The following is a 57671-nucleotide window of genomic DNA, read 5'->3' on the forward strand; positions in this document are numbered from 1 at the left end:
TGGTACCTTAAGCCCATTAATTCGTTTCGCGGATCTAATTGTTTGTATAGTGTTGTTGCAGTTTCGTCTAGTAACTCAATACTTTCTTTGGAGTCATCGAGCTGCATCTCATTCATAAACGATAAAACTTGTGATTTAACGGCGCTATCAATTTTGTCATTTAATGATTCCCCTTGCTCTAACAAAAACTGTTTAAAGTCTGGTTCAACGCCCTCAAGCTTTTGAGCAGTAGTGAACTTCAAGTACTCTTCAGCAATTTCTACTAAATCTAAATTCTGAATAAATCTTGCACCGGGTAGATTCTTCTTTGGCAAGTCTGCAAATCTTCCCTGGCTATATTGATAAGCTAAAAGTACTTCTGGTCTTTTACAAAGCTCCAGAGCAGACTCTAAACCATTTTCACTAATAGCGTTTTCTAAATTTGTTGAATCAATACCTAGATTATTTAGTGCTTCGAGCATGCCGGGCCACTCTGAAAGACGCTCCATATCCACAGTGAAGTTCGATATTAATGGGTTGTTTAATTTTCCTTGGGGTGTCCAACAATCAGACTGAGTGATCGTATTTTGAAAATCTACGATTAAATCGATACCTTGATTCGATTCAATGAACTCCTGGAAGGTATTCGTTTCTACCTTAAACCCCTCTCCACTTTTGACTTTATCTAAAAGTGAACTTAGGTTTCCATTTAAACTAAAGCTCGCAATGAGAGAGTTCTCATAACCATTTTCATGAGTCACATCCCAATCTTGCTGTTTCAAATGGTGAAGGGTGTAATAGGTATTGGCCATGCCTTGAGGCACTAGTTTTAAGGTATCTACCATCTCATTTGCTAATGGATGATCAAGGCTTAACTCTTTCCCTTTAATTGAACCATTAGAAAACTCACCGTGTTCCATTAGGTTGTCTACAATACGCTCTCTATCTCGGGTAATGATATAGCTATAAACCATAATTTTAGACCTTGTTATTTATCCGCAAATGACATATTTACTATATTCCATAATCTTTATAAATTCGATTTATTTCAACTCGCGCGTGTGTTAATGTGGTATTTATACTGTGTAATTATCCTTCAGGTACAGCTCATGAAAATCTCAAATTGGCCATCACTCATTAAATGGATTATCTCTGTTGGACCAAAATCAGCCTCTACAAGTCAGCAATATATTACTTCACTGCAAAGTCGTGACCGAGACGCTTGGCGAAAACGAGTATCAAAGTTTAGCCCCAAATGTACTTTTGCTGGTGTTATTAGTGATGCAATGCACGAAAAAAGAGGCGGACTTGTAATTGGTATCGAGACTAAATGTGAAGGCAAGATAAATTTGTTGATCCCTAAAAACAAATGCAACGAAATGGATTTAGCGAAGTCGATACTATCTAATGCATCTATAGTTTCTATCACTTTCACTCCATACATTCATTTTGAGTACGGTCTAATTGGGCTAGTAGAAAGCATAAGTTCTTTATGCCACAACACAGAGAACCAAATATCAATTAAACCTAAACAATTGCCGAAAAATGCAACCTCGACCAACACTACTATCACTCAAAGTGTTCCTCGTTCCACCAATAGCTGGAACAGTTCGAGTGACGAGCAATTGATGAATTACTTGAGTCAAGATATTGGTTTGAGGCAGATAGCTTTACAGATGAACGTAACACCAAAATTCATTACAAATAGAATGCTGCAACTAAGCATAATTGACATTGACCAGTTCGCTGAAATAAAAAGGCAACTGTTAGATTTAGGGTGCTTTCAATAAATGGCTAATGCCACTTGATACCGAAGAGGATTAAACAAGTGGTAGTTTTGTAGAAATATCTATCGTAGAAGCAGCGATCAACAAGTGCTTTGCTTGGTCAAAAACCTCAGGCAAAAACACTATCAAATGAACCAAACAAAGAGGAGCACCAACTTAGTAAATGGTCTCCGAACGGAGCACGGCTTTGAATGTCATATCACGTTTGACCTTGTTTTGACTCACAGCGTTCCGGCGACGGAACGCGATTCAATTCTTGTATAGCGCCAAATGAAAAATTTATATTAGTATCCCCGATGATGATCGTTCAGGCCTTGATATATAGCACTAGCGATTAAATAACCTGTCAATCCAAATACAGACAGAGCATTAGTATGTAGTGCACCATTGAAGTAAGTAGTGATTAGAGATGAAATAAACACCACTACAAAAATTAAAAGCGCTATCTTGAAGCCCCAGTCAACAAAGAAGTCTATTGCAGGACCAAAGCTCAAAGCTAGGTTGTTATTCTCCATTACATTCTCAAGCCTTTTCACAAGCTTCTCCTAGTTTTCTTTATAGGGTTTTCGAATAGATTTTGGCGCTTTGGGTAGCCCGTTAAGCATATCTATATGAGCTTGTTTCTTACTATGCCCTAGCTCAACTTCCTCTGCAATTTGGTAGACTCTTACCTTGCTAAACCCCCACCGATTGGCTAGGTGTGCTGTAGTCCAACCTTTTCGTTTATAGCACTCAATGTATTCGTCTTTAGTCACGGTAACAAGAAACCTATCTTTGTAAAGTATGCTTAACTATATACGTTAAGCATACTTTACTCAACAACTCAAGATTTTTAGTCTTCGCGTTTCACTAATAACATACTAGAATCTGAGTATTCGTTTAGTTTGCACATAGGCCAGCTCTTAATAATTTCGTAATTTTTTCTGTTGATTTCTAAAGGTACTTCTATCATCACATCAATGAAATGTTTACTGTTATATGGAGTAGACTGCCGATGTAATACAATTTCTAACTTATCTTCGCGTGGGATTGCAGTACTTTTTACATAAACACTCGGAGACACAACAGCCTCTACCGCGGTCCGTTCTCTCAAAAATACTAGCAATTGCTCTTTAATGTCGCTCATTATTTTTTCTCTATTTATTAATAACTTAGGGTATACATTGTGTTTCTGTACACTCAGATATCTGACCATATACAGCGACAAAATCAACCTATAGATTCTGTTCGCACTGTATTTGACTTTTTTCATTAGGATTCTGTGATGAAAGCCTCAAATAAAAATGATAGCCTCAACATATCATTGATACCCATTAATTATCATTGACAGTCATCACCTGTTAATTGACAATGTGACTGTCAATTTTATGGAGAGTCACAATGTCATCAGTCACTGAATCCGTTTTGCAGAATTTGGAAAAAGCAAACGAGAGCGTAAGTCGTACCGAGTCAGAACGTCGAGCAAACATCCTTCAGCAATCGAAGGTTGTACTCGATGAACAGTTTGAAGTCAGCAAGGTCATTCTTAATCACTCAGTTCCACAAACCAAAATGAGCAAAATGTGTGGCTGGGACTCTGTCAACACGTTTAAGAAAAAGGAAGAAGATTGGGTGGAGCAAGGCTATCAACCACCTGAAATGATCCGTGGTAAGTATGCGTATTCGCCAGACTATATTCATGAAATTCTCGATTTAGCTGGTAAGCCAAAATGGTCTGATTTTAATCGTGGTACTCATATTATCAATGTACAGAACCAGAAAGGTGGTACAGGTAAGTCCATGACGACTATTAACCTGGCTCAGGCATTAGGTTTACAGCACCTTGAACGTATCCGCATTCTAATCATTGATTTAGATCCACAGGGTTCACTTAAATTGTTCGCTCAATCTAAGGAATACAAACAAAATGATCTGGACCAACTCACTGCCGTTGACATTATGACAGCGGATCTTGAGGGTAAAGATTCTCTATATCAAAATTTCGTGAATTATGGTTTAAGTCATGAGGATATTATTGATGAAGCAATCCTTAATACCTTCTTACCTAATGTTCGAATCATGCCAGCGTTTCCTGAGGATGAGCGATTTTCGTCTTTACATTGGCTCGGAGAAGAAAACCTAATTCCAAGATTAAAAGAACGAGTTATCGACCCTATTCGTAACCAATACGACTTAATCTTTATTGATACAGGACCTCAAATCAACCCGCTTACTTGGAGTGCACTGTACGCTTGTAATGGTTTGTTGGTACCAGTATCTCCAAAGGCTCTCGACTGGAGCTCCACAACTCAATTCTTGGATAATTTACCTAACCAGGTTCGAGCTTTGCCAGAAGGTTCAGAAGGTATTCGTTGGATTAAAATTGCCCGTACCAACGTCGAAGAAGAGAAAGACCGAGATACTGAGCTATCAAATCGTATCAAAGATGAGTACCGTTCCATGGTATTCAATAACTACATCATTCGCTCAAATGCTTTTGATACCGCAGCCAAAAATTATCGAACAGTACTAGATGTCGCTTCTAGCGAAGGTATTTGTATCCCTCGACAGCTACGTGACTCTAAGGACTCAGTAATTGATTTAGCAAATGAGCTTAAAGATCACTTAAAAGATATCGATTTATAAAGAGGGCACCATGTCAAGTCATAGAAGAAATGTCCAAGCTTATACACCAGGTGGTAATCGTACCTCGAAGTTATCATCAGATAGTGTTGCAATCACAACGAAAGAGGAGCAACTCCTTAACGAGGCAGCTCAAGCAGGAGTATCCGAACTAGAAATTGCGGTTGATGGCCAAGAAGTCTTGTTTCAACTGGTCGAAATTCCTTTTGATAAAATTGAAGCCGAAACATTCGTATCAGAGGATAATGTTCGAGATCAATCAATTATGTCTCGGCTGTCAGTTATAGATATTACCAACAAGATCTCTGATAAGGGTCAACTCTATCCCGGTCTTGCTATAAAACACACTGATTCACAAGGGGGTGTCACTTATGAAGTTATTGATGGCTCTCAACGCAGAAGCGGTTGTTTCTACAGTAAGCGCGGTTTTAAGATCTATGCTACAAGTCAAAATATTACACGCGAAAGTAAGCAGTCTTTATCTGAAGTAAGTAATACACATAGACCCATGTCTCTCTATGAGTTAGGTAAGCAATGGCTGAACCTCAAGAAAGAACAAGGTTTGAACAATATTCAGATTGCCACCGAGAAAGGCTATGACAAAAACTTAGTCTCAGCTGGTATAAAAGCGGCAGAGCTACCAAAATGGCTAATAGATGTCATTCCTAGTGTTCCTGATCTAGGAAGACCTTCAATAATTGAATTAGACAAGAAAATAACTAGCCTTTCTGATAAAGAAAAATCAGGCTTTGAAAATTTTTGCTCATCTTTATTAGAAGAGACAGAAAACCTAAGGCTTACAGCATTAAGCGCTAAACACGCCAACGCTCAAATCGTAAAAAAGATTCTGTCATACAGCTATGCCGAGCATGATGAGGATCAAGGGCAAGATGCATTGACAAAGCCAAAGAAACTTAAGAAGAAACTTGATAACGGCTCTGAAGTTCACGTAAAACATGACTCCTTGAAAGGTGAGTTCAGTTTCACAGTTAAAAATATAAGCGATGAGCAAAAGCAGCAGCTTGATCAGCTTTTAGGAGATTGGGGATTATCCATATAGTGTGGCGTTTATCTATCATGCTGAAAAATTGGGCATTTAACTGTTTATAGTGTCATTTTCTTTGAACTAAGCTGTAAACCTGTATATAATTCGCTTCGGAGTTAAATTGCCCCCAAGCGTTTATCTCTGTCCCCCTCTTACGCTTTTGCGTAGGAGGGGGTTCTTTTTTTCAAACCAGAAAATATACAACTCCCCCTCCCCTTATATCTTTACTTGATCAACTCCAAACTTGCGAAAATAAGCTTGTAGCCACAGAATTCTTTAGGCCAGTGTATCCTTTTACTGATATAAGTTACTCTTTTATCAACCTCAATGGCTTGTACTATTTTAAGAGAGTGATGAGAGCAAACCAATGGACTTGTATACTAATCGAACTTCAAAAAATGATTTCATTAAACATGGCATCACAGATCATATAGAAGATGGAATGGACTTATTCATTGCTTCAGCTTTTTTCACAGAGTTTGATGTTATAGATGAGGTCCTTGGAAAAGGATGTAATTTAAAAATCATTGTGCGACTTGGTTTTCCAACCTCACCATCTGCACTAGATAGATTACTAAACAATAATAAGGTTGAAGCTAGGTTCTTCACGACCAACTCATTCCATCCTAAGCTTTACATTTTTGGTGATAAGTCCATCTTGTTGGGTTCAGCGAATCTAACTCGATCCGCCATATATTCTAATCAAGAAGTTATGATTGGCATCCACCCGGAAGATCATAGATTTATAGAACTGCAAGAGTTATTCAGTGAATACTGGCGTGACGCAAAAGTGCTCAATAGAGATGCAGTCAAATGCTATCGGAGTATCTATAACAAGTACTATCATGCAAATAAACTATTAAATGACATGGAACACGATGTCATCGACACCATGGGGGATGTGAACTTCTCGAACATCAATCGCGGTAAAAAGAAAGCATCACAGAAGTCTATTTTCCAAGATACATACCAGCGTTCATATCAAGAATCAGTTAGTGCTTTTAATCGAATAGTAGAAATCTACAAAACCTTCGATAGAAAAGTTAACGGTGACTTAATACCATTAAGATTAGAAATTGACTCATTCTTCAGCTTTGTTCGCGACTTCTATGCCACTCAAGACACTTGGAAGCACCAACCTCTTGGATGGGATGAACAACAACGGTCTAAAACGGCAAAACTTATTAATGAATGGATGAATACAAAATGGGAACATTTTGAGGATCGCATTGTTCCGCATAATTATCCCCTTATAAAAAAAGTCCTCGGTTCAAAGGAAGCAATCATATCAGCTTCAATGATTGATATAGTTGAGGCACTTTGCATTCTGCACTCTTTCCATGACCGGTTTCGCTTCTACAAAGGTGGCCTCAATACATTAAAGGAGAGCTTTATGGGAAGTAATGAAGAACAGAGGGTAAAAAAGACTCTGATATACCTACTATACGGCACTGGAGACCCTGTAACACGTATGGCAAACTGCATATACGATAGTGAGTATAAGTTGAACCAATTCGGAAAATCTAATGTTCAGGAGCTAATTGGATGGATTAACAAAGAAGATTTGCCAGTCATCAACGGTAGGACAACTAAAGTACTAAGATACTTCGGCAACAAAGTTGTTCAAGTAAGTGAGTAACGAAAGTTATAGTTATTGACGCCTCACTTCTGTTGAAATGAGGCAATATGATATCCTAAAAACTACGCTACTTCTTCTACCTCTGCATCGGTCTCAATAAGTCTAATCATTTGCTCATATAAATTAGTCCGCTCAAAGTTCTCCTTTGTATATTTGCTTCGAAGATACTTCTCTACCCCTTTGACAGTTACATTTCTATCTGATGATAATGGTTGCTTAAACACTTGAGCCAGCAACTGGCAAAAGTCATGCCCATTCGCGGTCTGATATATACAATAACCAGCTTGATTTAACTCTACGTATTTATTGTATATGTCGATACAATGAGTTTGTTCTACTCTCGGACTTCTTCTGATTGCAGCTTCGATTAAGATTTGAATGTTTATTGACACATTAAAATCGTTAACCGTCACAGCTTCGCTAGTAAAGTAGTTCATACCTTTGAATCTCACATTCAAATTCAGCAACCTACAAGCGAGTTTTACAAGACCGATTTCATTACAGACGCTCATCAGATTACTCATTAATCTCTGACCAACTTCATCGATCTGCATCGGACCCAGAATATGATTTTGTGTATGTTCAGTTATAAAATCTGTGATAAATTCATCATGAAGCATCATAATTTCTGTATCATGCACGTCCGTCATAAATGTATCGTTGTAAGTCTTTTCTAGTACGTGGTCGAAGTCTGCATCGACTATACCGTAAACTTGATTAGAAATACGAGTCCTCAGCCTATCAACAGCTTCTATGACATCCGCCTTTCCACTTGCTGGAGTGCAGTAAAAGAACTCTGTATTTCTCAACACCATGTTAAACAGAGTAATATCGGAGTCGCCTTCAACAACAAATATAATCCTATTGCCTACGTGGTCAGTTTGGACCTGTAAAAGCAGAGCGCTAAATTTAGTTTCATCGCTACGTTCTCTGGTAGCATCTCTTAAACTCGACATAACTAGTTACTCTTTGCAATCACATGCTTGTCAAAGAGGTCAATTGAACTTTCCCACTCATCACCAATCACATCCGGTGAATGCGTTGTTACTATAAGCTGTGAGTAGTGATTAAACTTTGATATTTGAGAGAACTCATTAAGGAGGTCTTTCTGCCATGAAATGTGTAGAGATACCTCAGGTTCGTCTATCAAAATGATTGCACCATTTTCTGCTTTGAAAATTAGATCAAAGAAAATAGATACTTGGTTCTTCTCGCCTGAAGACAACTTTTCTAAAGGTATATTAGCACCAACATGATTGAAGAATGCGAAGCCGTATTCCGGGTTAACTGCTATAGTTTTAAATGAAAACTTTTTCTTCTCAATTAGCTTCGAGAACTCGCTCAAACGTCCTACAAAGTCTTCATGCAAAGATTCTTCATAGAATATTTCATCCAATTTATCACTCAAGTTAATGGTGTAGTCTGATACAAGGTTTAAGTCATTCAATTCGAGATACTTACTCGACTTTGGTAGCAATCCGAAACGAGTGTAAGGTGCTAACAGGTCTTGTAGGCCAACTATCCTCTCTTTCTGCATGTACGGTAATGCGTTATTTTGAACTTCGTGTGATTCTATTGAAATGCATGAAAATAAGTCATAAACCAACTGGTCAAGCTTGTGCAATTTACTTAGCGCAAACTTCATTTTATCTTCTAGAAACGCTCTTTGCTTTGTAATGATGCTATATGCTTCAGTTTCGTCATTCAGATGTACAGAATGGATAAGAATAGAAAAAGCTTTTCTGTAATCAAATACCTTTTCTTCAGACAAGTTTTGGGTTGAAGGAATGATGATCTTTTTTGTGTCATTAAGAAATGACTCGATCTGCATACCAGATTCTGAGTTGAAGTAACGGACAAGACCAAGATTGGTTTTCAGTTCGAATGTATCAAAACTTATTTTAGATAATTCTTTGTAGTTATTTGAGATAGCATTATGAATCAATTTGAGAAGCATAGTCTTACCATAGCCATTGGGGCCTGTAATAACCACATGATCGGACTCTGGAAGTTCAATGTCATAGTTTAAAAAACCAAACAGATTCTTAACTGTAATTTTTTCTATTCTTAGGAACATTTTGTAGTATTTTTATTGAAAATTATGTCGCATTGTACCATTAGAGGTAATGTCGTAAAGTGCATATTGATTCTGGGTATTTCTGTTTCTGTGGGTTATTCAGTGATTTATGGGTAATGACCAAAGACCAACGTAGCTTGAATAGTAAAGATTTATTAGTCTGAACTCGTTACTTTATCTAGACGATTTATATCCACATTCTTAACCAAAGCATCTGCATCAAATATCAATTGATTTTTTTCATTAACTTTTGGTCTGAATAAAACTAGTACTTTACCAAACTCCCCTTCTGCCTCAGCTGTTAAGGTCGTATTTCCTGAACTATCAACCAAGTAGTTTGTTGAGTCTGAATCCAACCTTCCAATTCGGCCATTCACGTGAATAATTCCAACGTCATAGTCTCTTGATGACAAACTCTCGGAAAAATACTTTTTTAACTCTTCAGGGTTATCCAATATAGATTCAGGGTCATCAACGTACGCACTTGCAACCTTAAGTTCTATATTCTGTTTATTATGAATTGATGTATAATCCGGCCCATTTGGAGTATTTGAAATGCCAGGGCTAACATATAAGCCCACAATTGCCCAAATTGCTGAACATGATGTAACTATTGCTCCTCCACCTTTTGATGAAACCTTGAGATTGTTCCATTCGATTAGTTGCTCCTCTTCCTTTAACGAGGCGCCTCTTTTGAAAATTTTATAACCAAAGTACGCAACGAAAGAACCAATAGAGAAACACAGAAGCATCCCTATACCGTTAAAGACAATAATACCCAATCCTGTCGGAGGACATTAAAGTTTGAAACTTTTCTATTTCCGAAGTGCGTTACTATCGTGGCTAAAAGAACCCAATACTGACAATAAAGATCGACACTTAGATTCAATCAATGTGGCTATCCAACGAAAGTGTGACAACAAAGTTTGAAACTCGCTTTTGGACAGAAATGAGTTAGAGCCGACCAACGGCTCTGTGCCATTTGCGGACGTTGTTAACGCCTAGGTCACATGCTGCGCAAACTAAGGCACGAAGAGTTTGCTAAACTGCCGAAGGCAGAGCAAACCGAGTGACGTGTTAGCAGTCATGTGCACCGACTTGTTAGATTTCATTTAAAGAGTTAATGCCCTGTTCATGTAGTTTATTTAAACCATCTTTCATTGCTTTAACTTGCTCTATTGAATGACCCTGCCAGCTTGATACTTCACCTACAACTTTAAATGAATGGATTGAACGATATGACATAGTTGGATTCCCTGGGAACTTTCTATCCGTTAGGTCAGGATCATTTTCAATTGGACCTGTTGGCTCAACCAAATAAATTCTTTCGCGACCATTACCTAGGGCAAGCTCTGCTCCCCAAATGGCAGCATCTAGTGTAGCTGTCAAAAATATATACTTAGCCTTATTATTTTGTCCAAAATTTGAATTAAACCCTGTTTCTATAAGATCTCCCAATTTAAGATCTGCTTTGGTTCCATGAAAAAACGTTTGAGAAAAAGGTTTTGCATTTTTTTGGGCATTCTCAGTCATATCTTTTTTCCTAGTTATGGTTTTTATACTAAATATTGCGAAATTATAGCTAACATGAAATCTAACGTTTTAGTATTTATTTACACATGAGTGTAAATAAATCATTTGTTGAACGGACGGCGACTTGTGAATCACTGTATTGGAATCATTTATGCTAATGGAATTTGCTTTTTTAAGCCTGAGGATGATTGATGACGTTATCCGATTTATCTTCATCATTGCATTCCATTGTCACTGTCGTTCAGTCGATTAATGGTCTTAATTTACGTTACTTTTCTGGTTAATTGCAAGTGTATTTTTTACACACGCAAGCGCCAGTCTATCAGGCGGCATTCAGTCTAATATTTGCGTAAATGGTTTGACGTCATCATTGTTTAACTTGAATCCAATCCTCTTATCTGTTGCGTTAAGGGGAGCACGATAGCGACGAATATCAATTGCCCTTGATGGCAGTGCGAGCAAACCCAATGCAGTTTGGTTTCCACGTTATCCATGGCGATTTTATCGGTTAAATCACGGCACTGTGCTCGAATGAGGGGGATGCGCTTGTTACGACAAGCATTGGCTAAAAAGCCATAATGGCGAATACGCATAAAGCCTTTAGGCAGGACATGTTGTAAATAGCGCCGAATGAACTCATCCATACTTAAGGTCATGAATTTGGTTTTATTGTTGTCACGATAATCCTTGTAACGAAAGCGCACACGACTGGCGTTATAGTTCACTAATCGTGATTCAGATAAGGCACCTTTGCGGGTATAACGTGCAAGATAGTGCAAGAGTTGATGTGGGTAGACACAGGCTTTGCTGTACACGCACCAAGTGGCGGGTAATGACGGTAGCGCTATGGATTGTGCCTTGAGTGCCGCTATCATTTTACCTCGAAACACAGTGGATAAAGCCTTAACAGGATAGAGATAACCTTTAGTGATAGGTTGCCACTGCGATTGTCGATTGAGGCTACCTGCGGGGATTAAACAATGCACATGAATATGTTGGCTGAGGTTTTGCCCCCAAGTATGCAACACACAAGTCATGCCGAGTTGACCCTGATGACGATGGGCAGCGAATGTCATGAGTGTTTGCCAAAGGCTCTTAAATAAACAGTGATAAAGCACGTTAGGTGCATAGTGTGCGATTAGGTTAAGTTCATGCGGTAAGGTAAACACTAAGTGAAAGTAAGGGCAAGGTAGCAGTGACATCGCTTGTTTGGCAATCCAAGCTTGCGTGGCTTGTCCTTGGCAGCGAGGACAATGCCGGTCTCTGCAACTACAACTAAATTGCTCCTCATGACCACACTGGTCACAACGCCACTGTTGATAACCGAGTTGTCCTGTTCTACACGCCAAGATATGTGCACACACTTGATATTGTTGACGGGTTAATCGGTGCTGTTGTTGGTAATGCGGTAATCCTTGGCTGAGAATATCCGCCAGATGAAGCGGTGGCATGCGTTACTGCAAGTTGGCTAGTAAATCAACGCCCCCATGCCCAAGCTCTGGCAACCAATGCAGATAGCACTCGGTCGTTTTAATGCTGCGATGCCCAAGCTGGTGCTGTAATTGATGCAACGGCATCCCTGCCTCTAATTGATGCGTGGCATAGGCATGGCGTAACTGATGCGCGTTCACTTTATCCTTAAGCCCAAGCTGTGCGGCGATTTTTTTCAGTGCCTTCGTATAGGTGGAGCTACTGAGAGGTTGGGAGGCTAACCAGCGAGAATAGAACAGCCACTCTTTGGGGTGATAGGCTTGCCAGTACACGTGGAGTTGATGCAATACCGTCTCAGGAATCACCACATAACGAGACTGGTTGCCCTTGCCGTGTTCAATAAAGGCCGTTTTACGTTGCCCATCAATCTGTGCCACTTTGAGGTGGGTTAATTCATTTAAGCGTAATCCACAGCCATAACTGAGCATTATCATGGTTTTTAAACGTAAATCTTGGCAATGGTGAATCAGTAAGTGGATATCTTGTCGGCTTAAATATTGGGGTGGCTTATGCCGTTGCTTGGGTAAAGTGATGGCTAATTGCAACGGCCGGTGGAGTATGTGTTTGAATAAGAAGAGGACACTATTAATTTGCACCAATTGGCTCGCTCGGGTTAATCGGCGCACCTCAGGCTCATTAAAATAGTGATTCAATTCCGCATCCGTGACTTGCGCTAAGGATTTACTGAAATAGTTCTCAATGCGCTGTAAGCAACCACAGTAGGTCTCGCGAGTTCGTTGTGAATAGCCCATGAGTTCAATTTCAGTGGCGACTTGTTCAATGAGAGAGTTCATTGTTACCTCCAGATTAATGGGTTAAATCTCAAGGTAAGTGTGGTCGTTGATTGGGATGTTTGCGACTCCGCGCAGCGGCTTAGTTCAACAATTTAATAGTGTGCAAATCGCGCATATTTCTACCACGTAATAGCTCACTTTTCTGGTTCATACGTTTTTATCAAATTAGCTAACCTTTTGCTAGCTATGAAAATATTTGAAAGTTAATGACGTGGTCTAAGGACAAAAATGCGCAAATTGCTCATTTACCTGAATATGGGGGAAGTTTGTTGATTTTGGATATAAAAACGGTATCAGCTGAACATTTTTCACCGTCCGCTGATCGCTCATTTGCGACGCTCGACTAGACTTGTTTTGGGGCATAAATGTGTTGACTCGTTTTTTTGTAAGAGCCTCTTGCAAAATTGGGCAGTGGGATTTGTCCAGCAGCCTGTTGGTCAATTGCGAAACAATTTGCTTCACAAATGAGCTGTCCTGAATTTAGTCAACAGCCTGTTGACCAAATTATTCTTATGAAGGTTTACTGCGTTCTAAACACGTTTAGGAGCAGAAATGAGCCGTTTAAGTAACCTCAAGCCAAAGCTTAATGTAATGAGAATAAGGAAAACGACTATGAACATAAATATTGGCTTGTAGAAATTAAACGGTTCTTCAGTACGGAAAAAGTACTGATAGATACTATCTCCAGCAGCAATGCCTAATGCGATATAGCACTTATCGGCAACTTCCTTTGTCATATATCCTCCTTCGCATATAACGCATTTTATACGGCTTTTCATAGTCCTATCATGCAGCCTTTTCAATCACAGTTCAATTAATAATCAATAGTTTAATGAGATGTTATCGGTATTAGATTGCAAAATGACGTATGATTTTTAAAAAGCTTACTTCGACACTTCCTCGAATAACTACAAGTAAGGCAAACGTACAATCACAAATTGTGAGTAGACTTTCGCGCAGAGAAGGAATGGGGCAAAATCGTCTCAGAGAAGAAGGCAAACTACGACAAATGGCACCGAAAAGTTTCGTACTTTATTGTCATAGTTCTAATCTTTATTGTTCGAGTTTCAAACTTTGTTGTCCACCGACAAATCCTTCCATGGATCTCCCTTATCTTAATTTTACTATTATTTTGTTAATTCATCTAAACAAGCTTAGATCATTCTTGTATCAACAGAGCTCAAACTTAGATTCTTTTTTCTTAGGCTCACCTTACATTCTGTTTACTTATGAACTATTAGTTATTCCGAAAGTATTTATCTGTATTCATTAATTCGTATCGGCAAGTGAGCTTTTTCTAAGGAGTATTTTGTGGCTACCATTCATTCAAACGCATTTGAATTTAATCTCGATGGCTTAACTAATATCAATTTCATAGAACAATCCCACTGTATCACCCATGGTCAACCTTATGATGGAGTCCGTTGCTACAACGCTTGTCACAAGGAGCCAGCAAAATTGGTTGTACTTGCTGGCAGGAAGGGGTCACATGAAGTTTCTAACTGGCTAGTGTCAAATGTAAATTGGCCCAAAGAAAACGGCCTAGGAGGTGCAATAGCAGATACCTATATGGATGACATTCCACGTAAACTCAATTTTGCCATTCGTGGTTGTATCATACTCACCATCTTCGGTATTGAGTACACAATCGAAGACATTGTCCTCGCACAAGGTAAGTCTGGTGCTTACAACAACTGGTGGCTTGGTTCGAGCTCAATGATAAAGATAAAGGCAGAAAACATGACAGATTCATATGCTCAGGAGCTGTCCGAAATGGCCAACAAGTTGATTATGGCAGGACTATCTAAGAGTTTCGCTAGAGCAATCAATGCTATCGGCATTGGAATATACAAATTAACAAAACCACATAAAGTGGGTCGTTGTCTAATTGGGTGCACGAATGACCAATTCGATAAAAGTAAGTCCGTGGTTTTCATAAGTATGAAAAACAGTTCGGCTGATGCAACTATGATGGGTACTTACGCGCTTGATTCTGAAAAATTGTAGTATTTAAAACACTTTAGATTAAGAATATACATTGTATATTCTAATACTTTTTTTTTGAACAACCATGTTGATTAATAGTTAATCAAGAGTTCTGGAACACTATGCCAGATGGATATCTGAGTAATATACACTGTATACTATTTTAACAAATAGCTCCCTTTAAAATATACAGTGTATATTTACAATGTGACATCAATACTGGTCCCATTAGAATATACACTGTATATCACCCCAAAAATTCACATCACTTAAGCGTATTGATTAACTTAATTAAACTATCTGGGTCAGAGGTGTAGAGCGATACCAGCTCCTTTTTACTTAGGTTAGTTAGTATCTTGGCTATCAAATCCTGGTTAGTATTGGTTACTAGGTTCTGAACCTTAAACTCTGAATACCCCATAACCATCGCAACATACAAGTGCCTGTTTTCCTTAAACCACTTCCAATAGGCAGACTTAGAGAAGCCTTCATCTACAAGTCGATCTGGAGCACTAGGCAATCCTAGTTCGGCGTTAACCTCTTTTATGGTTTCCAATTCCACCAGCCTGTTGACAAATAGCTTTAGTTCATCGTAATCATTACAGTAGTTGAATGCATTATCCAACATGAAAGCCTGTTTCGGCTTTGATTTCTGCCACAGTTTTATTGTGCTTTCACTCTGTTTAAACGCTTCAGCTAAGAGAGATAAATCGTTTTTATAGTCATAAGTAAACATAATTGTTTTATAGATTTAATAGTGATTCGAGTAAGGGTTTTGGCGTTACATTTCTTGTAGAACGTTTAGTTACTTTTGTCGTATGCATATTACTATCGACTCGATCAGGAGAAATTGTAACATTCGTATTTACTGGCATTGTACATAAATCCGTTGATAGAGATAGACGCTGTTCGAGTGAAAACTTTGATATTGTTTCACGAAGAGAAAATCTCTTTATATCTTCAATTTGAGCTTTAAACCACTCGAGGGTGATAAGAGCCTCAGATAGGTTTGACTCATATTCTCCCAACCGAGTTAAGTAGTTTTCTACGCTTGGGTTAAATGAAGCTAGAAAATCTTGTTTGTCTAAGTTAATCACATTTGAGGCTGGTGTTTCGATATTACTTAGTCGCGTGTATAGAGCTGCATTCAGATTTCTCAATTCAGTTTTTAGACAAAGATATTCCTCTGAACTTTTATACTTAAAAACATCGTCAAATTTCAAGTTAGATAGGTCTTTAGATACCTTAGCGATTTTTGAAACTGTTTCACTATCAATACTATTAATGGCATTTGAATACACTCCTTTAAGTGCCCAGTTCATCGCAATAGATTGCTCTAGTACTGAAACAACTGAGTTTAGCTGTTCGATTGTAAAGTGTGTAATTTCCTTCTTAATAGATGGCTTAGCATTCAGTTCTGTTAGTTGGTTAGTAGAGAGAGAACTTTTGTAGAACTCTTCAATCGATTTGAACGAGTCTGAGCTTAATAAAGACCAGCACTTTAATGTTCGATGAATCTGAGGCTGATTATCGGTCAAGAATAGTGTGGGATTGTTTAGCTTGACAGTTGATTCACCAAATCGAGCCAGGTATTTCTTCAATCTATCACAGTGATTCCTTAATCTACTCTCACAGCCTTCCAACGGCCTAGACAGTTGCAGCTTTATTTTGTGTCTTATTGCGTTTCTACGCTCCCGAACATGAAGTAATAGCTTAGCTTTATCGATCCTATGCTTTTGCATAGAAACCATAAAAGGCAATTGTTTTAGTTCTGATGCATTCATGTCTTGGTAGTCGAAACAACCAAGTTCTGACAGTAACTCTGTTCTCTTGGCTATGTCGAGGAATGTCGGGTAGTACTTTAACGATATCCTAACGGCCCCTGTCTCTACCATAGAACGTGCCACAGCTCCTAATTGCGTGGACCGTACTGATTGTTTTCTATTAGAGAGAGACAATCTACGTCTTCTTATGTTCTGAATGAGTGCAAGATCATGTTCAGCTTTAATTCTTTCGTAAGGTTGGGTTAAGTGCCACTGACTGAGAGTTCTTTCATTAACTACAATATTTAACTTGTCGCCTAGAGCGGCATTAGGGTCAATATAATGTGCTGGTGTAAAAACATCTTTAACTTCTTCGCCCAAGAGATCGATGTCAGGGTGAAGCACTCTATGATTATCTGCATGCGCATAGTGAAGTCTTGGATTTGTTTCAAGATTATAGAAAGAGAGTCTTGTTGTTCCCTTAGTAAGTTTACCTGATCTAATTTTTGCTACACGTTTTGTGAAATCTAATGAAGGTTTAACTTTTCGAGCCTTTTCCTGGTATTGGATATCAGTAACATGCGATAGATAGGGTATAGAAAGCTTGGTGTTTATCTTTCCACCGCCAAACATAGAACTAAAGGATGCATAAATCACTTTCGTAGCTTCTTGGATAGAACTAAATTCAATGCTACTAATTTGCTCATCAATTTCGTTATACCAATTTAGTGCTTTTTTGTTTGCATAACCCTTAAGTAGACTAGTTTTAAAGTACTCTGAAAATGCACTAGAAGCTTTACGTCCATTACACTCCAACTTGATTACCTTATCAGAGTTACTTGAAATCAAATCAAAGAGTTCAACTCTCTCAGCATTGACCATCACTGAAATCCTTCCTAAGAGATCACAATGTTTAGATCGAGAAGTGTCCTGGCTGATTGGTTCCAGCTTTAAATTATGAGCAATACTCACTTTTACAGGTAACTGTGTTTTAGGGAGGATCTTCGTGGTGCAGTTAAAATCGCTTTCATTCAAATCGCTCGCATCTATTGGACGCTCCCAGTAGCTAAGAAAGGACTTATGATTATCAATAAACCGCACTGGGTCATTGTCAACATTAAGAGTTTTCATTAATACGGCTTCAGGTAATTTCGATGAGTTAATGCTGATTTTTCCATGAATAGATTCGTACTCTGCATTACTTTTAGGATAAGGAATCCAGCCATTACCTCTCAAAAGTTCATTCCAGATAACCAAAGGTCTATAGGGAAGGGCATTTACTCCATCTAGACTCCATCTAAACGAAAGATAAGCAGCATGCTTTTCAGAAAAAATGTTTATTAAGGGTTTCTGGGCCTCTTGAATGTACATATCAAGAAATGCTCTTCTGGCTTTAGCGTTCAAGCTTCTATCATTTTTGATGTCTATAACGCCTTCATGTTGGTCGACGTACCCACTTTTATATAGTCGTTTGAACTCTTCAGCTTTTTTAGATGACTCAATTGAAATTTGAGCAAAATACCTAACCAACTTTTCTAAATACTTTACTTTTAGAACGTTCGGCTGAAATGCTACTCGTTGATATGCTGCAAAATCGATAGCTTTGGCATGCATCATTCTCGCATCCATATTGCAACTCAGCTGAAACATGAAATCTCTAATGCGCAGAACCTCTTCCTGTAAAAACACTTTCCATCGAGTATGTTTAGCTAGTGAGTTTTGGGTTTTATCGTGTTGAACCATTGTGCATAGTGTGCATCCAAATCGACTAGATCCATTGCAACCATTTGAATTCTTTTGTCCTACTGCAATCTCACAGACATCAGAAGAAGCATTCCCATAAATGGCCAAAAGCAGGGCGAAATCAGAAAGGAAGCCGGGAAGGGGAGGGAGCCCAGCTAAACTACGAGTAAGAGGCTTAGCTCCAGAAAGTTCTAAGGAAGTGAAAACCTCTTGGGTAGACCAGTCACGTATTGGAGCGTATAGAAACAGTGGGTAGCCTGTATTTAAGTCAGACTCTTTCATCTCTTTCAATAAATCACTTATAGACTTATCACTGGTTCCCTGAATAACCATATTACCTTTTCGCTTTGTACTCTCGTTGTTTCTTTGCCCTGTAGCGCAAATCACATCAAAACGGGTGTATTGCTGTAGTTCTTCGTCTGATTTAAAGCGGTCCAATAGGTTTTTTAAATATCTTTCGCTAGGAACAATTTTGAGAATAGAGCTGCAGTCACTATTACGTTGTGCATTTGGTATTAGCTTATTACTAGTCAGGTATTTGTTCGCGTACTCTTCATGAAATGACGGAGTGACAATATCGTAGTAAACGTTAATATCGTTATCTTTTGCATAGTCAATAAACTTAGATTTAACCCACCTGGTGTACATAACCATTGGAAGTGATTCCGAAAGAGTGTCAACCGTTGAAACAATTAAGGGGCGAGTTTTTTCGATCCAACCATTTTGAATACAAACTCGATAAGCTTCAGAAGCAGCATTCAAAACTGTGCTGGAGTCTTTACCCATACTGCAAGGAACAAACACTAGCGAATCACTAGATCGCAAAATCGTTATAAACTCTTCTACAACCGCATTGAACTTGAAGCTAACACTCTCGTGCAAAGCCACCAATTCGTTTTCTATTAGGTTTGTTGTTTCAAAAATATTAACCATTGGCTGAACCATTACTAAAGACCGACAACTATATAATACCATATTTAAACACACTTTATAGACTTAAATATACTTAGTGCACTTTTTTGTGCACATATATTGAAGGAGGTGTATTTATATGGTATTTTACTTCTATTCTTTTAGTCATCGGGTCAAGACATGTACACACCAATTTATTCTGAACAAGACCTTCAATTAGTACTCTTCAGAGCTAACGAGGGTATTTGCACGAATGGCATTTCTGTATTTGAGGGGGTAATAACAGGCAAAGAATTTGCTGAGAACTTCACTGAAGAAGAGAGCTCAGATAGTTTAAATGAGTATCAAAAAAGACAGAGAGACCTTGAGAAAGGTCGTGCACAAGGTTTGATTAAGTATTTCGACAATAGGGAGGATACAGTACTCCCTAGCATTACTGTCTTTGTTTCTTCATTAAAACTCCATGAGGAAATATCTATTGGTAACAAAGAAGTCGTCACAGCCACATTAGAAAGTTCATCTGACCGTCTTGTATGTGATGGTCAGAACCGTTTGAATTTGTTTAAGGACAGAGTTACGAATGCTAGTCCTACTCAGTACCATACGCTGGGAGTTAAATTCATTGTTACAAACACGGACACCTTAGAGCCAGTCACTCAAAAGATTAGACAGGTATTTTCTGACTACCACTTACACCTTCGTAAACCAACATCAGCACAAAACTTATTCTTTGACAGCTCGCAAAGCTTTTCCAGATTAATTAGGGACCAGATACTCGATAATGTATTAGTTGATGGTCATTCACTAAAGCGGTTTATAAGTACCACAGGAAAACCCAAGAAATCCCAGTTAATGGACTTGAAGCAGTTAGGCGATTTCATTTGTACCGCATTAGGTACAACTCCTGTAAAAATGAACAAATTGCTTGAAGGTTCAAGCGATACCGAAGCTGAAATAATTCGCTTAACAACTCCATTCCTCACCAAGTTTTTTTCTCTTATACCTATGAGGTTTCTTTCAGACTCAGGGCCAAATGTTATGTACACGAAAAGTATATTTTGGAAAGGGACTGCGATAGTAATTCGATCTATCTTTGAAGAGCATTTGTCTCGAATGCATAAAGCCCCCATTGATTGGTCAGTACTAGATGGGATAGTTCGATTGCCTGTGAAAGATATTACACATGACTTTTGGCTAGAGAATAATGTAGTACAGAAATCTATTTCAAGAAATGGAAGTATTAAATACAGAATGATCCGCAGCTCAGAGAGAAGCTGTGCTACTGCTATTTGTAAAGAACTAGAACTACCCTCAGTGGGAGAAGAAGTATGAAGTCACCAGAGAGTAATGACTTAGACCTGAAAGCACATCGATGCCCTAATGCGATGACAATGGCGAGAATGGGTCTATCTCGAGCAATTAAGGAAGGTGTTAATGAGTACAACATATACAGCATAGAACCACTGTTAGGAAAGCACATATCTGCTTACTTAAATGATGTCCAATGTAAATTTGAAATTCACATTGAATCGGTAAGGATACGTGACGAACATAAAAAGTTATGGTGTAACGAAAGCACAATCTTTGATGAAGATGATTTCGAGTTTGCAGAGCACTACTGTCGGTACCGTATCGCCTTCACCAACAAATCAAATTATGGTGAAAGTTGAGTACAACCCTTAAAAGAAACCGTGAACCAATTTCCTTAGTTCGAAAACTAAAGTTGATTGTAATTCGCTCAAGGCCTATATTGCTTTTTATCCATAAATGACAATGGTAGATTGCAATGAATAACATTAATCTCATTACAGTGGGGATTGCTTTAGCGGTTTCCGCCCCCTCTGTAATTGCTTCAATCAAAGCACCACACAATGCAGGGAGCTACAATAAAGTTATTAAGGTTCCTTCACACATGAACCAAACAAGTGCAGTTGGCTTGGATGATACTTTAGGCTCCAGAAACATCTCTGACGAAACAATCGTTGAGCTCCCAACCGTCCCAGATGATCCAGTAGGGGACTTTGAGATCCCCAAACCTGGAGAGGATGAAGATGAGGCAGTAGATATTACTATTAACTGTGGATGTGCTTCTGTGAATGTCGCAAGGGGAGCATGTTTTTCTCCAAAAAGAGCTAAAAGCGCAATGGACAGCAAAGCAAGTGGGTACTTTAGCTCATCTTATGGTTCATATTGGCCTAACTCGTCGAACATTGATTTCCTTGTAACATATAACCTGGAAACCAAAGGGATCACAAAAATAGCCATCACTGATCATAGTAAAATATACAATCTCACTGATGAAATCGCTAATGCTGGTTTATTTGAAATTTCCGGGCCAGTGACATCAACTGCTACACCTAGCTGTAGAGTAAGCTTAACTCGTGCTGCGTTTGCTGACATGGGATACTACACAATGGGTGCAGATGATCCATGGAGAGTAAGGTATAGAGGGTGGGCACATTACAACAAACCTTCCGGTTCCAGATACAAAACTGTAAATGGTGGTACCACAAGCACTCGACCTCCATCCGGGAAGACCTACTATTACTAGATAGCTTGAGTTTGTAAAAGCTTTTCTGGGCCTCTCAAACAAACCTTCCTTGGTGTACCAGGTCTTAATATACAAGTGGTACATCAAGGACGTTTTCTTAAAGCGTTAGTTTTCGTCCTAAATGTCACCCCAGACACTATTGGACCATAGTAAATCAATAAGATAGAAGAACACCTCTATCTAAGTGTGACATCTAGGACGAAAGTTTTCTATCTAGTGCCACCGCATATATTTAACTCATTGATATGCTTTTCTACTTTCTTATACTCAAGTAGGCTTTACGTCCTAGATGTCACAGAGAAGAGATTTTTATCTTTATTTTCAATGCTTTAAATATATTCAATGATATCTATAGTAACTAGCTTTTCTTAAATTCCCAACTGGGCTAAACCATTTTACCCCTACGAATGTTTTCGTCCTAGATGTCACCTATCACTCTTTACTGTATATCGAACGTAGAGAAAGTATGACTCCAGTGTGTAGCTTTTTATATCAGCCTAAGGCACAAATAAAATATCTTTTATTTTCAGTCAGTTATAATCATTAAGTTTGAGCTTTATTCTATAGAGTACTGGACACACATTGTTGCTTCTTAAAGTATCATTTTAAAACCGTCCTAAATGTCACCCCTCACGCTCTTGACACAGAAAAACAATTAAAATACATATACTTATAAAAAATCCGATTAAAACATCGCCATAGAACAGTGACACCTAGGACGAAAATAGAGAAAAAAACGCATTGCATATTCATTGATCCCTTACTTTCGTCCTAAGTGTCACCCCTCCAACTAGAAGCAATAGATACTATCCTTATAATTCAATACGTTAGAAGGAGTTCTGAAAAATTAGCTTAACCTTCATTTACAGGGTTTTCATTCAAAGGAAGCAAAAAAGCAGGTTATAAAGAAGGAATTGGGTCTTCATCACCCACAAAACAACTTCAATCACGGATAAAAAACAACAATTAGGGAGTTGGATCACAGTTATTGAGAGGTTTAGCCACCAGCAATATCTGGTAAAGGTGACACTTAGGACGGTATTTTGAGGCAGAACTAGCACACTTGATTGTTGAATGTGCTAGTTGGATGGAAATTTACTTCTTTGGTGTGCTAGTTGAAGCTAATCTTCATCATCTGTGACTATTTCATAGTCGGTTACATCAATGACGTCATCTGATTTCTTCATTGATGTACCTTTAGCATCTTTTGACTCTTCACCAAACTTCTTAATAGCGCTTAGGACAGCAGGGGATATATCTTCACCATTCAGCAATAGTTCTCCAATCTGCTCAGTCAATGCGACCATTTCACTCTGCTTTGGTTGAAGGTTGGCATTGATAGCTTTGATTGCTGACCTTGCAAGGGATAGTTTACTTGGGGCCTTTTTAGAAAGCTCCCAGGTAAACTTAAATGCGACAGTCTTGGTACCTTTTCGAACATCCTCGTAGGAAAGACTTTTGAAAATGTGCAACTTATTAAGTTCTTCAATTGCTGGGTTAAGCCAACGTTTCTTAAGAACCGCAGTTCTGTCATACGAAGAGGGCAGTTGCCACCTAGAGCGCATCCAATCAACATCTAGAATTAGGTTATTTCTTAAATTCTTCCACTGATTGATAGCCTCATAAAGCCTCATGGTATAAACGGAAGATAAGTTTCCTGCTTCACCTATCAGCAGCTGTGTATAGTTTGATGTGGTTTGGTTAATGATACTAATCAACTCAGCATTCAAATACAGCACTACATGTCCTCGTTTAGGACGATAGCTCTGTTTAGTGGTCCAGTGGATAGCATCATAAGCTTTTTCACCATCTTTGCTGTCTTCATCAGGAAGATAGATAACCACACTTTTCTCATGTAAAGATTGTGCTGCGCGTTGTATGTCTCTTGATAGGTTTTTCTTCGACTCATCATCTATCTCGAAGTATTCGATGAACTCTTTGTTAGAAATAGTGATCGGATACTGACCATATTCCATTGTTTTTAAATGTTCGGGAGTAGGGTTTTCCTGATTAATCCGCTTGAGGCACATGTATACAAGCCGCTTCTCATAACGAGTAAGGCTATAAGCTGCCGTTGTTAAAGCGTTCGCTTGTCTAACAGTAAGATCGTTTTTGCTGTTGTTCTCGGTCATGATACTGATACACACAATAAGAAATTGTACCAAATGTAACATTGTAGGCTTAAATGTGCCAGTAAGTAAGCAAACCAACCTTATACATACTTATACAGACTTATCCACAACCGAAAGCGTCCTAGATGGCACGGTAAGTCGTCCTAAGCGATCTTCAAATCTTCCTAAATGTAATAGTGTTTCGTCCTAGATGATCTTAAACGAATTCCTAACTACTTGAATTATAAAAACATAGATAAGTTATCAACACCCTAATAAGATCTTAAAAAAGATCTTAATAAGATCAATAAAAATATTATTATTAAATAGTGTCTAGAAATTAATCAGTTAGAAGGGTAAAGGGACGATCTTGGAGAACAAAGAAGTAGTAATAGTTCTTTTTTTGCATGTTAACTCAAAAAGCCACTCAGTAGAGCTATATGAGCTAATTTGCTCTATTTAGACACATATACCGGGTTGTGTCCAATCATAAGCATAGAGGCGCTCTCAGCTTGCATTTGCCCTAAATTTTCAATGACGATCTTTAGATCATTCATTTAATTAACCATTTGGTTTAAGGATCATACGCACGAACACAATGGGTTTAATCTTCCGAGGCTCTCCAGAACCATCATGTCATATAAACAAAGAAAGTTAAAAAATCATACACAAACAACTGTTATAATATGGTATTTACTGTTATACTAATGGGGAATTAACGGTTCTATCCCGTTGAAATATATGTAATAGCTTGGGGGCTAAAATGAAAAGAAGATCTTTTGTAAGTAGAGAAGAACTAAACTACGCTAAAAATTTACTAGTCTCTTATGGCTGTATGAATAAGGTGATTAACAGCGCAATTCAAATGGTAGATGAACTTGATATTGAGCCTGGCCTAAAGTTCCAGGCTAAGATGGGATCATTTAAGAAGGAATTGGATGTAGCTATATCAGCTATAGGAAAACCAGAATCACGTGCCAAGTTCATTCTAAACATAACGAACTTCTTGGTATCATGGTATGAAAGTGGAAATAAGTGCTTAGACAAGTTCTCGGTTGCCAGGTTTTCAATTTTGCTCTTTCATGCTACTGAACTTAAATTAATATCCGCTCGACAACAATTGGATATCATTTATGGGTGTTTGAAAGTTAGCGAGTTACCAAAATCAGACACACATCTGTTAATCCAACTGCCCATAACCCAGGATATCTTCACTTTAGAGAAAGTGCAGTCTCACCAATCTAAGGCTCATGTTATCAACCAAGACGATCATACCCTCGTTCAACTTGATATATCTGATGTTCCAAAAGAAAACCAAAGTGCGATAATTGGTGCGCTAGACGATTTAAGTCTGGATGAGGTCTCACTTTCAAAAGATGGAAAGTACCTTTCATTACTCGCTCCATTAACCTTGGAATGCGGCTTAGAAGATACACTCAAGAAGGTTGAAGCTCTAAAGGCGTGTTCAATGCTTGATGTATTTTGCCAATTTAAACCAATCTCTTTAGAAGAAATAGCTGTTAAGTATTGGGATGGTAAGCAGTACTTTGATGAGCTGGCGACAATGTATAAAGCAAGCTCTCAGTCAGAATCTACTCGACAAACTATAAGCAGTGCACTTGAACTAGTTAATACCGGTTACATTCTGAGTTCTTTAGATGGTTTATCCACTCTTTGTCATCGTTTAGCTGTAGATACGGACAAGGACTATAAATATAAAGGATCGTCAGCTCTATATGAGCTTCTGGACACTCTAAGGGGGTTTTATAGAGACTTACTATGGAAACTCGAAGATATGGGTTATGAGTTTCAATATACATCTGCATTTTCGAACGTGCTTTAGTTGATTTTCGGGGATTCCGATTAATGCTTCCACTAACTAAACACATTAACTCGGATTCCCTTTGCTCCCTGTCGCACTTACAAGGTCATAGCGCTAGATTTTAGCTGTATGTACTGGATAGAAACTAGGCATGGGTATAGAAGTTAATCAGAAACACTTCGACTTGATTTAACGTTTGACACTAATTAATAAATCAGCACTCAGAGGGAAACATTTTGTCAGATTTAGACTTCACAAAGCACTGGACATCCGAACGTACCCGCAAAAAGCAAACAGCTCTAACAAAGCTATCAAATGGACTTCTAAAAGAAGTAGTCGAAGACCCATTCTCTAGAGACTTGTTTGAACTCGAAGAAATTGAAGCGATGAAAGTCGCAGCAAAGGCTTTGAGTAAAGCAAAAGAAAAGTTTACCAAAATTAAAGAGAAGAAAGCCCGTATCGAAAAACGTAAGGCTCAAGAGTTAGCAAACATCAATAAACAAGCGAAAAAATATGCTATTGAGGTATTAGATTCGCTTAATTCCAATCCGGATACTTTTACACGAGAACAGCTGTGCCTATGGGTGACGGTCGCTCACTTTACTAGTTCTGTTTTAGATCCTGAGAGTTGGGAGATAGACATTAACGATAATATTGCTAATCACTATTTAGAGAGTGATCACGCATTAAGAAGGCGTAATGTTTGGACTATGAGAAGTAAGGCTCTAAACGCTTTCGAAAATTATTTTAAAAGAGCATGGCAATTCTCTTTTGAAACAGACTCTTGGGTAGTACGAGTGCCAATTAAAGAGTCCGTAGCACAACTTAAGGCACTAATAAATCATGATGAGTACATCAAAAATGAAAAGCTATATGCTCATTTACTTGAGCCTTTAGAGGCTTACAATCGTGAGGTTGATGCAATTAAACGACGCAAGAACATGAAGTCTATTTAACCAGGAGAAGATTCACCAATGACATACGAAGAATTGTACGCCGACTGGGAGTATTTGTTTAAAAAAGTTGGCTGTGCTGAAGACATGACGGGTGGTTATGTTGACTCTGAAGATTTAGAGGAACTACTTAAAAAGCCAACTAAATCTACAGCAAAGAACTGCTTGAATAGACAGATCGATTATTGGTTCAGAGCTGGAATTCAGTTCGACTATGACCTCAAAGGTAGGTCGGTTTTCGATCTCATAGAAGAGTATCCGAAGATAGAAGAAATCGCAGACAGACACTTTGTTGATTTAGATGATTGTCCCGACCCTTTCGTTAAGACAAATGATTAAAGGGGAAAGCATGGTAGATTTATCTATTTATAATATTCGACCTGAGCCTAAAGAAGCTGTCTGCATTGGCTGCGGGTGTAGTGATAATAATGCATGTTTTGAGAACTCCCAGGCATGTTATTGGCTAAAAGTGGATAGAGAAAAACAGCAAGGTGTTTGCTCAAACTGTCATGACCTTTTGTCTCAGTAAATTTAGGAAATGGATGAATTTTCTATAATCACAATCGCTTAATGCCTAACTATAGGAAGGAAATAATGAGTCGTCTTGAAACACTTATAGAACAGAGCAATGATGAACTTTGTAGTGTGTCAGTCCCTGTTAAAGAACAGTGTCTGAACCGATGCAATGAATGTCCAGTTGATGATGAGTTAATTGGAACGTTGACAACAGATAGTAAGAGCTCAACAGAAGAGTCACCAAATGAGTGAGAAAGTACTTCTAGGCACATTATTGGTTGCAGGTTTTTTGTTAGCAGTGAGATGGGCATTTAAGAGTGATACATCTTCATTTGATGAAGCACTTAACAGGTTTCTATCAAGTGAACAACGAAAAGAGAAGAAAGGTAACTCAAATCCTAGTAGTGCTTACGAACGACGCAGGAAGGCTATGTTTAGCGGCACAGATTCGATGGGTTGCTATCAAAAGCACAAAAAGGCCAACGAAAGGCTTCATCGTAAAAGGTGAACCTTAGATAAAAAAATAGGCCCCATATCATGCAATATGATGACCTGGTTTATTAATTGGTCTGGGATGTATTGGTGTAGGAGAGGAATAAAGTTTCATGCTGGTTGTCTTGAGCATCCACAGATTGAGCGGTCCCATTCAAATACGTTTCTGGACAATTATCATTTTCGGAAAATCAAACATTAGCAATCCATGAACAACTCTATGTCTGGGAAACTACTCCCGAACTCATTATTAAGGTTGATTTAAAACGCCCAGCCCCAATATTCTTATAATCCACCCACAACGCTACCTTGGCTATGCAAATCAAACGAGACTTTGACTACTACCACAACCTTCACAACGTCATTACCCACGCCCTGCTTCATTTGCTGTGTCAGGTTTCCGCATCTTCCCGTTTTGTTCCAGTAAAATCACGCAATGACATACTGATAAAGTACCTTAAGCCAAAGCTCAACGATAAGTCGTTATCGAATATCAAAAAAGACATCAAACTGATGATCAGCTTAGCAAGAAAAAAAGGTGGGAACCTAGAAATGAAACTGCATCAACTTAATTCACAATCGAAGCATACAAAACTCATCGGTGCTGAAAAGCTTTATAACCTACTCGTACACCTTTATGACGTAGAGGGTATCGAATCAAGACTGTTTGAGGAGGGTAGTGAAGCGGAGCCTGGGATTCTTTATATGCTAGAGGAACAAGTCGAACACGGTTTTGACCAAGAACACAATCAACTCACCCCGTTATCGATGCTTATCCAACTAGAGCGTGCACCTGAATTAATTGAATCGATTAATGCTCACGGCCTATTTCTTGCTGAAATGAAAGAGTGGAACACCGAGAAACATCAAGCCCACATCTTAGTACACCCAGCTTAAAAAAGCTGGCTAGCCATCATTTAAACGCCCGCTCATTCTATCTTCCATGAACTGGCTTCACCAGCTAGTTCTAAGTTGGACATAAACGTTTTAGAAATGGCGGCGTACTCTGATGGCTGCCATTAAGTATAAAACTTTAATACTCAGTATCAAACTTATTGCTTAGTAACGAAACTTTATTCCTCACAAACAAATGGAGTTAATGGGTTTGAAAGCTCTCCACTAACAGGGTTCCCCCTAGTCGCCACCGAGGCCCACCCGCCGGACTTACCCCTGCATTACTAAGTCTCGTTCCTCGCCAAGTATTGCCGCTCATGGCTGTTATCCACCAGCGCTAGTACGATGCCAACAAAACCCCATTGTCACCGTCCTAGCAGAATGCTGGTGGCCATATGATCCGCCTTCGGCGAGCTAAAAGCATTTGTATCGCTTTTCTTAACGGCTTCGCCTAAAAAGCTGACCCTCTATCGAGCCCTATTGTGTCGCCTTTGTCCGGCCCAAAGTCCAGATAATAAGTTAATTATATTTCACAAAGGTTAGTGTTTAAATGTGGTATCTATTTGTTGTTTTTTATATAATTATGACATAGTTAAGGCAAGTGAGATCAATTGCTTGGGGGCAGTATGATAAAGGTATTAGAGAAGAAAGTTTCTCTCCATAGAAATAAACTAAGAGTATTCTTCGAAGGGCAGTATTTACTAATGGCGGGTTTTAAAGGAGGGGCTAAGTTTCAGCTTAAGTCTGACCGTACAAAGAAAGAAATTAAAATAGTTATTGATCGTTTCGGCTCTCGACAAGTGACCAACTCAAGACGAAACGGTAAAGAGCGACCTGTCATTGACTTAAAGCACGCTGATTTAGATATTTTCGGAGACCATGTAAAAGCCTACATCAAAGATGGTGAAATCCGAATTGTCGAATTGCATTCAGTCCAAGAGATTCATGACAGAGAGCTGAGGTTTAAGGATATGACGAGAAATCTTAAGCCATTAAACCATGCCGTATTCAGCTTTAATTCTAATTTGGTACTCCTTTCTAACGAGTTGGAATACAACTCGCCAATAGAGCTGTTTGATCTAAAGAAGAGTAGCATCAAGGCTGAAGTGATTAGCTTACAAGGTGCGCCAGAGGCTAATTGTTACTTTTACTTAATGACTGCCTTCATCAAAACACTTCAACCATCTGCAATTTTTATAGATACACAGTGGACAGAACCTCTTGAAGCCGCATTTTCCCATACTATGAAAAATATGGGGTACGTAAAAAGTGATGAATTGAATGGTTACTTATCTAAAAATATCTCAGGGGCTGAGCTTGGTTCTGCTTCTGTTGAACTAACTCCGGCTTCACTTATCAAGAAGTTATGTCTCGATAGAGTGATAAAGACTTGGAGGAATCTAAAACAAAAAGAGCGTGTTCAGAGAGCTATGTCAAAGTACAAAGCGAATATACCTTTATCCACTTCAGATATATTTAATGGTATAGGGGTATTGTGCTCAAGTATTTCCGATGGACTTAAGCGTAGTAACCTTTCTACTTTCGTAAAGGTAATTGTCGAATCGAGTGAAAGGTACTTCAATGCATGTCTGCAAAATAATCCTGTGTGGGCTGGGGAGGCACCGGAAGAGCAATACGGATTAAATATGCGATTGGAGAGTGTTGATTTGTCCAGAGGTGGTGTTAGAACGGAAGTCAATTCAGGATCGCTGCCTTGCGAAGGGAGTTCCATAAGCGGTAGATCTAAGAACGGAAATAAATTTGCAGAAGCACACAAAAATACAGGCGGGTGTTTTATCGATTTCTTGCACTGGCAGTCGATAACGAATCCAATTATTTCTGTTTTTGAGAATGTTACTTCATTTACTAAATCAAACTCATACGCTGTTATCGTAGATACGTTTAGTAAAGTGTTTGGGTACAACTTTATAAATATGACATTAGCAGGTTCTCAGTTTGGTGCACTTGAAGATAGAAAGAGGCTTTGTGGTATTGGATACTGCAGCTCCTTCAAAGAGGGTTTAAAGGACTTTATGCCCCAAAAGGTAAGGACAACTTATAAATATAGCTGCTTAGCTGATGTACTCGATGATATACCTGAAACTCATGAAAGCTATAAGCCCTATACATATTTAGTGGAAAAGGAAAAGAGAGACATTGCTCAAAAGAAAGGCTTTCGACTCCAGTGGCTTAAGCCTACTGCTACAAAGGTAGGGTGCATAACCAAATCATACCAAAAGTGTCGATCTACCGATCCATTTCTAATCCATAGCAATGGTAAATTAGCTAGGTTATTTACAACTGTTGAACATGCCAAGTGCAAGCAAATACCAGAATCGTTCGTTCGCGATCTGACCGTAGGACTAGCCCACGAATGTTTGGGCCAGTCGGTGATTTACTCGGCCTTTTGTTGGGTTGGTGAATGGGTTGGTAAGTGGCTTAACAATGTGTTAAACACACAATACGAGCGAATGGCGGTATAGAATCTAAATAGAATATCGACCTGCAATAGAGCTCTTTTTTATTGCTGGTTATGAATTTCTCTCCACTAACAGGGGTTCCCCCTAGTCGCCACCGAGGCCCACCCGCCGGACTTACCCCTTGCATTACTAAGTCTCGTTCCTCGCCAAGTATTGCCGCTCATGGCTGTTGTCCACCAGCGCTAGTACGATGCCAACAAACCCCCGTTGTCACCGTCCTAGCAGAATGCTGGTGGCCATATGATTCGCCTTCGGCGAGCTAAAAGCATTTGTATCGCTTTTCTTAACGGCTTCGCCTAAAAAGCTTTCCCTCTGTCGAGCCCCATTGTGGTCCCTTTGTCCAGGCCAGAGTCAATCTAAATAGTTAATTATATTTAACATTTATTTGTGTTTTAATATGGTATTTATTGGGGGTTGTTAGTATAATTAACACATCAAATAAATACGTCAAATCATTTGTTAAACATAGATAGCTTGGGGGCTACAGATGCAAAATTTAGTTAATAAAAAAATCGAGGAATACATTGGAGAAGACAAGGACCTGCTTGAATATAAGAGCCAGCTTGATCCTTCATCAATTGAGCGAGCTTTTAATGGCCAATCTCAATTTCCTGAGCGTCACGCCGCTCAAGCAGTAGTTGACTACTGCAACGCATTACGGACATTCAAAATTTCACTTCATGAGCTGATCAAGTCCACTTCGGAAAGCGCACCATCGAAGGCGTTTAATTGTTCAGTGGAAGAAATTGTTGAAATTGAGTTTGAAGAATTTCAAAGAAAGTTAAAACGCTACTTCGATGAGTACATAAGTGCAGAGTCCAAATGTATCTCATGGCATGTAACAGGGCCAGCGAGATTCCCTGTGGCGAAAGCAGAAAAGGCCAATAAGAATAGTAGGGATAAGCTTAATCAATATGCAGATTATCCTCAGAGAGCCTTAAAAGCCATTGCAAAGAAACTGTTCCCCGATGGGGATGGTTCAGTTGTCAAAATGTCATCAGATAACCCGGTTGAGCAATTAAGAATTAAAATTAGTGAAGCGGAAACAATGCATGGCTACATGAAAATAGCTAATCGTTTAGTGCCAGCTGCATATAAAGCGTCTGAAAATGGAGAGCTTACAGATAATAGTGCTGCTGTACTTGAAAACAAGATGCTTGAACGTGGTATACCTCAAAACCTCCTTAAAACGTTTTTGGAGCCAAATCCAATAGTAAACACTTGGGGACGATTTAGCTTAGCAAACTCAAATGCTAATATCCGACGATTAAAACAACGTTTAGTCGAAGCAGAGCGAGTCGAAGAAAGTCGAAATTCAAACTCATTAGAAGGTGAATTAGAAAATGGAATTAAGCACGGGGTTATTGATGGGCGCATTGGTATTTGGTTAGGTGGTAGGCCACCGAAAGAGGTTACCCAAAGACTAAGAAAGTTTAGCTTCAAATTCTCACCAACCCGAAATAATGCATGGGTTCGCGCTCATACTGTGAATGCTGAGGCGGTATTTAAGAGAGACGTAGTACCATTTCTTGAACAGCTAGATCCTCAAACATTTGATTAAACGCTCCCCAAGCGAAAAGCCCTTGCTTACAAAGCAGGGGCTTTTTTTTGTCCGTATAAATTCAATAAAAGAAATAGAGACCTTGCAAGAAAATTTCTCTCCACTAATAGGGGATACCCCTAGTCGCCACCGAGGCCCACCCGCCGGACTTACCCCAGCATCACTAGGGCTCGTCCCTCACCAAGTTCTGCCGCTCAAGGCTGTTGTCCACCAGCGCTAGTACGATGCCAACAAACCCCCGTTGTCACCGTCCTAGCAGAAAGCTGGTGGCCACATGAATCGCCTTCGGCGAGCTAAAAGCATTTGTATCGCTTTTCTTAACGGCTTCGCCTAAAAAGCTGTCCCTCTGTCGAGCCCCATTGTATCGCCTTTGTCCGGGGTAAAGTCAACCAATATAGTTAAATATACTTAACTATATTTTATGTTTTAATGTGGTATTTTAGAGCGTGTTTTAGTATAATTTCCTTAGTTGCTTATGTAACTATCTATTTTAAAACAATTGCTTGGGGGCAATATGAAGATTTCATCATTCGATAAGAAAGTAGTCATTTCATTACTTAATCAGCTAACACCCGAAAAGACTGAAACATCCACGGAGAGAAACGGCGAAATAGACAAAGTAGCCCTAGCTGTTCGATTAGGGAAAATCCGATTCATTAAACAAGAAGACCAGTATGTAGATTTAAAAGCTCTATCTGGTGACCTATTTGATCCTGATGTGAACATCGATATAAGTAAAGAAGAACTTAAGCGAAGTGAAAGTGCTTTTAGAGTGCGTGTTCATCGTGAAGGTGTTTGGATTGTCGAATCGCAATATTGGACCGGGAGAGCTTGGGAAGGTATCGAAGGTATCTCAAACAATGTTATTTGTGGCTTTGTAGGTGATGACTTTGTTGGCTCTGGATACGAACTGGATTTAGGTCGCGAAGCACTTACTGCATACAATAGCCAACCCCTAGACGCGCTTGGCTTTGTAATTGATCCGTTCCGTCAAGAATAGTAATCGGTAAATCTAACGTGTATAGAGGGCTCAATGGCCCTCTTTTTTAAAAAGTTGCTTGGGGGCAGTATGGACAGAATCGTAAAGATCAACGAAGAAAAGAAGGTACAAGTAAAAAAAGCACTTACACTAGCATTCAAGTGCGTAAATGCTATTCAAGGCAAACGTCTTAGAAGCATCCGAACCCAACCTATTCAGAGCAAATATGGAAATTCCGACAAGGTGCAAGCATGCTGGTACAAACAGGTACGTGAATTCGAAACCAAACTTGGGTACTTACTGGATGATTTAAATACGGTGCTCCCTTACCTGGAGTGGGTCAATCAAGTACAAGATTTAGGAATCAAAAAATCTGAATGCAAAGGCCAACTTTTAGAGGTTGATTACATTACATGTAATCTCCTTACTAATCTGATTTACAAGTGTACCGCTTTTACAGAATCCTCAGAACACCAAGTAGGTCGATTTACATTCCACGAAATACTTCATGAGTTCATAAATTTAATGACTGTAAGGCATGCACTTGTTTACGGGCTACCACCTAAAATTGAAACAGTCTTCCTAAAGATGATCCGCAATAAACAAACAAGCTTTTTTAAGAATGGCTTTATCCCAGATCTGTTTGTTGTTGATGCTTGCAGTGAGATCAATAACACACTTAAAGCCATTAAATGTAGTAAAGATCGCGTATCTACCCACTCTGTAGAGCCTGGGTATAAGCTTACAGCTGAAGAAGCTAGCTACTACGATTTATATATACTGTAGAAAAATTTGACTGGTCATTATGGCCAGTCAAGCGCTCTCCACTAACAGGGGTCCCCCCTAGTCGCCACCGAGGCCCACCCGCCGGACTTACCCCTGCATCACTAGGGCTCGTCCCTCACCAAGTTCTGCCGCTCAAGGCTGCTGTCCACCAGCGCCAGGACATTGCCAACAAACCCCCGTTGTCACCGTCCTAGCAGAATGCTGGTGGCCATTAGAATCGCCTTCGGCGAGCAAAAAGCATTTGTATCGCTTTTCTTAACGGCTTCGCCTAAAAAGCTTTCCCTCTGTCGAGCCCCATTGTGGCCCCTTTGTCCGGGCCAAAGTCAACAAATATAGTTAATTATATTTAACAATCACTTGTGTTTTAATATGGTATTTATGTGTGAGGTTAGATATAATTATTAACAGTTAATCAATGATATACATTGCTTGGGGGCAGTATGGAAAATTTAGCATTAAAGTTAGTACCCGTTTCAGAACAATTTGAATCAGAATCCTTTTATCAAACACCTGAAGAGATCAAGAAGGAGTTCGAGGTCTCCTCAAAAACTTCAATCGCACGTAAATCTGTTAGTGCCCCATTAAAACAGTTTCTCTCACAGTTCCCTCATTTAGTGTCAGCCCCAGCTTTGAACTATGCGAAAGGGCGTGAACAAGAAAGTAAGGACACTCAAGCTATATACGATTTATCAGGTATGTGTGCAGAGTACGATTACACATTTTGTCCTGATCTAGACATTCTTAAAGCGCATTACTCATTTGTATATTGTGGATATTGCACCAATGTATTGCCCCCTTTACCCAGAAAACAGGTCTGGAAAAACCTAGCTAAGCTCTGTAGTCAAGAGGGCGGCATAGTCGTTGTTTCAGCTCGCTCTAATACGGACCGAGGAATTAAGGGAGTACCGGAGTTTGATGGGTTTCGTACACTCCGAGGTACGTATCAAAAAGGATATTTTAAAGATGAGTTGTTTTTTGAGGCGAAAGAAGTCTTTTCCCACGTAATAGAGCTCAAAACAAAGGGCGCATTTAGGATGGTCATTTGTTCACACTCGAACATCAATTTAGACCAAGGGGAAGGCTAATGTTTGATATCAACAACCAATATACAACAGTTGAGCTTAGCACTGGCCATATAAAGGAAGGAGATGTAGTTGCCCTTGATGAAATCTCTAAGGAAGAATTTTCATTAGTAGCAAAACGAAATACGGGCTATTTCATTAAATTGCATACACAACACGATTTAAATATCCGTAAAGAATATTCTGACGAGCTAAATTTTATCCTTTCGAAAGCAGCCCAATTGGGTTTTAAGTGTGTCGAGTTAGATTCAGATGCAGGAGAAGAGCGATCATTGCCGATCTTTGAGTGGTCCTAACCTATAGAATTTAGCCATCGTCTCGGTGGCTAAATTGCTCTCCACTAATAGGGGATACCCCTAGTCGCCACCGAGGCCCACCCGCCGGACTTACCCCTGCATTACTAAGTCTCGTTCCTCGCCAAGTATTGCCGCTCAAGGCTGTTGTCCACCAGCGCTAGGACATTGCCAACAAACCCCCGTTGTCACCGTCCTAGCAGAATGCTGGTGGCCATATGAATCGCCTTCGGCGAGCAAAAAGCCTTTTATCGCTTTTCTTAACGGCTTCGCCTAAAAAGCTGACCCTCTATCGAGCCCTATTGTGTCGCCTTTGTCCGGCCAAAAGTCAATCAATATAGTTAAATATATTTAACTGAAATTAGTGTTGTTATGTGGTATTTAGCAGTCTGTTTGGTATAATGGCTATTATGGATTGGGGCAGAAATGCTTTAATCGTTGATTGATATTCAAGGCTTGGGGGCTTTATGAAAATTATCGTAACTGAAGGTGCATTTAAAGGTTGCAAGGGAGCACTACTTGAAGTGCTAGAAGATGGATTCTCTTATGTAAAACTTGAGACTTCAAAGGGTAGTGAAATTAAAGTAGTTTTGCGGGGCAATGAATTTGACCAATATACGGAGTTTTTAACTTCAGTTCGATTTGGCTCTTCAGAGAGCAAAGCTTTCGTTGTCAGTGCTATCAATCCTAAGCATGCAGCCTATATTGCAGCCCAGAACATTAAAGAGTGTTGTAAGAATGAAAATGTTCATGACTTTTTTGTAGATTTGGTAGCTGACCGGGAATTCAACATCAGTCAAGGATTTCAGTTCTCATCCAAAGAGCTAGAGCAAGATTTGTTTACTGGCTTAACAGCTTAATCTCAAGGAGTAAGAGAGGAATATCCATGCTGAAATATATTGAAAATAGCTTAACTTCAATACCATTGTGCGAATCAAGGTTTTCTTCTGGAGAGGAGGTCATTGTCGTTAATGGTTATGGCTTAGTTCTGCAAGGCTACAAAGTGATAGGTTTCTCACAACCGTGTCAAGAGAGGCAAGCCTATATTCACTTAGATTGGGACTGCTATTGGTTCTCATTACCAGATAGCAGGGTATTTAAAACCTATGAGCTGAGCTCTTTTTATCGTATCTACTCACCAACCAAAGGATTTTTAGGTTTGGACGATGATAACAGCCTGATCTGGCTCAGTAACTCGCAACACAGTGAACTTTACAGTCAAACCACAAAAGACAATTTTTCAGCTACTTCAATGTGTGAAAACGGTGTTGCTGATGCTGTTTATGTTAAAGCATTAGACTCAGAACCTACCAGGGATTAACGCTCCCCAAGCGACCAGCCCCGGCAATATTGTCGGGGTTTTTTTTGTCTCTCGTGTTAATGAATTCATAGAACTAAAATAGAAACTTAAAATTGCTCTCCACTAATAGGGGGTTCCCCCTAGTCGCCACCGAGGCCCACCCGCCGGACTTACCCCTGCATTACTAAGTCTCGTTCCTCGCCAAGTATTGCCGCTCATGGCTGTTGTCCACCAGCGCTAGTACGATGCCAACAAAACCCCGTTGTCACCGTCCTAGCAGAATGCTGGTGGCCATATGATTCGCCTTCGGCGAGCTAGAAGCATTTGTATCGCTTTTCTTAACGGCTTCGCCTAAAAAGCTGACCCTCTATCGAGCCCTATTGTGACGCCTTTGTCCGGGGCAAAGTCAATGTAATTAGTTAATTATATTTTACTTTATTTAGTGTTTAAATATGGTATTTGTCTATAGGGTTAGATATAATTATTACCAGTTAATCAACTAGATATATTGCTTGGGGGCATTATGGAAATTACAACAGTTATAGACGAACAAGGTCTGTCATTCATTCTTTCACAATCATTAGGAAATGTTGAGGTGCTTTATGACTGCGGTTCTTCCGTACTTCTAGACACCCCTAGTAGTGCGGAATACAAAAAAAAATTTGGTGCTAGTCGTCCCTCAAGAGCAGTAGTTGTTCACAGTGATATAAAGCCCAATTGCTTAAAGAGTCAGTTCATTATCAACAATATGAAAATGTCGGCACCCTTAGAAGACACTTTCTATTACCAATGGCTGGAGAGAAATGAGTGCGATACTCGCCAGGTAACAGGCAATAAGATCATTGATAAAGCCAATTTTTTGAACGCTCTTGGTTTCCACCCAGACATTCACTTCCTCAGTGAGGATACTTTGACTGTAATCAAGCATGCACATGACCATTTCTTTTTCAACAAACTTAATGAGAAAGAGCAATCTGATGATCACTCCATTGAACATGAACTGTCATTGCTTCTACCAATAGACAACACACTAGTATTACCTCAAAAGCAGCTGAAGCACTACAAAGCGATAAAGAACTTATTACTTAAGGCTGGAGGCAAATACAAAAAAGGTGCATTTCATTTCGAGTATAGAAACGTAGTTGATATACAAAAGAAACTTATCGAAGGAGAAGAGCTCAATGATAAGAAAAAATACCAAATGTTTTTCTCTCCGGACACTCTAGCAGATGAAATGATGATTGACTTAGATCTCAGGCCTGAACATAGATGGATGGAACCTAGTTGCGGCGATGGTAGGTGTGCAAATCGTATGGCTCGAATTAGTGATAATGGTGTTGCTATCGAGCTGAACCCTCAGAACTTCGACATGCTTAAGCATCATAGATACGCAACTCACTGTATGGACTTTATGGAGTACCCTGAGGGTAATAAGTTCGACCGTATTTTGGCTAACCCCCCATTCAATAAGCACCAGGATATTAAGCATATAAGAAAGATGTTCAATCACTTAGACATCGGTGGCCGCTTAGTTACCATAGCAAGTGATGGAGCGGTTAACGGGACCCGTAGAATTCAAAGAGAATTCCAAGAATGGCTGAAGGAGCTGGGCGCATCGGTCACTAGTTGTAAAGAAGGGACTTTCTCCGAATCTGGTACACAAGTGAAGACTGTAAAAATAGTGATTTCAAAAGGTAAATCTAATGAGTGTTAAATGTATAGCAAGACCTAAAGAAGGCGAGAGCTGTTTAATTACTGGACTAGAGGCATCTAATCTATATTGCTATGGGGAAAATTTTATCTTGAAGGAGTTGGTACCAGCTCCAGCTGATGGTTGGACCTACGAAGATTTAGAGGAGTGCTGCTCTAAGTTTGAATACGATTATGCAGATGTCTATCTAGGCGAGCAATGGATAGGCAGCACAGAAATTTAGTGGTTAATTGAGAATGCCATGGCCTTAGATTTTTTAAGGGCCATGTCACCCCAGGAATTCACTAAAGACGAACAGAGTAATAGAAAAAATACCACAACATAGATGTTATAATGTGGTATTTTAATTCGTGTTTTGTTATACTCTTTACATGGCTTGTTAATAAATTCAATTGCTTGGGGGCAATATGAGACACAATAATATTCTCATTTCTTTTGAAGAAATGAAGCAATTTCTCAAGTTTCATTACAGACATTCACGGCTATATGGCCGTAACAAAGATAATGGCTGGGATGATGGATACGGTGACCGCATTGTAGAGGCTTATCATATCGATATCATTAACGGTAAGCGCTGCTATATCTCCCGGCATGAGCACCAGAAAGCTGATGGCTTAAGTTTCTCTTCCCAGGATGTATTCAACTATATTGGATACATTTCATCAAATGACACCCTCGAGGCTGAGCTTGAAGTGTTAAAAGAAATGCTAGGCACTGACAGTCAAACAGAACCTAAGTTAGGTAAGAGCTCACATGTTACTACTAAAGATTTGGCAAAACAGAAATATGCTATTTACACGAGAATTTTAAGCCTTCGACCTCGAGCTAAAGTTTCTTGAGGATTACCAGTATAAAGTTTTATTTCGTTCGGCAACTAGGAGCTAATCTTATGAGTAACAATATTATCGCTTTCTTATTAATAGCAGTACTTTCTCCCTCGGTCAGCGCGGTGGGTCAAATCGATGAGAACGTGAAATATACCTCAATACCAACGGTTCATCATCTGAACCAAAAGTAGTAGAGATACTTCAAAACCCCTCAAAAAAACTCAGTGTTAAGCACTGAGTTTTTTTTGTCCTGTGAACAAGATATTGAGATGAATTTTCTCTCCACTAATAGGGGTTCCCCCTAGTCGCCACCGAGGCCCACCCGCCGGACTTACCCCTGCATCCCTAAGGCTCGTTCCTCACCAAGTGCTGCCGCTCAAGGCTGTTGTCCACCAGCGCTAGGACATTGCCAACCAACCCCCGTTGTCACCGTCCTAGCAGAATGCTGGTGGCCATATGAATCGCCTTCGGCGAGCAAAAAGCATTTGTATCGCTTTTCTTAACGGCTTCGCCTAAAAAGCTGACCCTCTATCGAGCCCTATTGTGACGCCCTTGTTCGGGCCAAAGTCAATAAATAAAGTTAAGTATATTTTACTATTTATAGTGTATTAATATGGTATTTATTGAGGGTGTGAGTTATAATGTTTTTAAGTTAAGAGAACAACTTATTCTTAATCTATTTTTCCGATGCTTGGGGGCAACGATGATTAAACCAATTTCAGTTACTGTATTATTTTCTGAATCAAAAATGCTTGAAGAGAAAGATTACTCTATCGAAGATTTTGAACAACTTGCTCATGAAGTAGCTGCAAAATGCGAACTAGGGTATGAAAAGACAGATGTTAAGGTAACTTTCGATTCTGGCACGATTTTCAATATTGACCTAAGCCTGGGTCGTGGTTGCGACAAAAGTATAAAAGAGCGCCTAGGGAAGTTGAAATCGTATGTAGAAGAATTCAAGGAGCGATTGACACGAGAAGAGCTGCTTGAGTTTGGTTTTCTAACTAAGGTCGATTTAGAAGATATCGACAACAGCAAGAACAAGGCACTTTATTCCTCTATTATTGCCGAAGAAGCTAAGCGCAAGGAAGAGGAAGAAAAGAAAGCATACGAAGAAAGGCAAAAGCGCATAATGGAACATCGGAAAGCGGTAGAGGCTTTCCAGGACAACTTATCTATCCCTGAAGATGCCCAGGCGGTTATCGTTGCCAAATTTACCTCTATGAGTGATAGATCAGACCCTTATACTGATTATTATGAAACACTAACTAATAGAACCATCATCCTGGCATGGTCAAAGCACACCCGTGATCTATTTTCTGAGATGCGTAAAGCAGCGCTAAACCACCAAGACACCGCAGCCCTATCCGACAAAGAGCTTAGTACAGAGCACAGAGAAAAGTATTCTATGGGACGAGGCTTTTATCTGACAAATAAAGATTACATTCGTTGCGGTATAGAAATTAGGAAGATAGTGCTCAACACGAACGATAAAAAATCAAGTGTTCCTTATGGAGAAATAGCTATTCCAGAAAAGAAGGTTACTGGCAAGAAAACAGAAAACAGTAGTAATCAATCCGAAGTAGACCTTAAGAACTCTATTGTTGGGAAGGCCAAGCCAATTGAGGTGATGCATCACACAAAAAAAGGCCATTTAGTTTTCGTGGTGAACTTCGAAGAAAAACAAAGCCCTGATGTTTTTAAGTCGTTGCTTTCAGTGGCTAAGGAGAACAATGGGTATTACTCAAAGTTTAAATCTGATGGCGCTATCCCAGGTTTTCATTTTACTGACCGTTCGGATGTAAATGGCTTCTTCAAATGCATTGGTATGTTGGCTGATTACTCATGCCTTAACGAGCCATCTAGTAATGGTCAGCAAGACAACTCTACCAAGGAGCCTATCAAGCTTAATCAGGCCGAAGTCGTCAGCGTCGAAAGTGGAAAAGTGAAGGAAGGGCAAGGAAGTAGCTACATCAAATCTATGATTGCCAATAAGAAAAAGCAACATGAAGATGTAAAGAAATGGATTGGATTTACTAAGGTTATCACAGTACAGGTGGGTAGCTTTCCACAGGAACAGATAGATAAGCAGTCATTTCTCGATATGTCAGAGTTGTTCTTAATGTCAGAACCAATCGTTAGTAATAACACTGTGGTTTATAGCTATGAAGATACGATTTTCACACTCGAACTTGAAGCAAACATTAGCTTGAATGTACATTAGACCTGGTATTGGTTTTGGGTTGTTTTTTATGTGGAAATTATATTATTACAATTTAGGTGGGTCAGCAGTAGAGAGAAAGCCTGAACCTCTTTCGCATACTTTAGAAGACAGCCTGAACATTCTCGAGCGAAGGTTTAAAAGCCAATGCCTAACAGAAGTGGTGAAGGCTAAACATTTTTCCTTGTACTCTATCTGTGTCCCCCATAAGGGAAAGAGCAATCAAAAGTCAATTAGTGGAAGATTGCTGGTATATAGAGAACCAGCACCAGAATAACCGCTCCCCAAGCGACCAGCCCCGGCAATATTGTCGGGGCTTTTTTGTCTCTGGTGTACATAAAACCAATCAACTACAATCGAAACATAAAAATTACTCTCCACTAATAGGGGTTCCCCCTAGTCGCCACCGAGGCCCACCCGCCGGACTTACCCCTGCATCCCTAAGGCTCGTTCCTCACCAAGTGCTGCCGCTCAAGGCTGTTGTCCACCAGCGCTAGGACATTGCCAACCAACCCCCGTTGTCACCGTCCTAGCAGAATGCTGGTGGCCATATGAATCGCCTTCGGCGAGCAAAAAGCATTTGTATCGCTTTTCTTAACGGCTTCGCCTAAAAAGCTGACCCTCTATCGAGCCCTATTGTGTTGCCTTTGTCCGGTCCAAAGTCAATCAATATAGTTCAGTATATTTTACCATGTAAAATGTATTAATGTGGTATTTTAGGGCGTATTTTAGTATAATTTCCTTAGTTGCTTATGTAACTATCTATTTGAAAACAATTGCTTGGGGGCAATATGAAAACAGAGTTCTGCAATTACGATAATCTTAAAAAAGTCGCTCAAGGCCAAGCAATGCTCTTTGTTTGGCCAAATGAACTAATCAATAAATCACTCACAACAATTTCTTTTACTGATGAATCTAAAGAACTAGGTCTTCAACCACTACTGATAGACGCATTCACTGCTTCCATACTAGTAAAGGTGTTAGATGCGCTAAGAGAATCAACGCAAGATAAGGTTAAAGAGAGAATTCAAACAGACAGAGCGAACTTCTGTCTGTTCTACGAAAGAGCAATGAGTGTCATCTGACAATCAAGATCATTTGTAAATGTTAGGAGGAAAGACATGTTTAAGTACTTACCAATAGCAGCTTTTCAAGCTGAATCGTTGCCAGAGACGAATGCAATTGCTACTACCCCCGATAAAACTGAATATTATCTAGACATAGCCGCTGCCAAGGAGCTTTCAGTATATGACCAACTGGTAGATATTGAACCAGAAATTGCTACATTGGCTGAAAGCGGCACGGAAGTAATAAACCTAAGTGTTTACTAATTAATGGGTATTTGACCCCAGGTAAGCCGCAATGAGTTAACATTGCGGCTTACCTACTCTCCACTAACAGGGGTTCCCCCTAGTCGCCACCGAGGCCCACCCGCCGGACTTACCCTTGCAATGCTAGGTCTCGTGCCTCGCCAAGTATTGCCGCTCAAGGCTGTTGTCCACCAGCGCTAGTACGATGCCAACAAACCCCCGTTGTCACAGTCCTAGCAGAATGCTGGTGGCCATATGAATCGCCTTCGGCGAGCTAAAAGCATTTGTATCGCTTTTCTTAACGGCTTCGCCTAAAAAGCTTTCCCTCTATCGAGCCCTATTGTGTCGTCTTTGTCCGGGCAAAAGTCAATCTCAATAGTTAACTATATTTAACTTAAATTTGTGTTTTAATATGGTATTTAATGGCGTGTTTTAGTATAATTCCTTTAATTGCTAATGTAACAATACATTCTAAAAAACAATTGCTTGGGGGCAATATGACCAAAACAATAAGCAGCTTATCTATAAGCAAGAGAAAGAAGTACATAACTACCTGCGGAAAGACCATATCGTTGTGCCCTGAAATGCACATCTGTAACTATAATTACATGGATCAATATCGTACTCAGATTGCGAGAAGGAAAGAGCTATTCCAGAAGAATGAAAATGCATATCTCTATTTTTCATACAATCTGGAACCAGGCAGTCCAGTGTATTACTTTTCGAATGGTTACAATGGGATTCACATCGATGACGTAGACCGGGAGGACTGTCTATTCTTCGGTATTATCCTCACTACTCAGATCATAGAAACGGACCTACTCATCATTTTTTTAATGTCTAAGATGCTGGTCAAAAAGAAAATCAGAGAAGGGACATATGTCTATGGCATTCATGACAAGACACTACCAGGACAGCTAGCACACCACGAAGTCGTATGGGATAAGCGCAAACAACTTTTCAACGATCATTCTGAAGTAATTAAGAAAATAAATGAGATTCATAGCTACCTTACAAGCAAGGAGATATTAGAGCTCCATAAGGAGGCCGTTCATCATTCAATCACTGCTAGTAAGGAGAATGTATGAGATTAGTAGGATTAAAGGTATTCAATAAAGATAAAGTATTAAAAGGGAAGGTTACCCAGCAATACACATCCAGTACTGATGATAGGGAGGTGCTACTAATCAACGATGATTATGAGATCTGTATAGAGCAGGTTGATTACATACTCTTCACTCTAAAGCCGGATGAGCGTGGTGAGCATCTAAGAATAAAATAACCCTATGATAGCGGCTCAGGTCCGCTATCGAGCCTTAAGCCAGAAGAAAACATAATATCAGTCTCTTTCAATATCAAAGCTCTCAATAGACTACCAAAATTACATGTGTATAAATGTGGTATTTAACTCGGCCACTTGCTATAATATATAATAGTTGTTAGCAATTGCTTGGGGGCAATATGAAATTTAGAGAAATTGATGGAAAGCAACAGGTTTGTTTCGAACTGGAGGACATTCCAAGTTTTGGCAGTGACATATGGTTTCAGGTCGAATGCTTAGATGGTCTGTATTGTCTGCTTCTTAGTTACCTACGAAATTGCGGACCAACAAAGCAAGAAGAGACGATAAATAAAAAACGTAGACTCGCATTGCTACACATAAGAAAAGCATGGTGGATAATAAAAAGACAGAGATTACCTTTAGATGTCGTCAAAGGATTTAGTGTGTCAAACAAGTTTGCAAAACTTAAAGGCTTTACAGTTCTAGGATAGATTAAACTACAAGGTAATTGAGTGATGACTGATACAAGTGATCTAAGACATGTGTATAGGCTAACACTGCTTGGCAGTGGTACATGTAAGTTTGGCGACTGTGAAGTTTGCAACGAGCATTTTGATACCGGTTACTACCTAGTTCAAATGAGAGTGTATCTGAATAGATTTACCGGGAATGAACATTTGTCATATTCAGGGTGTTTTGCACTATTTGGTCATAAAGAGTGCTTGATTACTCAAACATGACTATATCGATGATTTTTATCATACGCTAAAAAGAGGCTCCCAAGGGAGCCTCTTTTTATTAGGTGGGTTTGTGAGATTTTAGCTCTCCACTAACAGGGCCCCCCCTAGTCGCCACCGAGGCCCACCCGCCGGACTTACCCCTGCATCCCTATGGCTCGTCCCTCACCAAGTTCTGCTGCTCAAGGCTGTTGACCTCCAGCGCTAGGTCGGTGCCAACAAAACCCCGTTGTCACCAACCTAGCAGTTTGCTGGTGGCCATAAGTTTCGCCTTTGGCGAGCTAGAAGCATTTGTATTGCTTTTCTTAACGGCTTCGCCTAAAAAGCCGACCCTCTCACGAGCCCTATTGTGTCGACTTTGTCCTTCCCAAAGTCAATAAAATATGGGAACAATAATTTATAAATATTTGGTGTTATAATGTGGTATTTATAGGGGTAAGAGTGTATAATAAATACATGAAAACAAAGACATAGTTTTCATGTTAACTGATTTTTAAATAGCTTGGGGGCTAAAATATGTCAATTGATAAAAACTTCGCATACTCACTTCCTTGTACTGTAGGTAAGCAATTCAAACCATTTCATCTAGTGAATGTTCCAGCTTCAGTATTGGTCTCACTACTAAACATCGATAACAAGGGTAGTGTACTTAAACGTAGCCAGCGAGAGGTAAATATGAAGCGAGCGAAAGATTTCGCGAAATACCTTGTGAACAACTATAAGCGTTTTTACATCATTCCAACTATCATTGGTGTGGTTGTGTCGAAGAAAGATAAAAAGCCTGAATTTGAAGAGGTTATGGAAGGAGCGCGAGTTGGTCTACTTCATATATCTATGGATAGCTCCATTAAGCTATTCGATGGCCAACATCGTTCTGTTGGAATCGACTTCGCTCTAGAAATGTTGTGTGATGAACTCGCCGAGTTAGGTTTTGATCTAGAGAACGTAGATGTTCCTATTATGCTATACACGAACTTGACACTTAAAGAGAGGCAGTTGGGCTTTTGTGACATCAACCAAAACTTGGCCAAACCTCAACAAAGTATTTCAGATGCCTTTAATACACGTGACCCTCTTCCATGTTTAGCTCGTTACATAACTGAGAACTGCGTTGCGTTTAAAGACCTGGTTGATATGGAGCACAATACTATCACCAAGAAGTCTGAAAAGTACTTTCCTTTGAAAGCTATCAAAGATATCAACCAAATCCTGCTGGGGTTGAGTAAGGAAGTAAAAGAAATCTCTGATTCAAAGTACCAGCTAGCAAACGAGTTTTGGACTACTGTTTCTAGAGCCATGGGTTGGGGAGGCTTAGCATTTAGCGATACGTCAGCAGAAGAATTCCGTAATACCTGTATTCTGACTCATGTAGCTACACTAAAGGCTATTGCAGTAGCTGGAAATATCGCAATGAATCACTATGGCTCTCTCGAAGCAGTTCAGTGGGATAAGCTTGAAGAACTTAACTACTCACGCGATCTAGGTACGTCTGACTTTACTGGCCGCATCATAGATGACAAGAGTGGCAATATGTCAGTGAATAAAACTAGCATTGACTTGGCTGCAAATAAACTCCTTACAACCCTGGGTGTACCACTTTCTGAAGCACGGCAAAAGTTAGAGGATCAGTACTTTGGTTCTCAAAGTATGAGCGATGATAGTGGTGACATTGATGGAGCAACAGAACAAGCCGCTTAACCAAGTTTTAATTAGAGAAGCCCTGACTAAGCTCAGGGCTTTTTGTTGCGAGTAAACAATATAACGCATTCACAATTTTCTCTCCACTAACAGGGGTTTCCCCTAGTCGCCACCGAGGCCCACCCGCCGGACTTACCCCTAAGCACTAAGAATCGTTCCTCTTCAAGTGCTTCATTTAATGAAACCCTAGAGCAATCTGATTGCCAAAGAAAAGAATTTGTCATTCAGATTGCTACCCTAGGGTCCAAAAGTTTATCTCGCTCAAGGCTGCTAGACCTCCAGCGCCATAGCAATGCCAACATCAACCCCGTTGTCATTGCTATGGCAGTTTGCTGGTGGTCTAAATGAATCGCCTTCGGCGAGCTAGAAGCTTTTGTATCGCTTTTCTTAACGGCTTCGCCTAAAAAGCTGACCCTCTATCGAGCCCTATTGTGTCGCCTTTGTCGGGGCTAATGTCAATCGAAAGGACAATACTTATTTTTTAATATATCGTGTTATTATATGGTATTTAACTGGGTGGTTTGATATACTAAACACAAGTAAGTTACTGTTTATATTGTTAAATTGCTTGGGGGCATTATGAAGACAGTTATTCAAAACATTGAAAAAGTGACTATTGGTCATATAGTAGGCGGGGTTAAACAGGAGTCAGAAGTACGTCTATTAATCATTGAATCTAAGGACGTTGGCACGTTCGCTACATGTGTAGTAGAGAATGATGAATTTGGTACAAGCTTGTATGAGGTATGTAGCGTCAAAAGTCTAGACAACATTGTTGATGATGTTCAACAAGGCAGAAAGGTCGCGCTTAGTACATGGGAGCCTACCTTAATCCCTAATGTCGAGTATGTAGCGGAGCAGTTTGAGATCGCAGAGCTATTAAGTAACAAACCAAATCACATTAGTTTATTGAAGTAGGGGCACCACTATGAGAACCGAGAAACAGATTGAGCTAATTAGTAAGCACTATAAAGACCAGATCAGTGTATTCAGCGGAGAACCGCATCTAATGGTATGGACAGAAAAAGGAACTGGCTTTGTTTCAGTCAAAGAAATGTCTCAGAATAAATTCGATGAATTCTTTAAGGTTGCCCTTAAGCGTGAAGAAAAAGCTAACAATGAAGTTAAGCTAAAACAGATTTGTGCAGATTTCGGGGTTCTAGAAATACTTCAGTCAACGGCTCAATGGCGGGATTCAATCGAATCATTATTGACCTTGTTTTCATTTGCGTTACTTCCGACACGCCTTGTGGAGCTAGAGAAGGAGCTTGAAAGAGCAGCGTTGTCATTCGACCATCAATAGATAAATATTGCTCAGATTTACTGGGCAATATTTGCTCTCCACTAACAGGGGTTCCCCCTAGTCGCCACCGAGGCCCACCCGCCGGACTTACCCCTACATCACTAAAGCTCGTGCCTCGCTAAGTGCTGTCATTGAAATTTCATTCAAACCTAAATCACTATGGACGCCAACAAAAATCCGTTGTCATCCATAGTGCAGTGGTAAGGTTTGATGAATTTCAATGTATCGCTCAAGGCTGTTAGACCTCCAGCGCCATAGCAATGCCAACATAAACCCCGTTGTCATTGCTATGGCAGGGTGCTGGTGGTCTAAATGAATCGCCTTCGGCGAGCTAGAAGCTTTTGTATCGCTTTTCTTAACGGCTTCGCCTAAAAAGCTGACCCTCTGTCGAGCCCTATTGTGTCGTCTTTGTCCGGTCTAAAGTCAACTAAAATAGTTAAGTATATTTTACTTTATTGTGTGTTCTAATATGGTATTTATAGTTGCGTTTATTTATAATACATACTCTGAACAAATAAATATCATAGGCTTGGGGGCAGTATGAAATTAGAAGTTATCATCAATAATTACACCATTATTTGCAGTCGTTTATTCGGTTATGTTGGGAAAAACAATGTCGGTTTAGTAGAGGGTAAGTTTATTTCGATTACCTATGAAAAGGTGATCAATGATTCAATATACATGGACTCAGACATAGCTTTTATCTTAGGTACTAACTCGGATATCGACACAAGACATAATATCGTAGAAATCCTAAGTTGCTTATCAGAGGAAGGGCATCGTGGTTCTTCTTTATCAAAAGTAATTTCAATAGGTAAGTTTCTGCTAGGGAAGAAGTTTAATGAACCTAGGTTAAAAGTGATGAAACAGTTTAGGGGAAAGACGGTTTCTACTTATGAATGGGATGTGTCAGGACAATCCTTAATAATCGAACAGACCAATGAGCCAGATTCATTATTATCTAGTTTCAAACTTATCTAGCGATATCTGTCATATATCAATTGAACATACTAGCTAATTGAAAAGGAATATATTAAGGGTAGGGGGAACATATTGAATTTAGCAGCATTGTTATTACGCATTTACGCAGTAGCTGACGCTCTAACATTTATTTTTGAGCGTTTGGGTTTCTCAAATGTGGCTGATGCTTTTACAGTATTTGTACTAATTGTTGGGTTTGCAGAGGCTTTCGGTCTAATAGATAAAATTGTAGAAACTATCAAAACGAAAACGAGTACAAAGCAAAGAGTAAAATTGGCGATACTTTTAATTTTAATACTAATAACTATCCAATTGTAACAAGTAAATTTGTTTCAATTGGACGCTCTCCACTAACAGGGGTTCCCCCTAGTCGCCACCGAGGCCCACCCGCCGGACTTACCCCTACATCACTAAAGCTCGTTCCTCGCTAAGTGTTGTCATTGAAATTTCAATCAAACCTAAATCACTATGGACGCCAACAAAAACACGTTGTCATCCATAGTGCAGTAATAAGGTTTGATGCATTTCAATGTATCGCTCAAGGCTGCTAGACCTCCAGCGCCATAGCAATGCCAACATAAACCCCGTTGTCATTGCTATGGCAGGTGCTGGTGGCCTAAATGATCTGCCTTCGGCAGCTAAAAGAAGTTTCAACGCTTTTCTTAACGGCTTCGCCTAAAAAGCTAACCCTCTATCGAGCCCTATTGTGTCGTCTTTGTCTGGATATAAGTCAATTAAAATAGTTAAGTATATTTTACCTATATTTGTGTTTTAATGTGGTATTTTAATCTGGTTTTGGTATAATGGAAACAGTTGGGAATACTACTGGCGGGACAAAAAATGAAAGTAACAGTTCATAACTTCTACATCACTAACGGCAAGATTATTGGTCAAGTTGGTGACAACGATATGGGTTTAACTCAGGGGAGATTCTTTAGCGCGGAATTTCAGAAAAAAACTCCAAACGCTGTCTACTGTGAACTGGGAATAAAATATGAATTCGGCAAAGCCTCAGAAACACCTATCGGAGACCTTGTGAAAGAAAAGTTGTTCGATCTTCAATTCGAGATTACGCAGGGGTCAATAGTTGCTAAGGCACAAGAGTTACTGAGAGAAACGTTTGGTGTGGAAACTACGCCTTCTGTAATTTCAGAAGTCCAGTACAAAACACGTTTAGTACGTAAATTAGAGTGGTCATTCTTTGGTCGCAAGATCACCATGACAGAGTCAATTGATCACTCTGGATATAGCGAATTATCCATTTAAGCACTTAGGGCTAAAGCCCTAAATGCTTAATTTCCCGCTTCTTGGGGGTCACCCCCGACAGCTCGGCCCCAGCCAACCCGTCATCCCCCGATCACAATGCAATATTAAAGAACTTGACATTGATTATTTCGATCTATATTTTGGCGAAGCCCTTTTAATTATTTTAAATTTAAAAGTATTAAAATATTTTAATTCTAAAGAAGGGTCTGCGTTTTGTTTGACAGACTTGTTTTTCTCCCATATTTGTAAATATCAAAAATTACACTGTCCTTTTGGGCTCCTTTCTATGACCTTTAAGTGTCCGATTACTCTCACTGTGACGTAATACTTTACTCACTTATTAAATGTCCATCGGGTATATTAGCTTGATTATTGCCATCCAATTGCCATTACAGTCCCACCAAATAGCCGCTAATCGGTCAGGACAAAAAAGACCCTTTGCCAGGGCATATCTACAACTGTGAGTAATTAAGGCTGTGGTGGATTTATCTTAAGTTATCAACTTAAGAGCATGTTTTAGCTTTAGACAGCTCAATGTGTGATGTTGCCAAAGCGATAGATGCGTCCATTTTTAGGATGTTAAGAGACGTATCTTTTGAAATAATGTGAATATTTTGAGTGAAGGCTAGGGGGATGTTGGGGAGAGCAACTGAGGTCTACTTAGAGCAAGGAGCTCAGAACAATTTACTTTAAAATGAGGTTGGAACCTTAATGATAACCTTCCACCTTTGTATTCAGAAATTGAAAATACTATTTATTATTTGACCTATGTGAATAACGAGGTTGGCAAGCAAATGGCTAGTGTGGCACGTGGGGCCATCGACTGTCATCAACTGACTTAGTGTATAGACAGTCAGAGCCAAGTTGTGTTGTTCCGTTAGAACCTCACAAGCGAATGTTAGCTACAAATCAAAGTATTGAGCTCCCATGATGTTCAGATGATTAGGCAAAGAAAACGTCGGTTGCTTGATTCGGCTCTTGACGTATGTGCTAACGTAGAAGCACCAAACTGGCTTAACTGACTAAATAAGCTTCCAATTGTCGAGGACTTAAATTATATATATTTGCAGCCTAAATCGTCGATTTGACGAAGGCGGTGTTCGCGAACATTTTGCATCACTGTAATACGATTAAAGTCTCGGTCAATCATGGGATTTAGCATCGGTTGAGGTACTCAAAGCTCTGCATGTTCATTAAGTATAAGATGACATATTAAAATTGCTCTTACACTCTTAGTGTATATTATCTATGTTATGTTAAATTCACGACGATTGGAATTTTGTACACGTAGTTGTTACCACCTACCAAATATCAATAAGTTAGATACCTCCTTTAGAAAGTTGACTATGTGAAATCTCTTTCCCCTGTGAATTTGAAATTTGTGAGTATTAAACATAATGGCCATTTACCATAAAATACGTTATCAGAAGATCTATTTAACTAAAGTTAAATAGATCTTCTGATAAAAAATAACTTAGTTTTCGATTACTCTTACTAAGATTCGAAGCAATATTTACTCATTTTATTCTTTGGTAGTTTTACTCTATGTCGTTTTTCAATTAACGTTGATACCTTGCTATTCTGGCAATATTCCCATGTATTTTGTCTAATCACTACATCGACTAGGTCTAAATTTAAACCTAAGTATTTTTGTACATTTGAACTGTCAGAAAATTGTACATATACCATTCGATTCTTTTTCGATATATAGAGAGATGATACTTCTATTTGGTAATTTCTCTCCAAGTTCTCCTTTAACTTCTCTCGCCAGTCTTCAATCAACACCTGCCTCCTAAAGTGAAAATATTTGAGGTTGTCACATACATGCTATATATTGCATTTATCACTAAAAAACAATAGAGATATTTTACTATGTTTAACGACTGTTCAACACTATTTATTGGGTATGATGACGGTAATGCCCAACATAAGATCTCAGCTGAATCTGTTAAAACCTCCTTTCCTACACACATCCAACGTTCGACTGAACGTTTTGCGGTACTAGATGAAACCTTTTCAGTATCAAGTAATGCTCCTGTTCAAACGAAATTTACTTCTGCTGTTACAGGTAACGCTTACACCATTGGTGAGGTAAAACAACCTATTCCCAGGAACGATGACTTCTCCAATAGTGAAGCAGCTCAGGTTTTACTGCAGCATGGCTTAAATCAATTTGGAGATGAGTTACTCAATAAAAAGTACGTTCTTTGTACTGGAATGCCATTAAGACAGTTCTTTAAAACAGATGGGTCCGTCAACGAAAACAATGTTAAGCAAAAGATGCTCTCTATGCAGAGATCTTTTGATCACTTAGGTACTGACCCGGAATCGAAGCTGCGGAAGTCAAATATTGAAGCTCTACTTGTTCAGCCCGAAGCACTAGCAGCCCTTCGTGTATTCCTATTTAAGAGAGATGATTCAGGGATGTTGGTACATAACCCTGAATACATAGGAAAAACGATCGCAATCGCTGATCCTGGTGGTAAAACAACTGATATAGCTGTGTTTGACGATGGAACTATTGATATGGATCGTTCTGTCACCCAGGACATCGGGTTCAATCAGATTGTCAAAAAAGCATCCAACTACCTTTACGATTTAGGTTTCACCACACCCACACATCAGCAGTGCCGTAAGTTAATTGATGAAGGTATTGTTACAGTTCGGGGGGTTGAGAAAGATCATTCTGAATGGGCAGAGAATGCACGGAAGGAGCTAGCTAGTAAGATTTTTGGCGCAATCACTGATACCTTATCTAAAGCTGTAGATATTGATTTAATCATATTCATTGGAGGTACTATTGCCGCATTGCGTGAAGAAATTACACCTTTAATTGAAGAGTATTACGGTAAAGATAACAACTCATTCCTCATACCAGATGAAGCAGACAAGCTAAACGCTTGGGGCCTTGAGTTGTTTGCAGAGCTTTGGTACCAAAACAACAAAAAGAATAAGTAGGCAAAGGTCATGGGGCGCTTTTCATTAAAAGTGGAAATAAGGATACCAAATGATTACTCAACAGAATGCCGAGAGTTAGCGAATTCAAAATCAATAACTCTCAAATCGTTAGTCGAAGAGTTAATTAGAATTGGGTATTTCATCGAAGAGGGTGAGTTCGATAAGCTTATGTATTATTTTGATAACATCCTCCCTCATGAGATCAGAGACTGGGATTGGTGCCGCAACTTAGGGTTACACATTGATAAAGTAAAGAGAAGAGCTAGCATACACATAACGGATTCTTCTGTGTATCACCAAGGTCTCGTTCATACTTATTTGTCTGCACATTCCGAAAACGATCCCAAGCAAGCTCTTAATGATGTCAACCAACATGCTATCAATATGATGAATTCTGCTATTCATTTCCTTCAAAACCAAAGTAATAAAGAAAGGTTTAAGTGTAATGAGTACAAGACACTCGAAAATGTTGAGCAACATTTGGCTAAAATAGCTTCAAGTATTGAAAAGCTTTCAAACCACCCTATTGGCTTTAGAGCTGTTGAGGGGCAAACTGAACAGCCAGATGCTTTTTCTACGAAAGATGATTATCTTGAAAGTAAAGATGGTGTCTCTGATAGCTTAGCTATTGATAATTTCAACATGGAGTCATTGCTGATAGCTTAAGAAAAATGGGGCTTAGCACTGTTTAGTTAAGCCCCACTTTTGAAAGGAGTTGGTACCTATTTTATTCGTCAAAGAGAGCCTCAATTTGTTCATTGTCTAAGTCCCCTTTCCGACTTTTGAACCTATTAAAACCTTGTTTAACTGTTTCTTTAACTCTTGCTTTAACAGCGTTAAAAAAGTCCTTCCAGTCGATCTTGTAATCTGAGTCCAATGTGTATGCAATAATGCTAGGAATTGAAGATCGTGCAACGCTATCCAGAACAGCCATCTCTTGTGGTGTCGGTTCCGCCTCTTCTAAATGCAATTCAAAAACCTTGATCGTTATGTACCACTTCTCACTATCGTAGTGTACTAAGTCACTATCGAATTTCGAAAGGAGAAATTTAATCTCGTTAGAACTTAGTTTATAGGTAGGGAAACCAACGACAATGTTCATGAATTTTGCAGCCATACCATTGTCTATTATTTTTCTTCCTGGAATCTGGCTAGCACTACCCTTTCTGAGCTCGTTTTTGATGTGTGAAAAACTACAACGCTCTGTGAACTTAGCCCTAAGTTCGACTAGGGTGTGTTTTGCTGCTCTATCTGCAATCGTACTTGCTTCAGTTATACTGATTTTTTTGTTCCTATTTTGTTTTAGCAAAATTGCTGTTTTAAGTCTTCTGGCGTATAAGCCAGGGAAACCTTCTAAGTCACTGTAAGGGTAATCGTATGCTGATTCTAAACATTGTTCATACAGTTCCACCCAAGGGCTTTTTAACTCTTCTAGCTCTACAGTCATTGTGAACTCCACTTTCTATTGTTTATAGTCCATTTATAGCATATATCTAATTTTATTAACACAAAGCTGACTTAACATTTGCTATAATATATAATAGAATTCTTAGCAATATGGTTATTACCGCAATATAATAAATACAAAAGTAGTAAACCTTTGATTTAAGGTGATAAGAATGCCAAAAACCAAAAAGTTACTTATCTCTAGGCTGGCAGACATTGTTCAAAAGATTGAACTACTAGAGAATCCCAAACGCAACGCCCGAATTTTAGAGTTGGCACTAGGGCTAAATGGTGAGGGTCCACATACTCAAGCTCAGATTAAAGAATTTCTTGACGTGGAGTACCCAGAAGCAACTGTTAGTACCGAAAGAATCCGTGTCATCAAGAGTGTACTTGTAGATTCGTTTGGCAAGGAACTAGTTAAATCGTGGGATGAGTTTTTCGAAAATCTGTTTGATTACCTGTACTCTCAGGTCCCAATTGAAATTGGGCTACTTGCCCAACGCTTAGCCGATCCCAAATATCAGAGTTTTAACCCCAAGCTTGGACATCAAGAAGCATTTAGTGAAAAACCATTTAATGTTTTGGGGCTGATGAAAATCCTAGAGTTCAGACCAAAAGTCGACACGAGACAACTCAAAATTAAGAGGCTCTATTTTGAGTTCAATGACACACGTATAAAGGGTCGTGAGAGAAATACTAAAGAGTCTACGCTTTTCCTTATTCCAAACAACTTTAACGTTAAGTTAGAAAACCTTCTTAACCACGCAGAACGAGCTGTAAAGTTTAATGGGATGATACAAGAGCAAATCTTACTACCTCTCATGCCTAAAAAGCTGCCTGTACATAAAAGAGAGGAATTAGCTCACTCTTTGCTTATCTGTCATAAGGATTTCATGTGGCTAGATGAGCGATTAGGCTACTTGACCCTAACTAACTCTTTAGATAATAGGATTACAAGATTTGCAGCTAAGATTTTTAAAGTTGTTGATGAGATTTCAATTGCCCTATTTTCATGCCAAATATCAAGAGCAGTACGGGCCCAAGCTCGCGCATTAAGAAGTGACTCAGATTTAGAGTTTCTACAAGAGCGCTCAAATTTATTGAATAATGTCTCTTATGGTTCTGACATACCTTTCAAAGTGCAAGACGCTTTAATGTATTTCGTTAGAGCGGGATTATGCACGATTGATGAGAGCAATACTCTTCGTCCTACTGAGCTGTTACTGGATAACGTTGATGTTTCTCTTCGTCGTTCAGAAGAAATAATGATGGACGTACTAAAGAATGCACCAAACCAAACGTTAAGTAACTCTGAATTCCGCGAGAAAAGCATAAAAGAGATATCTGAGAGGACAGCAAAGCTGTATGACGAACGTTTTGAAGATTTTATTGCTAAGGACATTATTCTTAAGAAAGACCAGCTCGTGCTTTTTAATAGGGATAGCGTTGACTCTTTAAAGAGATGCACTAGAAGCGCTATTGAATCTCAAAGAAGCATTTATAAAGGCGCTCGACAACCTCTTTATCTAAGACTAATTGAACTTGCCAGTTTATATATTGAACGAGCCAAGAAAGCTAACGCTTCAATTGCATCTAATCGTACACAGTTGAGAAAAGCTAAGGCAGATAAGAAGGTGAAGCTTGAGAAAATCGAATCTCTTGAATCAACCTCTTCTGACTTACGTTTGTTAAAAGCAGAGTGCTCTGATTTCTCGTTAAGAGTTGATAAGTTACAAGAGGAATTGCAACGATTAAACAGAAAAGTTTCTCAGTATGAAAAGGCAGGTGAATCTAGGAGATCTTTGTTGAACTCAGAACTTGAAAGGATTCATATTGCTGAAAGACACATGTCATTCTGCGAGCGATTGCTAACTACAAGAGACTCAATTTATGAAAAATCAATTCAAATCGTTGTCGATGAGCTTTGTTCTACTCTGATGTCACTCAAAAGTAGTGAGGTTGATGAAGAAATACTCAAATCCAAGTCAGACGTTGCTATTAACGATGTTCTCGGCTCAATTCTAAACAGAGTTGAAGGCATCGATTCTGAGTTTTCTAATGATCTCGAGAAGCTTAAATTTACTGATATTCTAATCTACCGTGTGATATCAGATTCGATTTCCTTACTCGATAGACTCGACTCTGAGCTACCAGAACCAAATGATAAATTTTCAGATTTGATATTGAATTTGATTTTGGAGTTACCTGAGGATTCCGATGGTAATAGGAGCACTACGTATAGCGAGTTTAAATCAGCTTTAATCGAAAGAGCTATCGCTGACGAAAGAAACCATGCTGTTGGCCACTTCAACCAACATAATAGCTATAGCCCCCTCTTTGTTCGTGTGAGAAAAGCGGAATACTCGTACGTAGGTACTGAAGCTTCTAAGCATGCTGACTTTGAGTATATATAACTAAGAGATCAGGAGTACAAATGCTAAAGATTTTTAACAAATTTATGATGTTACTTGCCCTATTTGCTACCGTAAGTTTGGTGTCATCAGTTGTTGAAGGAAATGCAGTCTTAGTCTTTATGACGTCGGCATTTGTACTTGGTTTGCTATGCATCATTCATAAGTTCAAAGGTGGAGTACTATCTCCTACCCTCTTAAAGGCCGTTGAGGTTGCAGTGGTAATTGTATCTATTGGATGTTTGCTTACAGCTCCTCCCGGCGAGGGATTTTACGTTTTAGCTTGGTTATGGACGACCGTGTTTTTCACGCTGTATAAAAAGGCC

At 39.3% G+C, this 57671-nt stretch carries 54 protein-coding genes (2 of these 54 cut by a window edge); 40 read left to right on the forward strand and 14 right to left on the reverse strand.

The genetic code is table 11. The annotated features are described in order from the left end of the window. Positions 1 to 899, reverse strand: the 5' end (the start) of a protein-coding gene (locus tag R7Q46_RS12985) for a hypothetical protein (RefSeq protein WP_139351516.1). It extends 1963 nt beyond the left edge of the window; only the first 899 of its 2862 coding nucleotides appear in the window; its start codon is at positions 897 to 899; its stop codon lies beyond the left edge, outside the window. A gap of 189 nt (positions 900 to 1088) precedes the next feature. On the opposite strand from R7Q46_RS12985, the gene R7Q46_RS12990 reads away from it, so the two are divergent. After that, a complete protein-coding gene (locus R7Q46_RS12990) occupies positions 1089 to 1769 on the forward strand; it encodes a hypothetical protein (protein ID WP_025633958.1) in 681 nt (226 codons plus the stop codon). Between the two features lie 281 nt (positions 1770 to 2050). On the opposite strand, the gene R7Q46_RS12995 is transcribed toward R7Q46_RS12990, so the two are convergent. Then, the gene (locus R7Q46_RS12995) at positions 2051 to 2302 is read right to left on the reverse strand and encodes a hypothetical protein (RefSeq protein WP_025633956.1); all 252 of its coding nucleotides are present in this window, start codon (positions 2300 to 2302) and stop codon (positions 2051 to 2053) included. 296 nt (positions 2303 to 2598) lie between these two features. After that, on the reverse strand, positions 2599 to 2892 hold the full coding sequence (locus R7Q46_RS13000) for a hypothetical protein (protein WP_025633953.1): 294 nt from the start codon (positions 2890 to 2892) through the stop codon (positions 2599 to 2601). 254 nt (positions 2893 to 3146) lie between these two features. Here R7Q46_RS13000 and R7Q46_RS13005 point away from each other — a divergent pair, with 254 nt between their 5' ends. From R7Q46_RS13005 to R7Q46_RS13015, 3 genes are all read left to right on the forward strand, one after another. Beyond that, on the forward strand, positions 3147 to 4391 hold the full coding sequence (locus R7Q46_RS13005; RefSeq protein WP_025633952.1) for a ParA family protein: 1245 nt from the start codon (positions 3147 to 3149) through the stop codon (positions 4389 to 4391). Positions 4392 to 4401: 10 nt separating this feature from the next. Continuing rightward, the gene (locus R7Q46_RS13010) at positions 4402 to 5448 is read left to right on the forward strand and encodes a ParB N-terminal domain-containing protein (RefSeq protein ID WP_025633951.1); all 1047 of its coding nucleotides are present in this window, start codon (positions 4402 to 4404) and stop codon (positions 5446 to 5448) included. A gap of 352 nt (positions 5449 to 5800) precedes the next feature. Next, positions 5801 to 7072, forward strand: a complete 1272-nt coding sequence (locus R7Q46_RS13015) for a phospholipase D family protein (RefSeq protein WP_077284325.1) — start codon at positions 5801 to 5803, stop codon at positions 7070 to 7072. 62 nt (positions 7073 to 7134) lie between these two features. On the opposite strand, the gene R7Q46_RS13020 is transcribed toward R7Q46_RS13015, so the two are convergent. From R7Q46_RS13020 to R7Q46_RS13050, 7 genes are all read right to left on the reverse strand, one after another. After that, complete coding sequence (locus R7Q46_RS13020; protein ID WP_077284327.1) at positions 7135 to 8028, reverse strand: DUF4435 domain-containing protein; 894 nt, start codon at positions 8026 to 8028, stop codon at positions 7135 to 7137. A 2-nt stretch (positions 8029 to 8030) separates the two neighbouring features. Next, positions 8031 to 9149, reverse strand: coding sequence for an AAA family ATPase (locus R7Q46_RS13025; protein WP_042776222.1), 1119 nt, complete (start codon positions 9147 to 9149; stop codon positions 8031 to 8033). 155 nt (positions 9150 to 9304) lie between these two features. After that, a complete protein-coding gene (locus R7Q46_RS13030) occupies positions 9305 to 9931 on the reverse strand; it encodes a hypothetical protein (RefSeq protein ID WP_213899635.1) in 627 nt (208 codons plus the stop codon). Between the two features lie 319 nt (positions 9932 to 10250). Further along, positions 10251 to 10682 (reverse strand): NAD(+)--rifampin ADP-ribosyltransferase, encoded by a 432-nt coding sequence (arr, locus tag R7Q46_RS13035; protein WP_077202317.1) that lies wholly within the window; start codon positions 10680 to 10682, stop codon positions 10251 to 10253. Between the two features lie 374 nt (positions 10683 to 11056). Continuing rightward, positions 11057 to 12133, reverse strand: a complete 1077-nt coding sequence (locus tag R7Q46_RS13040; RefSeq protein WP_077202318.1) for an IS91 family transposase — start codon at positions 12131 to 12133, stop codon at positions 11057 to 11059. Positions 12134 to 12136: 3 nt separating this feature from the next. Next, positions 12137 to 12967 (reverse strand): tyrosine-type recombinase/integrase, encoded by an 831-nt coding sequence (locus R7Q46_RS13045; protein ID WP_077202319.1) that lies wholly within the window; start codon positions 12965 to 12967, stop codon positions 12137 to 12139. A gap of 530 nt (positions 12968 to 13497) precedes the next feature. Continuing rightward, on the reverse strand, positions 13498 to 13704 hold the full coding sequence (locus R7Q46_RS13050) for a hypothetical protein (RefSeq protein WP_077202320.1): 207 nt from the start codon (positions 13702 to 13704) through the stop codon (positions 13498 to 13500). Between the two features lie 574 nt (positions 13705 to 14278). On the opposite strand from R7Q46_RS13050, the gene R7Q46_RS13055 reads away from it, so the two are divergent. Beyond that, complete coding sequence (locus R7Q46_RS13055; protein ID WP_025633943.1) at positions 14279 to 14974, forward strand: hypothetical protein; 696 nt, start codon at positions 14279 to 14281, stop codon at positions 14972 to 14974. A 244-nt stretch (positions 14975 to 15218) separates the two neighbouring features. Here R7Q46_RS13055 and R7Q46_RS13060 read toward each other — a convergent pair whose 3' ends face one another. Continuing rightward, positions 15219 to 15689, reverse strand: coding sequence for a hypothetical protein (locus R7Q46_RS13060; RefSeq protein ID WP_025633942.1), 471 nt, complete (start codon positions 15687 to 15689; stop codon positions 15219 to 15221). 7 nt (positions 15690 to 15696) lie between these two features. Beyond that, complete coding sequence (locus R7Q46_RS13065; RefSeq protein WP_139351517.1) at positions 15697 to 19404, reverse strand: hypothetical protein; 3708 nt, start codon at positions 19402 to 19404, stop codon at positions 15697 to 15699. 147 nt (positions 19405 to 19551) lie between these two features. On the opposite strand from R7Q46_RS13065, the gene R7Q46_RS13070 reads away from it, so the two are divergent. From R7Q46_RS13070 to R7Q46_RS13080, 3 genes are all read left to right on the forward strand, one after another. Then, positions 19552 to 20703: a DGQHR domain-containing protein gene (locus R7Q46_RS13070; RefSeq protein ID WP_077202323.1), complete on the forward strand. Its 1152-nt coding sequence runs from the start codon at positions 19552 to 19554 to the stop codon at positions 20701 to 20703. Beyond that, positions 20700 to 21041 carry a hypothetical protein gene (locus R7Q46_RS13075; RefSeq protein ID WP_042776211.1) on the forward strand — a complete coding sequence of 114 codons (342 nt, stop codon included), beginning with the start codon at positions 20700 to 20702 and terminating at the stop codon, positions 21039 to 21041. Before R7Q46_RS13070 ends, R7Q46_RS13075 begins: the two co-directional genes overlap by 4 nt. A 116-nt stretch (positions 21042 to 21157) precedes the next feature. Beyond that, the gene (locus R7Q46_RS13080) at positions 21158 to 21922 is read left to right on the forward strand and encodes a hypothetical protein (RefSeq protein ID WP_025633937.1); all 765 of its coding nucleotides are present in this window, start codon (positions 21158 to 21160) and stop codon (positions 21920 to 21922) included. A gap of 1121 nt (positions 21923 to 23043) precedes the next feature. On the opposite strand, the gene R7Q46_RS13085 is transcribed toward R7Q46_RS13080, so the two are convergent. Beyond that, entirely contained in the window at positions 23044 to 24054 is a 1011-nt protein-coding gene (locus R7Q46_RS13085) for a RepB family plasmid replication initiator protein (protein ID WP_158083951.1), read from the reverse strand. A gap of 742 nt (positions 24055 to 24796) precedes the next feature. On the opposite strand from R7Q46_RS13085, the gene R7Q46_RS13090 reads away from it, so the two are divergent. The 30 genes from R7Q46_RS13090 to R7Q46_RS13235 all read left to right on the forward strand — a co-directional run bounded on the left by R7Q46_RS13090 (position 24797) and on the right by R7Q46_RS13235 (position 54151). Continuing rightward, complete coding sequence (locus R7Q46_RS13090; RefSeq protein WP_025633934.1) at positions 24797 to 25876, forward strand: hypothetical protein; 1080 nt, start codon at positions 24797 to 24799, stop codon at positions 25874 to 25876. Between the two features lie 215 nt (positions 25877 to 26091). Further along, positions 26092 to 26811: a hypothetical protein gene (locus R7Q46_RS13095; protein WP_025633933.1), complete on the forward strand. Its 720-nt coding sequence runs from the start codon at positions 26092 to 26094 to the stop codon at positions 26809 to 26811. A gap of 18 nt (positions 26812 to 26829) precedes the next feature. Beyond that, on the forward strand, positions 26830 to 27147 hold the full coding sequence (locus tag R7Q46_RS13100; RefSeq protein ID WP_025633931.1) for a hypothetical protein: 318 nt from the start codon (positions 26830 to 26832) through the stop codon (positions 27145 to 27147). Between the two features lie 255 nt (positions 27148 to 27402). After that, positions 27403 to 27576, forward strand: a complete 174-nt coding sequence (locus R7Q46_RS13105) for a hypothetical protein (protein WP_155486753.1) — start codon at positions 27403 to 27405, stop codon at positions 27574 to 27576. Further along, complete coding sequence (locus R7Q46_RS13110) at positions 27569 to 27832, forward strand: hypothetical protein (RefSeq protein ID WP_025633930.1); 264 nt, start codon at positions 27569 to 27571, stop codon at positions 27830 to 27832. The genes R7Q46_RS13105 and R7Q46_RS13110 overlap by 8 nt, the downstream gene beginning before the upstream one ends. Positions 27833 to 28131: 299 nt before the next feature. After that, complete coding sequence (locus R7Q46_RS13115) at positions 28132 to 28713, forward strand: DUF2913 family protein (protein WP_054574998.1); 582 nt, start codon at positions 28132 to 28134, stop codon at positions 28711 to 28713. A 623-nt stretch (positions 28714 to 29336) separates the two neighbouring features. After that, on the forward strand, positions 29337 to 31193 hold the full coding sequence (locus R7Q46_RS13120; RefSeq protein ID WP_054574999.1) for a DNA cytosine methyltransferase: 1857 nt from the start codon (positions 29337 to 29339) through the stop codon (positions 31191 to 31193). A gap of 484 nt (positions 31194 to 31677) precedes the next feature. Then, complete coding sequence (locus tag R7Q46_RS13125) at positions 31678 to 32751, forward strand: hypothetical protein (protein WP_025636739.1); 1074 nt, start codon at positions 31678 to 31680, stop codon at positions 32749 to 32751. 514 nt (positions 32752 to 33265) lie between these two features. Further along, positions 33266 to 33751, forward strand: coding sequence for a hypothetical protein (locus tag R7Q46_RS13130; protein WP_042776734.1), 486 nt, complete (start codon positions 33266 to 33268; stop codon positions 33749 to 33751). Positions 33752 to 33820: 69 nt separating this feature from the next. Then, on the forward strand, positions 33821 to 34516 hold the full coding sequence (locus R7Q46_RS13135; RefSeq protein ID WP_213899636.1) for a hypothetical protein: 696 nt from the start codon (positions 33821 to 33823) through the stop codon (positions 34514 to 34516). A gap of 440 nt (positions 34517 to 34956) precedes the next feature. Then, a complete protein-coding gene (locus R7Q46_RS13140) occupies positions 34957 to 35601 on the forward strand; it encodes a hypothetical protein (RefSeq protein WP_025636769.1) in 645 nt (214 codons plus the stop codon). Further along, complete coding sequence (locus R7Q46_RS13145; protein WP_025636768.1) at positions 35601 to 35894, forward strand: hypothetical protein; 294 nt, start codon at positions 35601 to 35603, stop codon at positions 35892 to 35894. Before R7Q46_RS13140 ends, R7Q46_RS13145 begins: the two co-directional genes overlap by 1 nt. 464 nt (positions 35895 to 36358) lie before the next feature. Then, positions 36359 to 36751, forward strand: coding sequence for a hypothetical protein (locus tag R7Q46_RS13150; protein WP_042776621.1), 393 nt, complete (start codon positions 36359 to 36361; stop codon positions 36749 to 36751). 26 nt (positions 36752 to 36777) lie between these two features. Continuing rightward, positions 36778 to 37212, forward strand: coding sequence for a hypothetical protein (locus R7Q46_RS13155; RefSeq protein WP_078535620.1), 435 nt, complete (start codon positions 36778 to 36780; stop codon positions 37210 to 37212). 502 nt (positions 37213 to 37714) lie between these two features. Further along, a complete protein-coding gene (locus R7Q46_RS13160; protein WP_054575002.1) occupies positions 37715 to 38905 on the forward strand; it encodes a class I SAM-dependent methyltransferase in 1191 nt (396 codons plus the stop codon). An 88-nt stretch (positions 38906 to 38993) separates the two neighbouring features. Further along, positions 38994 to 39125: a hypothetical protein gene (locus R7Q46_RS13165; protein WP_254919935.1), complete on the forward strand. Its 132-nt coding sequence runs from the start codon at positions 38994 to 38996 to the stop codon at positions 39123 to 39125. A 184-nt stretch (positions 39126 to 39309) separates the two neighbouring features. Beyond that, positions 39310 to 39741, forward strand: a complete 432-nt coding sequence (locus tag R7Q46_RS13170) for a hypothetical protein (RefSeq protein ID WP_025636572.1) — start codon at positions 39310 to 39312, stop codon at positions 39739 to 39741. A 691-nt stretch (positions 39742 to 40432) separates the two neighbouring features. Continuing rightward, on the forward strand, positions 40433 to 41953 hold the full coding sequence (locus R7Q46_RS13175) for an LPD25 domain-containing protein (protein ID WP_139364687.1): 1521 nt from the start codon (positions 40433 to 40435) through the stop codon (positions 41951 to 41953). Between the two features lie 788 nt (positions 41954 to 42741). Beyond that, a complete protein-coding gene (locus R7Q46_RS13180; protein WP_025636822.1) occupies positions 42742 to 43035 on the forward strand; it encodes a hypothetical protein in 294 nt (97 codons plus the stop codon). Between the two features lie 36 nt (positions 43036 to 43071). After that, entirely contained in the window at positions 43072 to 43281 is a 210-nt protein-coding gene (locus tag R7Q46_RS13185) for a hypothetical protein (protein ID WP_025636820.1), read from the forward strand. A gap of 476 nt (positions 43282 to 43757) precedes the next feature. Beyond that, positions 43758 to 44348: a hypothetical protein gene (locus R7Q46_RS13190; RefSeq protein ID WP_139364688.1), complete on the forward strand. Its 591-nt coding sequence runs from the start codon at positions 43758 to 43760 to the stop codon at positions 44346 to 44348. After that, the gene (locus R7Q46_RS13195; protein ID WP_025636691.1) at positions 44345 to 44542 is read left to right on the forward strand and encodes a hypothetical protein; all 198 of its coding nucleotides are present in this window, start codon (positions 44345 to 44347) and stop codon (positions 44540 to 44542) included. Before R7Q46_RS13190 ends, R7Q46_RS13195 begins: the two co-directional genes overlap by 4 nt. Before the next feature lie 1253 nt (positions 44543 to 45795). Further along, positions 45796 to 46977 (forward strand): DGQHR domain-containing protein, encoded by a 1182-nt coding sequence (locus R7Q46_RS13200; protein WP_025767162.1) that lies wholly within the window; start codon positions 45796 to 45798, stop codon positions 46975 to 46977. 579 nt (positions 46978 to 47556) lie between these two features. Then, positions 47557 to 47895 carry a hypothetical protein gene (locus R7Q46_RS13205; RefSeq protein ID WP_025636798.1) on the forward strand — a complete coding sequence of 113 codons (339 nt, stop codon included), beginning with the start codon at positions 47557 to 47559 and terminating at the stop codon, positions 47893 to 47895. 10 nt (positions 47896 to 47905) lie between these two features. Continuing rightward, complete coding sequence (locus R7Q46_RS13210; protein WP_025767163.1) at positions 47906 to 48280, forward strand: hypothetical protein; 375 nt, start codon at positions 47906 to 47908, stop codon at positions 48278 to 48280. A gap of 540 nt (positions 48281 to 48820) precedes the next feature. Further along, a complete protein-coding gene (locus tag R7Q46_RS13215; protein WP_025767164.1) occupies positions 48821 to 49261 on the forward strand; it encodes a hypothetical protein in 441 nt (146 codons plus the stop codon). 72 nt (positions 49262 to 49333) lie between these two features. Then, complete coding sequence (locus R7Q46_RS13220) at positions 49334 to 49579, forward strand: hypothetical protein (RefSeq protein ID WP_025636793.1); 246 nt, start codon at positions 49334 to 49336, stop codon at positions 49577 to 49579. A gap of 522 nt (positions 49580 to 50101) precedes the next feature. Further along, positions 50102 to 50527: a hypothetical protein gene (locus R7Q46_RS13225; RefSeq protein ID WP_025767165.1), complete on the forward strand. Its 426-nt coding sequence runs from the start codon at positions 50102 to 50104 to the stop codon at positions 50525 to 50527. A 1872-nt stretch (positions 50528 to 52399) separates the two neighbouring features. Then, the gene (locus tag R7Q46_RS13230) at positions 52400 to 53485 is read left to right on the forward strand and encodes a ParM/StbA family protein (RefSeq protein WP_025634167.1); all 1086 of its coding nucleotides are present in this window, start codon (positions 52400 to 52402) and stop codon (positions 53483 to 53485) included. Between the two features lie 9 nt (positions 53486 to 53494). Beyond that, complete coding sequence (locus R7Q46_RS13235; protein ID WP_025634166.1) at positions 53495 to 54151, forward strand: hypothetical protein; 657 nt, start codon at positions 53495 to 53497, stop codon at positions 54149 to 54151. 61 nt (positions 54152 to 54212) lie between these two features. Here the strand turns inward: R7Q46_RS13235 and R7Q46_RS13240 are convergent, their stop codons facing one another. Next, positions 54213 to 54932, reverse strand: coding sequence for a hypothetical protein (locus tag R7Q46_RS13240; RefSeq protein WP_025634165.1), 720 nt, complete (start codon positions 54930 to 54932; stop codon positions 54213 to 54215). A 172-nt stretch (positions 54933 to 55104) separates the two neighbouring features. Here R7Q46_RS13240 and R7Q46_RS13245 point away from each other — a divergent pair, with 172 nt between their 5' ends. Further along, positions 55105 to 57348 carry a hypothetical protein gene (locus R7Q46_RS13245; RefSeq protein ID WP_025634164.1) on the forward strand — a complete coding sequence of 748 codons (2244 nt, stop codon included), beginning with the start codon at positions 55105 to 55107 and terminating at the stop codon, positions 57346 to 57348. A gap of 20 nt (positions 57349 to 57368) precedes the next feature. Continuing rightward, positions 57369 to 57671, forward strand: partial view of a hypothetical protein gene (locus R7Q46_RS13250; protein ID WP_025634163.1) — the 5' portion only. The gene runs 15 nt beyond the window's last position; the window shows 303 of its 318 coding nt (coding positions 1-303); the start codon lies at positions 57369 to 57371; its stop codon lies beyond the right edge, outside the window.

The organism is Vibrio sp. 811 (genome assembly GCF_033339195.1).

Bases quoted from the DNA above. Each gene is read 5' to 3' on its own strand.
- R7Q46_RS12990 (WP_025633958.1), top strand. From the start codon at position 1,089: ATGAAAATCTCAAATTGGCCATCACTCATTAAATGGATTATCTCTGTT.
- R7Q46_RS13000 (WP_025633953.1), bottom strand. From the start codon at position 2,892: ATGAGCGACATTAAAGAGCAATTGCTAGTATTTTTGAGAGAACGGACC.
- R7Q46_RS13005 (WP_025633952.1), top strand. From the start codon at position 3,147: ATGTCATCAGTCACTGAATCCGTTTTGCAGAATTTGGAAAAAGCAAAC.
- R7Q46_RS13010 (WP_025633951.1), top strand. From the start codon at position 4,402: ATGTCAAGTCATAGAAGAAATGTCCAAGCTTATACACCAGGTGGTAAT.
- R7Q46_RS13015 (WP_077284325.1), top strand. From the start codon at position 5,801: ATGGACTTGTATACTAATCGAACTTCAAAAAATGATTTCATTAAACAT.
- R7Q46_RS13020 (WP_077284327.1), bottom strand. From the start codon at position 8,028: ATGTCGAGTTTAAGAGATGCTACCAGAGAACGTAGCGATGAAACTAAA.
- R7Q46_RS13025 (WP_042776222.1), bottom strand. From the start codon at position 9,149: ATGTTCCTAAGAATAGAAAAAATTACAGTTAAGAATCTGTTTGGTTTT.
- arr (WP_077202317.1), bottom strand. From the start codon at position 10,682: ATGACTGAGAATGCCCAAAAAAATGCAAAACCTTTTTCTCAAACGTTT.
- R7Q46_RS13040 (WP_077202318.1), bottom strand. From the start codon at position 12,133: ATGCCACCGCTTCATCTGGCGGATATTCTCAGCCAAGGATTACCGCAT.
- R7Q46_RS13045 (WP_077202319.1), bottom strand. From the start codon at position 12,967: ATGAACTCTCTCATTGAACAAGTCGCCACTGAAATTGAACTCATGGGC.
- R7Q46_RS13050 (WP_077202320.1), bottom strand. From the start codon at position 13,704: ATGACAAAGGAAGTTGCCGATAAGTGCTATATCGCATTAGGCATTGCT.
- R7Q46_RS13060 (WP_025633942.1), bottom strand. From the start codon at position 15,689: ATGTTTACTTATGACTATAAAAACGATTTATCTCTCTTAGCTGAAGCG.
- R7Q46_RS13065 (WP_139351517.1), bottom strand. From the start codon at position 19,404: ATGGTTCAGCCAATGGTTAATATTTTTGAAACAACAAACCTAATAGAA.
- R7Q46_RS13070 (WP_077202323.1), top strand. From the start codon at position 19,552: ATGTACACACCAATTTATTCTGAACAAGACCTTCAATTAGTACTCTTC.
- R7Q46_RS13075 (WP_042776211.1), top strand. From the start codon at position 20,700: ATGAAGTCACCAGAGAGTAATGACTTAGACCTGAAAGCACATCGATGC.
- R7Q46_RS13080 (WP_025633937.1), top strand. From the start codon at position 21,158: ATGAATAACATTAATCTCATTACAGTGGGGATTGCTTTAGCGGTTTCC.
- R7Q46_RS13085 (WP_158083951.1), bottom strand. From the start codon at position 24,054: ATGACCGAGAACAACAGCAAAAACGATCTTACTGTTAGACAAGCGAAC.
- R7Q46_RS13090 (WP_025633934.1), top strand. From the start codon at position 24,797: ATGAAAAGAAGATCTTTTGTAAGTAGAGAAGAACTAAACTACGCTAAA.
- R7Q46_RS13100 (WP_025633931.1), top strand. From the start codon at position 26,830: ATGACATACGAAGAATTGTACGCCGACTGGGAGTATTTGTTTAAAAAA.
- R7Q46_RS13105 (WP_155486753.1), top strand. From the start codon at position 27,403: ATGAGTCGTCTTGAAACACTTATAGAACAGAGCAATGATGAACTTTGT.
- R7Q46_RS13110 (WP_025633930.1), top strand. From the start codon at position 27,569: ATGAGTGAGAAAGTACTTCTAGGCACATTATTGGTTGCAGGTTTTTTG.
- R7Q46_RS13115 (WP_054574998.1), top strand. From the start codon at position 28,132: ATGCAAATCAAACGAGACTTTGACTACTACCACAACCTTCACAACGTC.
- R7Q46_RS13120 (WP_054574999.1), top strand. From the start codon at position 29,337: ATGATAAAGGTATTAGAGAAGAAAGTTTCTCTCCATAGAAATAAACTA.
- R7Q46_RS13125 (WP_025636739.1), top strand. From the start codon at position 31,678: ATGCAAAATTTAGTTAATAAAAAAATCGAGGAATACATTGGAGAAGAC.
- R7Q46_RS13130 (WP_042776734.1), top strand. From the start codon at position 33,266: ATGAAGATTTCATCATTCGATAAGAAAGTAGTCATTTCATTACTTAAT.
- R7Q46_RS13135 (WP_213899636.1), top strand. From the start codon at position 33,821: ATGGACAGAATCGTAAAGATCAACGAAGAAAAGAAGGTACAAGTAAAA.
- R7Q46_RS13140 (WP_025636769.1), top strand. From the start codon at position 34,957: ATGGAAAATTTAGCATTAAAGTTAGTACCCGTTTCAGAACAATTTGAA.
- R7Q46_RS13145 (WP_025636768.1), top strand. From the start codon at position 35,601: ATGTTTGATATCAACAACCAATATACAACAGTTGAGCTTAGCACTGGC.
- R7Q46_RS13150 (WP_042776621.1), top strand. From the start codon at position 36,359: ATGAAAATTATCGTAACTGAAGGTGCATTTAAAGGTTGCAAGGGAGCA.
- R7Q46_RS13155 (WP_078535620.1), top strand. From the start codon at position 36,778: ATGCTGAAATATATTGAAAATAGCTTAACTTCAATACCATTGTGCGAA.
- R7Q46_RS13160 (WP_054575002.1), top strand. From the start codon at position 37,715: ATGGAAATTACAACAGTTATAGACGAACAAGGTCTGTCATTCATTCTT.
- R7Q46_RS13170 (WP_025636572.1), top strand. From the start codon at position 39,310: ATGAGACACAATAATATTCTCATTTCTTTTGAAGAAATGAAGCAATTT.
- R7Q46_RS13175 (WP_139364687.1), top strand. From the start codon at position 40,433: ATGATTAAACCAATTTCAGTTACTGTATTATTTTCTGAATCAAAAATG.
- R7Q46_RS13180 (WP_025636822.1), top strand. From the start codon at position 42,742: ATGAAAACAGAGTTCTGCAATTACGATAATCTTAAAAAAGTCGCTCAA.
- R7Q46_RS13185 (WP_025636820.1), top strand. From the start codon at position 43,072: ATGTTTAAGTACTTACCAATAGCAGCTTTTCAAGCTGAATCGTTGCCA.
- R7Q46_RS13190 (WP_139364688.1), top strand. From the start codon at position 43,758: ATGACCAAAACAATAAGCAGCTTATCTATAAGCAAGAGAAAGAAGTAC.
- R7Q46_RS13195 (WP_025636691.1), top strand. From the start codon at position 44,345: ATGAGATTAGTAGGATTAAAGGTATTCAATAAAGATAAAGTATTAAAA.
- R7Q46_RS13200 (WP_025767162.1), top strand. From the start codon at position 45,796: ATGTCAATTGATAAAAACTTCGCATACTCACTTCCTTGTACTGTAGGT.
- R7Q46_RS13205 (WP_025636798.1), top strand. From the start codon at position 47,557: ATGAAGACAGTTATTCAAAACATTGAAAAAGTGACTATTGGTCATATA.
- R7Q46_RS13210 (WP_025767163.1), top strand. From the start codon at position 47,906: ATGAGAACCGAGAAACAGATTGAGCTAATTAGTAAGCACTATAAAGAC.
- R7Q46_RS13215 (WP_025767164.1), top strand. From the start codon at position 48,821: ATGAAATTAGAAGTTATCATCAATAATTACACCATTATTTGCAGTCGT.
- R7Q46_RS13225 (WP_025767165.1), top strand. From the start codon at position 50,102: ATGAAAGTAACAGTTCATAACTTCTACATCACTAACGGCAAGATTATT.
- R7Q46_RS13230 (WP_025634167.1), top strand. From the start codon at position 52,400: ATGTTTAACGACTGTTCAACACTATTTATTGGGTATGATGACGGTAAT.
- R7Q46_RS13235 (WP_025634166.1), top strand. From the start codon at position 53,495: ATGGGGCGCTTTTCATTAAAAGTGGAAATAAGGATACCAAATGATTAC.
- R7Q46_RS13240 (WP_025634165.1), bottom strand. From the start codon at position 54,932: ATGACTGTAGAGCTAGAAGAGTTAAAAAGCCCTTGGGTGGAACTGTAT.
- R7Q46_RS13245 (WP_025634164.1), top strand. From the start codon at position 55,105: ATGCCAAAAACCAAAAAGTTACTTATCTCTAGGCTGGCAGACATTGTT.